The following is a 41,864-nucleotide window of genomic DNA, read 5'->3' as shown; positions in this document are numbered from 1 at the left end:
TACGTGTTACTCACCCGTCCGCCGCTAACTTCTTAAGAGCAAGCTCTTAATCGGTTCGCTCGACTTGCATGTATTAGGCACGCCGCCAGCGTTCATCCTGAGCCAGGATCAAACTCTCCAATAAAGTTTGTCTAGCATCATAAATAAAAATTGACGTTTCACGTTGTTTGTTTCGTTCAGTTTTCAAAGAACTAAAAGCGGGTGAAGAGAATCGAACTCTCGACCAGAGCTTGGAAGGCTCTTGTTTTACCACTAAACTACACCCGCATGGTCGGGAAGACAGGATTCGAACCTGCGACCCCCTGGTCCCAAACCAGGTGCTCTACCAAGCTGAGCCACTTCCCGTAAATGGCGCGCCCGAGAGGACTCGAACCCCTAACCTTTTGATCCGTAGTCAAACGCTCTATCCAATTGAGCTACGGGCGCTTAATGTATGTTGTTTGTTTTTTGCGACTTTATTAATATACCATGGTGGTAAGATTAATGCAAGCACTTTTTTTATTTCTTTTTTGGTGCGGCCGAGAGGACTTGAACCTCCACGGGGTTGCCCCCACTAGGCCCTCAACCTAGCGCGTCTGCCATTCCGCCACGACCGCATATGCGGGTGAAGGGAGTCGAACCCCCACGCCAAAGGCGCCAGATCCTAAGTCTGGTGCGTCTGCCAATTCCGCCACACCCGCGAAATCAAAATAAATGGTGAGCCATGAAGGACTCGAACCTTCGACCCTCTGATTAAAAGTCAGATGCTCTACCAACTGAGCTAATGGCTCTTAAATGGCTGGGCTAGCTGGATTCGAACCAGCGCATGACGGAGTCAAAGTCCGTTGCCTTACCGCTTGGCTATAGCCCATCGATTTAATCGAATAAATTAACATCTTTGTGGATATCACTTAAATTCGCTTCACAAGATTTTTCAGTGAAGAAATACATTTTATCATACCCTCTAACAAAAAAAACAACTTCCATCTATTAGAAGTTTAAATGGCGGTCCCGACCGGGGTCGAACCGGCGATCTCCTGCGTGACAGGCAGGCATGTTAACCACTACACCACGGGACCATTTGGTTGCGGGGACAGGATTTGAACCTGCGACCTTCGGGTTATGAGCCCGACGAGCTACCAGACTGCTCCACCCCGCGATGATACTATTCATTATTTTATATGGTGGAGGATGACGGGATCGAACCGCCGACCCCCTGCTTGTAAGGCAGGTGCTCTCCCAGCTGAGCTAATCCTCCGAAGTGGTGACCCGTACGGGATTCGAACCCGTGTTACCGCCGTGAAAGGGCGGTGTCTTAACCACTTGACCAACGGGCCAAAATTATGGCAGAGAAGAAGGGATTCGAACCCTCGCACCGCGTAAGCGATCTACTCCCTTAGCAGGGGAGCCCCTTGAGCCACTTGGGTACTTCTCTATATTATATGGCTCCGCAGGTAGGACTCGAACCTACGACCGATCGGTTAACAGCCGATAGCTCTACCACTGAGCTACTGCGGAATAAAAAAGACATTTTTTATCTTATAAAAAATCATTTTACAAGTCAAGCACTTCCTACAATGTCTTGTAGTGAGCTGACATGTTTATAATATACTGGATTGATTTTTAACTGTCAAGGTGTTTTTTTACCTACTTCAAACGCCCTTTACACTTTCCACAAACGTAGCGATTTGTATCCATTCTTCTCCTTCTTATATATTGAAAACCACACGATAAACAAACATATATGTATTGTTTCTTCTCTTTCCTCTCATCGGGGATTCTTTTGCAAAAACGCGGCGCATCTACCTTATTCAACAACTCACGAAAATCCCTATCCCTATGTTGATACCCTTTTCTCATAAGGTGTAAATGATAATGACAAAGCTCATGCTTAATTACTGCAATTAATTCCTTTTCTCCATAAGTTTGATAATAACGATAATTTAATTCTATATTGTGTGTCCCCAATATATACCGTCCGCCTGTCGTACGTAAACGTTTATTAAATGTTGCTTCATGCAAAAAAGGTTTCGCAAAATATTTTATCGATACTTCCTCCACTAATCCCTGAATATCTATTTCACGCATCCTTATCTCTCCTACCCATAAAAATAAATCTACACGTCTTTTTTGTCTCATGCATACATTAAATAGTACATATACCCATCCTCATTCCTGTAAAAGGAGGGATTCATATGCCAGCATGGCTTCGCAAACAAATGCGGCGTGCTTATTATGAAAAAAACCGCTATCAAATTAAATTACTTAACGAATGCTGGTTTTTTTATAAAAAAAAGCAACATCCTTAGTAAACAAAGGGAGCGGACTAACATTCCACTCCCCTTTCATTCAACTAATAGAAAAGTTATTCATAGGCGCGGCACCCAATCATTCATTTTTTCAGCCTTCTGTCGGCAGCATAGATAAGGCGACGCGTCCCTTTTTCATATCAATCTCATCGACCCACACTTTTACAATTTGTCCGACAGAAACAATATCTAATGGGTGTTTTACAAACTGCTTACTCATTTTAGAAATATGAACCAATCCATCTTGCTTCACACCAATATCTACAAAAGCACCAAAATCAACAACATTCCGAACTGTACCTTCCAATTCCATATCGCGTTTTAAATCTTCTAGTTTTAAGATACCTTTTTTAAGAAGCGGCTTTGGTAATTCATCACGTAAGTCTCGCTCTGGACGAATAAGGGCATCAATAATATCGCGCAGCGTAGGTTCGCCAATGTTTATTTGCTCTGATAACGAGGAGATTTCTACTTCCTCTAAACATTTTTGCAAATGAGGTTGTCCAACATCTGTAATAGATAATCCTAAACTTTTCAATAATAACTCCACATTCTTATATTGCTCTGGATGAATACTCGTTCGATCAAGCGGATTCTCACCTTCTACTACACGTAGAAAACCGATACATTGTTCATATGTCTTTGCACCTAAGCGCGGTATATCTTTCAGTTCAGCACGTTTCGTAAACTTCCCGCTCTCTTCACGTTTTTTTACAATGTTTTTCGCAACAGTTTTTGATAAACCAGAAACATATTGCAGCAAGGAAACCGAAGCCGTATTTACGTTCACTCCAACTTGGTTTACAGCTGTTTCAACAACAAACGTTAATGATTCATTCAACCGTTTTTGCGACACATCATGCTGGTATTGTCCCACACCAACAGACTTCGGATCAATCTTCACTAATTCTGCAAGCGGATCTTGCAAACGTCTTCCAATGGAAACTGCACTTCTTTCTTCAACTTGTAAATTAGGAAACTCTTCTCTCGCTAAATCTGATGCAGAATACACACTTGCACCAGCTTCATTGACAATAATATAAAACACATCACGCACAGCCGCCTGTAGTACATCTACTACAAATTCTTCCGTTTCACGAGAAGCCGTACCATTTCCAATTGCAACTACTTCTACTTCATACTTTTCTAAAATTGAAATACATTTCTTTTTCGCTTCTTCATATTTCTGAGCAGGTGGATGCGGATAGATGACATCAATATGAAGCACTTTGCCCGTATCATCTACAACCGCAAGTTTACATCCTGTACGATACGCCGGATCTACAGCTAATACTACTTTCCCTTTCATCGGTGGCTGCAACAATAAATTCCGTAAGTTCTCTGAAAAAATATGAATCGCTTGTTCTTCCGCTATTTCTGTTAACTCTTTACGAATCTCCCTTTCAATAGACGGTTGAATTAAACGCTTATAACCATCTTCAATCGCTTCTTGTACATAAGAAGTACTTGAAGCACATGAATTATGAATTACTTTTTTATGTAAAAATTGAAGAATTTCTTCAACTGGAGGCACAATTGTTATTTTTAAAATTTCTTCTTTTTCACCGCGATTCATAGCCAATATACGATGAGGAACAACCTTTTGCAGCGGCTCTTCATAGCCATAATACATTTCATATACATTTTTTTCGTCTTTTTCTTCATCTTTTACAACTGCTGAAATCGTTCCTTTTCTAAAGGTAGTATTACGAATCCAACTACGATAAGATGCTTCATCGGACACATATTCCGCAACAATGTCTTTTGCACCCTGCAGTGCTTCTTCTGGTGATTGGACTTCTTTTTCCTCATTTACGAACATTTTTGCTTTTTCTAGCACATCATCCTTCGCAAACGTTAATAGCCAATCTGCTAAAGGTTCTAATCCCTTCTCTTTCGCAATTGTCGCTTTTGTTCTTCGTTTTTCTTTATATGGACGATATAAATCCTCCACTTCTTGTAGTTTTGTTGCAGATACAATGTTACGACGCAATTCTTCTGTAAGCTTTCCCTTTTCATGAATTAAACGCAACACTTCTTCTTTACGATTTTCAAGCTGAGTGATATATTGCCATCTTTCTAAAATCGAACGAATTTGCACCTCGTCTAACGAATTTGTCCATTCTTTTCGATAACGAGCAATAAAAGGGACTGTATTACCTTCCTCTGTTAACTCAATAACATGACGAACTTGCTTCTCTGAAAAATTCAATTCTTTCGCTAACATTTTCATTAATTCTTGGCGGTTATCTACCATTTCCATTTGCAACAAAACCTCCTTCAATAATAAAAAAAGTTGCTCTTAAAAGAGAGCAACTTCAACGTTGAACTAAAAATCTATCAGTCCTAGACTAATTTGCAGAGCTTCATCTACACGATTCATCATCAGATCATCTAACTGAGTGATTTTGTCCGTTAAGCGCTGCTTATCGATTGTTCGAATCTGTTCGAGCAAGATAACCGAATCTCTCTCAAATCCATACTTTTTTGCATCGATTTCCACATGGGTGGGCAATTTTGCTTTCTGAATCTGTGCAGTAATGGCCGCCACAATTACAGTAGGACTAAAGCGATTCCCAATGTCATTTTGAATGACAAGAACCGGACGAACGCCTCCTTGCTCAGAACCAACAACTGGGGAAAGGTCTGCAAAATACACGTCGCCGCGTTTTACAATCAAAAGATTACCCCCCGCTAACTAAGCGTTCTACTGTATGAGCTGCTTCATACTCTGCTAAGAAAGCTTCAGATGCAATACCAAGATTGATTTTTCCCATTTCAATGTACCCACGTCTCATTGATTCATGCTGGTAGCGCTTCTTCGTTTTATGTTGGCGCAATAGCAATTGTGTTGCCTGGCAAATAAGTTCATGGCGATTCTTATTCTCTTGTTTTCCAATTCCGTCTAATTCTGTTACCACTTGTTTCGGCAACCGAACAACGATTTCAGTAGTTACACTTGATTCGGACACAAAAATACACCTCCACCGTCAACTACACACACATATATGACACCTATTGTAATAATACCATTGTATAGGGCCTGTTGCAAAGACTTCCTAATGTCTTGTTTTATGTTTTCCAACTTGGAAATAAAACATTCATTTCCCTGTACTTTTCTATGTTATTCTTCTAAAGCGAGTTTCGCAAATTGCCATCTAGTAAAAAACATTGCTATTATAAGCGTACATTTAAACTCCGGAAGCCCCTTTTATATATCACTCAAATAATTTACCACCTCTACAACTTTTCCATTTTTCACATATACACGTGGAATACGAAAACTAATCGTTGCAATCACTTCATAATTAATTGTCCCTAAATACTCTGCAACCTCAGTAGCACTAATATACTGATCGTCTTGTCTTCCAATTATAGTGACTTTTGTCCCAAGCGGTACTTCATACGGCATGTGAAGCATCAGCATATCCATTGTAATTCTCCCCACAATTGGCACTCTTATACCATTTACAAGAACTTTAAGTCCCTGCAACCTACGCAACCAACCATCAGCATATCCAACGGGCAATGTAGCAATCCATTCTTCTTTTTCCGTTCGATAAGTGACGCCATAACTAATACCATCACCTTTTATCACCTGTTTTATATGCATAACCGTTGTATGCCAAGACAATGCCGGTTCAAGCTTAATTGGTAAAAAAGGGCCGATCTGTATAGATGGAGTCAATCCATACATCGCAATTCCTATTCTGACGGCATTAAAAGTAATGCTTTGAAAACGTAAAGTTGTCGCACTATTAGCTGTATGAATAAACTTTGGATTCACTCCAAATTCTTTTAGCCAGCTTAATTGTTCTAAAAAAGTATTATACTGCTTATCAAAGTAAGTTGTTACTACTTCATCAGCTGTTGCAAAATGAGTATAAACTCCTTCAAACTTAAGAAAGGGAGCACCTTGTAGACTCTTTAGAAATTCTTTCAATTCATCTTTTTCACGAATTCCAATTCTCCCCATCCCACTATCGAAGTTAAGATGAAAATGTAATGAATCTGAAGAACACCACACCTTCTTCGCTATTTCTATCCATTCTTTTTGAAATACAGTTAATGTAACATCATTCTCCGCTGCCACATTAACATCTTCTGGACGTGAAGGACCTAATACTAAAATAGGCGATTTAATTCCAGCTCTTCTCAAAACCAAAGCTTCATCTAAAAAAGCAACCGCTAACCTTGTTGCCCCCGCCGCTAATGCTGCACTTGCAACTTGCACTGATCCATGACCATATGCATTTGCTTTCACAACAGCAAAAATCTCTACACCTTTCGGGATAATAGACTTAATACGAGTTAAATTCTCATAAATCGCATCTAAGTTTACCTCGATCCACGTATCACGATAAAATGGCGATTTTTCCATCTAGAAAAAACACTTCCTTTATACGATATGCAAAGCTTATTCTTTTATATTCACTTTTTTCTCACCTTTATTTCATCAGATTACATAAAAATTTTTATCAATAAAGTGAAACTTCCATCAGTGGGGGTTTTTTATCCCCCATCTAGCTTCCTTGTTTCTCTCTGCATCTTGAGTGCCCGTTAAAGCGGGATAAATTAAAACGTGCTAAAAAACGTGGTGTACACTGTAGTCACCACGTCTTAGTTGTTTACTTTACTTGTTTCTGAGTCACAGAGCGTGCTACCATTAATAATTCTTCTTGTTTCAAACCTTTTGATACAAGCATATACTCCGCCCCATTATGTGACCATGTAACAGAATCTTTTGTTAATGCCCCAATAGTGAAACCTAAATCAACAGGCTCCCCGCTTACACTTTGCATAGCAATAGTTGGTGCTACTTTCGCCTTTTCTTGTATTAATGTAAAACTCTTCTTATTACCAGTGTACGTGAGAATGCTACGTTTTCCATTATCTTCATTAAATTCTTTCTCTTCTTTTAAAGTCATGCCTTGTGGTGTATCACTTGGGTACAAAACAGCTAATGGTTTTTCTTGTTGAGCTGCCGTTTGTATATCTACTTGTGCTCTAGACATATTTTGCTTCGTATCAAATGCACCTTTATCAAATTTCGCATCAAACTTTACTTTCGAAAAATCTACTTGCACAAGAACATTTTGATCGTTATCCATCAACTTCACCGAAACAGGCGATAAATCTTTTTTATTAAATGTAATTTGTTGCCTTGGCAACATATTTTGATGATGATAGTTTGTTTTTGTTTCAAACACATAATATTTGTCTGTTTTCTTAAACGAACGGTCCTTATCATTCAAAATATCCCTTACAAGTGATTCATATAAATATGCTTGACTGCTATTTTGCGGCCAATCACTTTGAAAGCGAAAACTTTTATTTAAAGATGGAGTAAGAACAAACACACCTTCATCATTTCGTAAAATAATTTGACTTTGATCTTTCTTTGCGTTTTTTAAATTAACTCGGTAATACGAGGGTTTATTATACCAAACTTCAACATCATACACTTGTGGTTCATTTCCTGTTTTAATCGATAGTTTCGCTTCGGCTTGATAGCTTTTCATGTCTTTTACTCTTTCATTCAAATCTTGCACAACATCTTCTTTCTTCTTCTCCATGCAACCTGCTAACAGAAAAACGGTCAACAAACCGACAATAAACAAAAATAGCCGCCTTTTCATACGTTCAGCCCCTTTGCCTCAATAAGTAAGTGGAAGAAAACCTCTTCCTTAACGCTACTCAAATATATGAGACAAGGAGATGAAATATGCAGACTAGCTTGACGGGCTTTCTAAAACAACCTGCGCTACCGCAAACTCTCGGCTATGGCTAATCGAAAGATGGATAGTATAACTTGTATTCGCAAGCAAAATAGGTTTTCCTCTTTCATCATTCATAATTTCAATATGCAAAAAACTAACCTCTTTTCCAATTCCAGTACCAAGCGCTTTCGAATACGCTTCTTTCGCTGCAAAGCGCCCTGCAACAAATTCACTACGTCTCTTTCCTTTTAACGTGTATGCCACTTGACGCTCATTTTCCGTTAAAATACGCTCTATAAATTTCGGTTGCCCTTCTATCATCTTTTCAATTCTTTCAATTTCAATAATATCGATTCCAACTCCTACAATCATATCCTTCCGTTCCTTCCTTCTATTTTCTCTCTCACTTTCATATTGTAAGAATAACAGACAATACGTTAACAGCAAAAGGAGTGTAAATATGAATACTCCATTAAAATACTCATTTTCTTCTTTCCCTCCGATTACTACGGCACTACTTTTTATACAACTTGTTTTACTATTGGTAGGAAATAAGAGCTTATCTACCGGAATCGCCTGTAACGAGTGTATAGCTGACGGAGAATGGTGGCGACTCATTTCTCCATTATTTGTTCATACAACATTTTCTCATTTCCTATCCAATAGCATCTGCTGCTTTGCGCTTGGATTTTCATTAGAAAAACAACTTCATAGCATTCGATTTTTATTTGTGTTTCTTACGTCTGGAATCACCGGAAATATTGCCTCTTACTTTTTATTTTCGCCCCAATATACTCATACAGGAGCTTCTGGTGCTATTTTCGGACTACTAGGAGTGCAGCTTTACCTATTCTATATGCAATTTCAGCCTACTAGAAGAAAAGAAATTCTTCTCTTTGTTATCATTTTATTTATTCTCCTTGCATTTACATTTCTTGATCCAACAACAAATTCAATTAGCCATCTAGCCGGATTACTTACAGGAGCTTGCTTAGGACCATTATTCATAAAAAAAACAGATGGTGCATAAGCTTATTTCACCCAAAAGCTTGCACCATCTATTATCTCCACTCCCGTCTTACCTATCATATCCCTCATCAACCGTAAGAGAGCTTCGTCTTTTTGTTTCGCTTCTATCATACAGTGAATTTCCGGAACACTTCCTTTTATATATTGCAAAAAAGAAATGAAATAATCAGAATCAATAAAATCGGCATGCGCCCGCGGATCCTTCCCTTCTCGCGGACTCGAAATATGCATTTTAATCGACAAAGGGGATTGCTCCCACGTTTGCACAACACGTTCCCAGTGGGTTTCCCATTCGTCTAAATCATGATTCATCATATGATGATGTAGATCAAAAACTACCGGGATTCCAAGTTTTTCCCCTAAGTATAGCGTCTCTTTTAAAGAAAATGTTGTGTCATCATTTTCTAGCATAATCATCTTTTGAATCCACGCTGGAACAAGCGACCAATTTTCAATAAATTGTTCTAGCGCTTGTTCTTTATCCCCATATGCACCGCCAACATGTAAAACACAACGATGCGTTCTATCGATTCCCATTCCCTGTAGTAACTTCCCATGCATTTTTAATGTTTTTAGGGACTGCTTTAAAATGGGTGGACGCAATGAATTTAAAACAACAAAATGATCTGGATGAAAGTCAATTCGCATTCCTTTTTGTTTTGCGTATTCTCCAATTTTCCGCAAATTTTCTTGCAAAGGCTTTATATAATCCCACCCTAACAATGCCTCATGGTTTGCCAGAGGAATTAATTTCGAACTTAAACGAAAGAATGAAATATCATGTCCATAATTATGCTTTAACAACCGTAAACAATTCTCCAAATTAGAATTAGAAATCCTCTCTAATTTTTTAATTGCCGCTTCTCGGTCTTGTATTCGCTGAAACTGTGTATACGTCATTGTTTGCGAAGGAGAAGCATCCTTGACATGCACACTCATCGCAACATACCCAAGCTTTACAAGCATTCTATTTCCTCATTTCCGATACAAGTTTCTATGTAGTATGTCCAAATGAAGAAACAAAAAAGACAGCCTTTCGAAAAAGGCTGCCTCTTTTCTATATATTTAGTTAGATTGTGGTTTACGGCTTTGATGCTTTCTTTCGCCACCGCGTCCTCTAGGAGCTCCAGAACGCCCTTCACGCCCTTCGCGTCCTTGACCTTCTCCTTTACGACCGCCACGATTGCGGTTGCCATCACGGTTACGGCCGCCTTCACGATTACGATTGCCTTCGCGGTTACCATCACGATAACCACCTCTTCCGTTTCCGTTTCCGTTTCTCTTTCTAGAACGATCTTTTGAAACTACTGGCGGCTCTGATGTTAAAGAAACTGGCGTTGCATCCGGCTCTTTTGTCATCATTTTTAAAGCACCTGCTACAACCGCTACAGAATCATGCTCTTCTAACAGCTCTTCTGCAATACGTTTGTAGTATGATAAGTTTTCACTTTCAATAATGCTTTGAAGCTTTTCAGCGATTAAACGTTGTTGGCCTTCTAAAGCTTCATCTAATGTCGGCGGGTTCATACGATCTATTTTACGTTTTGTTGTACGCTCAATATTCTTTAATTGGCCCGTTTCACGTGGTGTTACAAATAGCATTGCAAGACCCGTTTTACCTGCACGACCTGTACGACCAATGCGGTGTACGTACGATTCAGGGTCTTGTGGAATATCAAAGTTATATACGTGCGTTACACCTGAAATATCAAGACCGCGCGCTGCTACATCTGTCGCAACAAGAACTTCAATTGAACCTTCTTTAAATTTACGTAATACAGAAAGACGCTTCGCTTGTGTTAAATCACCATGAATTCCTTCTGCTGCATAGCCACGTAAGTTTAATGCTTCTGATAATTCATCAACACGACGCTTTGTACGACCGAACACGATTGCAAGCTCTGGAGATTGAATATCTAATAAACGTGTTAATACGTCAAATTTCTTTTTCTCTTGCACTTCTAAATAGAACTGCTGAATGTTTGGCATTGTTACTTCTTTAGCTTTAACCTTAATATGTTTAGGCTCACTCATGAAGCGTTCAGCAATGCGACGGATTGGATCTGGCATTGTTGCTGAGAATAATAATGTTTGGTGTGTTTCAGGAACATCTGTTAAAATCGCTTCAATATCTTCAATGAAGCCCATATTTAACATTTCATCTGCTTCATCAAGAACAACTGTCTCTACGTTTTGCAGACGAAGTGTTTTACGTTTAATATGATCTAAAATACGTCCTGGCGTACCCACAATGATGTGTGGACCTTTTTTCAACGCGCGAATTTGACGGTTAATATCTTGACCGCCATAGATTGGTAAAATGCGCACACGCTTATGCTGACCAATTTTGTATAGCTCTTCACCTACTTGAATTGCTAACTCACGAGTTGGCGCGATAACGATACCTTGAACTGTATCTTGACGTGTATTTACTTTTTCTAATAGTGGTAATCCAAATGCAGCTGTTTTTCCTGTACCTGTTTGAGCCTGACCAATGATGTCCAAACCTTGTAAGGCTACTGGAATTGTTTCTGCCTGAATTGGTGTTGCCTCTTCAAACCCCATGTTTTCAACAGACTGTAACAAAGAACTGCTTAATCCTAACTCTCGAAATGTTGTCAATTTTACTTCTCCTTTTCTATCTAAAATAGCCCAGATTATTCCTTCTTCTCATATTTACAGGATATCCAAGTAAGGTTGGGCTAAGTCTTCTTCAGACAAAATGCGTCATCAGCGCAAGGTTGCCTGACAATTATAATAAAACTAGCTTTTGAAAAATGAATGTAACAAGTATGCGTACTTCAAACATCCAAACGTAAAGCTAGACAAAAGTAGTCCCGAGACAAATTTATCCCGCTATTCTTGGGCAGTAAAACCCCAACTTCAAACAATTATAACTTTCAAATGGCAGGAGTAATTATCCTAACTATCCATTCAAAAAAGACATTTTCCGTGTTTGCGGAAAATGCCCTTTCCCTTATGTTCACATATATAAACGGGCCTACATTTATCACAAAAATACTCTACAACGTTATTACACCCTATCAATTATAAGTTTTGTATGGGTAAAAAGCAAACCCAACTCTTCCCTAATTTTACATATGGACTTTTCCATCTTTATTCTAGCTTTTCACTCTCCGTGTTGTAAGCGTTTCTTTTTATTACGTATTAACGGGCAGTAACCAAGTAATAGAACAGACCATATGCAGAGCAACAAAGAAACCCCTCACTGATGGAAGTTTCACTTTATCATCGTGATAATTTCTTCTAATTTCATTCCACGAGATGCTTTTACTAATATAACGTCTTTCACATCAACGACTTCTTTTAAATCTTTAACAAGTTCTTCTTTATTATCGTAAGCCTTCACGCGTTCATTAGAAAAATTAATTTTTGCACCTTCTGCCATTTGCGCCCCTAACGTACCGTACGTAAATACATATGCAATACGGGCCGGATCAATTAATTTTCCAACTTCATAATGAAATTGTACTTCTTGGTCACCAAGCTCCAACATATCGCCAAGCACGAGAATTTTTTTGGAAAATCCATTTAATTCACTCATTAAATGGAACGCCGCTTCCATCGCTGTCGGACTCGCGTTATATGCATCATTAATAATTGTTAACCCTGCATCCGTTTTTACAACTTCCATACGCATGCCTGTCATTTTCAAATTCACTAAACCTTGTTTCATTTCTTCCCACGTTACGCCAAAGAACTCAGCGACCGCCATTGATGCTAATGCGTTATATACATTATGTTTCCCAAGAACGGGCAAATAAAACACTACATCCTGCGCTTGATTCATTTTAAATTGTGTACCTGTCGCTTCCAACTTTACAGATACTGGGTAGTAATCATTCGCTCTTGCATCACCGAATGTAATTGTCTTTGCTGATAAATTCATGCCTGGTACACGTGTAGTTAACAACGGCTCATCTCCGTTATAAACAAATACACCATTATCTTGTAAACCTGTCACAATTTCTAACTTCGCTTCTGCAATTCCATCACGAGAGCCCAAATCCATTAAATGTGCTTCTCCAATATTTGTGATAATCGCTGCATCAGGACGAGCAAGCTTTGACAAAAATTCAATTTCACCACGGCTCGACATTCCCATCTCTAATACAGCTATTTCTGTATCTTCTTCTAAATTTAAAATTGTCAACGGAAGTCCGATATGGTTATTGAAATTCCCTTCTGTTTTTTGCACTTTAAATTTTGCTCCAAGTAAGCTTGTCACAATATCTTTCGTTGATGTTTTTCCGTTACTCCCTGTTACACCAACTACTTTCACATTTAATTGATCACGATAGTTTTTCGCTAATGTCTGCAATGCTTGTAGTGTATCTTCCACAAAAATAACTGGTACATTTTCTGGCGGGTTGGCTACACCTTTTTTCCATAGCGTTGCAACAGCACCATTTTCTATCGCTTTCCTCGCAAAAGTATGACCATCAAAACGTTCTCCTTGAATCGGAACATATAAATTTCCTTGTTCAATCTTTCTTGTATCAATGGAAACACCTTTTATCGCTATATCATTCCACTGCTCCGCTAAACTAGTTCCACATACCATTTGCTCAACTTGCTTCGCTGTTCGTTGTATCATATAAAAAACACTCCTTACAAGGAAGAAACACTATTCATTTGAATAGTGCTTCTCCTTTCTTGTTAGATTGTATATTTAATTTTTTGTTTTTCTTCATGACGTTCAATCGCTAAGCGCACTAATTCTTGAATAAGCTCTGGATACGCCAATCCTGTATTTTCCCATAATAGAGGGAACATACTAAATGGCGTGAATCCTGGCATTGTATTTACTTCATTAATAAATACATCACCATCTTTCGTTAAGAAGAAATCTGCTCGCGTTAATCCCGCACCATCTAAAGATTGAAATGCACGAATCGCATACTCTTTAATCTTCTCATATTCCGCTTCCGTAATTTCAGCAGGAATAACCATCGCCGTATCGCCATCAATGTATTTTGATTTATAATCATAGAATTCTTTTTTAGCTACAATTTCACCTACAACCGAACATTTCGGTTCATCATTTCCTAATACACCAATTTCCACTTCACGACCAACAATATTCTCTTCTACGATGATTTTACGATCGAATTGGAACGCTTCTTCAAATGCACTCTCTAACTCAGCACGATCTTTACATTTATTAATTCCAACGCTCGAGCCAAGATTTGCTGGCTTCACGAAACATGGATAGCCTAATGTTTCTTCAATTTTTTCATACGCCGCTGTGCGATTTTTCTCCCAAGCACTGCGAATGAACGAAACATATTTTGCTTGCGGTAAGTCCGCTTCTGCAAAAATATTTTTCATAATAACTTTATCCATACCTGCAGCCGATGCTAATACACCGTTCCCTACATATGGAATATTCATAAGTTCTAACAAACCTTGCACTGTTCCATCTTCACCATTTGGTCCATGTAATAACGGGAAGATTACATCAATTGTATTCCCTTTATCAGAAGCTGACATCGGGATAATCTCTGAACTTAATGATATAGGAGAAATTGCGTTCTCTTCTCCGTTCAATTGTAACGCTTGAACGTTCTTTACTTCACCTTCAATACGCTCGCCGCGAATCCATTGTCCTTGTTCAGTAATATAAATTGGATGAACCTCAAATTTTTCTTGATCTAACGCTTTACTAACAGCAAAAGCTGTTTGTAAAGAAACTTGATGCTCTGCTGATTTCCCACCATATAATAAACCTAATTTAATTTTCATAATGAAATCACCCTAATCGTTTGTTTTCATTTTTCTATTGTAGCACTTTTTACGAAAATAGATAGTTCCTATTTTCGTAAAAAGCGAAACTGAACACAAATAGTGAGATAGCCACGTCGTCGTAACAATTTTTCTAGTTATGTACCTAATAATATGAGAAAAAGAACCTATTTGTGTATAATGAAAACTTTATCCCGCTATTCGCGGGCAGTAATACCCCCACTGATTAAAGTTTCACTTTATGACGTTTGCTTTACCATGTTATCTTTTTGTTTTTGCTCTACAAGTCGGTCTAATGATATGTAAACAAGTCCTGCTATCACACACCCGATTCCTAAAATTGTAAATAACATATGACCCAACAAACGATCAAGTAAAACACCTCCAAGTAGCGGACCAAACGCATTACCCGTAATCCATTGTAAGCTAGCCGCTCCCATATATGTACCTCGCAGGTGCTCAGGTGCTAAATTTGCTACAAACGTCATTTGGACAGGAGACATAACCATTTCTCCTAATGTATAAATCGCATATACAATTAATAGCGTAATTAGAACTACAGTAGCATTTGTTCCCATTTCACCAAACCATTTCGGAAGCCATCCAATCGCAAGAAGACCGATGCCAAATAACCAAGCACCATATAGCATCGTTTTTCCTACCGGTTTATCTGTCGCCCATTTCGAAATTTGAAATTGAAACAAAACCACCAAAAGTCCATTCATGGCCATTAAATAAGGATACGGATTATTCATTCCAAATATCTCTTTCATTTCATTATCAAAATGAAGAGGAAGCATGCCTTCTGTTTGCGAAAATCCCATCGAAATAACAATTCCTGTTAACAAATAAATGAGTAAAATTTTATCCTGAAACACAACTTTCCATACAGATTGTTTCGTTTCTCCTTCCTTATTCATTTGTGTTATTGCACCTTTTGGCATTGTCTCTTGAATAAGTAGTAAAACGAGTAATGCATAAAATAGCATAGAAGATGACGCAATCATAAAAATAACCGTTTTAGAAAGCAATGCAACTGAAGCACCTAGAATCGGCCCAATTGCCGCTCCGATATTATGCCCCATTCGCAGCAAACCGTATGCTTCTGTTCGCTTTTCAGGTTCTGTTACATCAGCTACCATCGCAGAAGCTGCTGGATGGAACAACGAATTACTAAGTCCTAAACAAACGGATAGAATAGCATATGGTATAAATCCATCTATAAATAAGAACCCCAGCATTAAAATCGCATTGCTAGCCATTGAAAATATCATAATTGGCTTTCTTCCATAAACATCGGCAATTCGGCCACCTATAAGAGAACCAAAACTTGCCGCAATTGGAGACAGCGCCATAATAATTCCCACTTGTAGCAGTGAATCTACTTTATCTTTTAAATATAATGCAAAAAATGGCATTAACATCATCATTGCAATTCCATTTAACGTTTCTCCAATAAATCGAATCCAAACATTACGATCCATCTGCTTTAATTCTTGCCATGTTTTCTTCATATTCCCCCTCCTTTTCTCTCATTACTTTTAACCAGAAAACACCTAAAATTTTACTTTAGAAACCAATTTTCATCTTATATCACTTTTAGAAAAATGTAAATTTTCAAAAATAAAAAGCCGTTCTTTTTCTACGAACGGCTTTCAACTTTATCCCGCACTAACGGGCAGTAAGACTCCCACCACCTCAAGATTGAAAGAAAGCAAAGAAGCTAGGTGGGAGATAACTGCCCGTAAGAGCCCGATTGGTGAGGGCTAACCATCAGCGGGGGATAAAGCCCCCCACTGATGGAAGTTTCACTTTATAAATTCACGGTGTTTTTATTATCTGCTTCTTTGTGTAACGCACTATTTTTTCTACTATATAAGAAATAGACCGCTATTCCAATTACCATCCAAATTCCAAAGCTTTTCCATGTAATTGCCGGTAATTGAAGCATTAAATATAAACAGAAAATCACTGTTAATGCTGGTAAAACTGGCACAAGCGGCGCTTTAAATGCACGAGGTAAATCCGGATGTGTTTTGCGCATTACAATAACCGCAACTGCTACAAGTGCGAACGCAGATAGAGTTCCGATATTTACAAGGTGAGCTAACACACTTAAGTCAACAAGTCCTGAAATAAGCGCTGCTACAATCCCTGTTATCCATGTATTTAAAAACGGTGTTTTAAACTTCGGATGTACTTTCGCAAAACGATTCGGTAATAAACCGTCACGACTCATTGCATACGACACTCGGACTTGACCATACATCATAACTAACATAACAGTTGTAATCCCTGTAATAGCACCTACTGAAATAATGCCTGCTAAACCATCTTGTCCAATAAATTGAAGTGCAAATGCTACTGGATCTGATATATTTAATTGTCCATACGGTACAATACCTGTCAAAATAAGCGAAACAGCAATGTACAAAACAGTACAAATTAATAACGACGCTATAATACCAATTGGTAAATCACGCTGCGGACGTTTTACTTCTTCCGCCGCTGTTGAAACAGCATCAAAACCAATAAAAGCAAAGAATACTGTCGCTGCACCTACCATTACGCCATCAAAACCAAACGGCATAAATGGTGTCCAGTTTTCTGGTTTTACATACTTAAACCCAGCAAAGATAAACAATAGTACAACGGTTAATTTAATAAATACCATAATATTATTTACGCGGGCACTTTCACGAACACCTCGTGATAGAAGGATCGTCATAATTAAAATAATACAAACAGCTGGTAAATCAATAATTCCACCTTTTCCTGCCCCAGGAGCAGACGCTAAAATTGTTGGAATTTGAATTCCAAACCCCTTTAATAAAGACTGAAAATATGCGGACCATCCATTAGCAACAGCTGATGTTGCTAATAAGTACTCAAGCATTAAATCCCATCCAATTAAAAAGGCAAACACTTCTCCCATCGTTGCGTATGTATACGTATATACACTACCAGATACCGGTACGCTAGAAGCAAATTCTGCATAGCAAAAGGCAGCAAAGGCACAAGCTAGCGCGGCTAATGCAAAAGATAAAATAATAGCAGGTCCAGAATGTTTCGCAGCAACTACCCCAGTCAAGACGAAAATACCTGTCCCAACAATTGCCCCTACCCCTAACATCGTTAAATCTAACGCTCCTAATGTTCGATCTAATTTCTTTTGACTTCCCTCTTGCAACAGTTGTGTAATCGGCTTTTTTTGAAAGATTTGCTTCATACTCAGCACCTCAACATTTATAATTTTCTGAAAATTTTAATATTTACATTCATTTTACTTATTTCACCTTTTTTCGTCAATAACTTAATGGAAACTTTGTCCTTCCACCACTATTTTGAATGATCCAAAGTAGTGTGGTGCGTTATGGTATTAATAATTAAAATGAAATAAAAATCATAAAAACAGTTTATATTTTTATATTTATATATCATTTTACAAATATTTTTGGTATTTTATATAAGTCGATTCCTTTATGACAACAGGCACACTCATCAAATGAGTGCGCTTGTTGTTCTTCATACATCATAGTCATTCACCTTATACGGTATATGTGCCTTGTTCTAGCCAGCTATACATGTATTGCTCATCTTCCATATCATGCGCATCTTTTATAACGCGTAGTGGACGAAATGTATCAATCATAACCGCTAGTTCGATTGTTTCTTTTTTACCAAGACTAGCTTCTGTTTTCCCAGGATGGGGTCCATGTGGAATCCCGCTTGGATGAAGCGTAATAGACCCTTCCTCCACGCCTTTTCTGCTCATAAAATTGCCTTCTACATAATAGAGCACCTCATCACTATTTACATTACTATGATAATATGGTGCCGGAATTGCTTCTGGATGATAGTCATATAGACGCGGAACGAATGAGCAAACGACAAAGTTGTGTCCCTCAAATGTTTGGTGTACTGGCGGTGGCTGATGAATGCGTCCTGTAATTGGCTCAAAATCCTCAATATTAAATACCCATGGATATAAATGTCCATCCCAGCCAACAACATCTAAAGGATGATGCTGCAAAACATGCTTATGCATGTATCCTCTAGATTTTGTCATCACAACAAATTCACCTTTTTCATCATACGTTTCCAACGTCTCTGGACCACGAATATCACGTTCACAAAACGGACTATGCTCTAACAATTGTCCGTACTCATTTCGGTAATTACGCGGCGTTGTAATTTGACTATTCGCTTCAACAACGAGAAATTTCGATTCTCCCGCTTCAGGGATTACACGGTAAATCGTACCGATTGGAATTATAATATAATCTCCTTTTCGGTAATGAATCGTACCGAACATTGTCTCAATTTTTCCAGATCCATAATGAACAAATAGCATTTCATCTCCATCACCATTGCGATAAAAATAGTCCATTTTTTCCGTTGGGTTTACAACCCCAATTAATAGATCTTCATTTCCTAATAGAAAATTCCTTCCGTTCACGGCATCTCCTATTTTTCTATATTCTTTCGTCCGAAAATGACGATGTGCTAACGCCACGTCTTCTTCATACTGCACCTGACAAGATCGTACTAAAGAAGCATGCCCAACTTCTGTTGGCATGTAGTGATGATACAAAATAGATTGCGTACCAGAAAAACCTTTCGTCCCCATAACTTGCTCACGATAAAGCGTTCCGTCTTGTTTACGAAACTGTACATGTCGTTTACGAGGAAGTTCCCCCATGCGACGATAATACATGCTCATCCCCCGCTTCCTTTTCTGCTTTTACCGTATTACGCAATGTTCCCAAACTAGTAATTTTCAACTCTACCACATCGCCAGCTTTCAGCCATCTCTCTGTTCCAAGTTCTAAAATACAGCCGCTTCCAACTGTACCAGAACCAAGTACATCTCCTGGATATAACGTAACACCTTGAGATGCTCGTTCAATCATTTCAGCAAACGTATAATAAATATCTTGAAAATTACCCTTGGACCATTGTTCACCATTAATATGAGCTGTCATTTCTAAATTGTAACGATCTTCATTTCGATACGCGTCTAACTCATCTTTCGTCACAATATACGGTCCAAGCGATGTAGCAAAATCCTTTCCTTTTGCCGGTCCAAGTCCGACCTTCATTTCATGCGCTTGTAAATCTCTAGCGCTCCAATCATTCATAATACAATATCCGAAAATATATTCATGCGCTTGCTCGCGTGAAATATTTTTACCTTCTTTGCCAATGACACAAGCAATCTCTAATTCATAGTCAAGTTTCTTCGTTGCGCCTGGACAAACAATAGCTTCTTCCGGTCCAATAACAGCTCGATGATTCGTAAAATAGAAAACAGGAATATCATACCACTCTGGAACAATCTCCAAACCGCGGCGGCCCCGTGCTGTCTTTACATGCTGTTCAAACGCATAAAAATCACGGATACTTCCCGGGTTTGGTAAAGGTGCACAAAGCTCTACATCCGTAATATGATAAATCCCTCTTTCTGGCGTACCAATCTTACTAATGATTTTCATATATTCATCAGATTTCTCTAAAAAAGAAATCATTGTGGACGGAAGTGCCCCATGGCTTGCCATATGCATATCAATAACTTTGTCACCTTCAAGCCAGCCAGCTCGCATTTCTTGTGAAGGAAGACGAAATGTAATAAACTTCATCATTTTCTCTCCTCGCTTAAAAAGTAAAGCGCGGGAGGAAGGAGCATCCCTCCTAACCATTATCCCGCTCTAACAGGCAGTAGAATTTTTACTTTACAGATTTCCGCGACGCGCCTGTTCTCTTTCAATCGATTCGAATAATGCTTTAAAATTACCTTCACCAAACCCTCTTGATCCTTTACGCTGAATAATCTCAATAAATAAAGTTGGACGATCTACAATTGGCTTCGTGAAAATTTGTAATAAGTATCCTTCATCATCACGATCCACAAGAATTTTTAGCTCTTTTAATTTTTCAATCTCTTCATCAATTTGACCAACACGTGCTGTTAACTCTTCGTAATACGTATCTGGCGTATCTAAAAATTCGACGCCATTTGCACGAAGCGCAGAAACAGTTTTCACAATATCATTCGTTAATAACGCGAGGTGTTGTACACCTGCTCCGTTATAGAATTCTAAATACTCCTGAATTTGTGATTTTCTTTTTCCTTCTGCTGGTTCATTGATTGGAAACTTAATACGGCTTCCATTTGTCATGACTTTCGACATTAACGCAGAATACTCCGTACTAATATCATCATCGTCAAAATGAATCATTTGTTTAAAGCCCATTACATTTTCGTAATAACTTACCCATTCTTCCATTTTTTCCACATTTCCAACAACATGATCAACAGCAACTAAACCTGTTTCTTCCACTGGAACGATAGATACAAATGGTTCATACCCTGGCATAAACGCACCTTTATAATTTTTTCTTTCTACAAGTGTATGAATCGTATCACCGTATGTGCCAATGACCGCTTTTTTAAGAGTTCCATGTTCATCAGATAGCTCTTCTGGAGGAGCAATTGCAACGGCACCACGCTTTACAGCTTCTGCATATGCTTTCTCTACATCTTCTACTAGAAGTGCCACATCTTTTACACCATCACCGTGCTGTTTTACAAACTCGGCAATGCGGCTATTCGTATTTAAAGCACCCGACACAACAAAACGCATATTTTTCTGTACAAGTACGTAAGATACTTTATCTCGATTTCCTGTTTCTAAACCAGAATATGCAGCTATGCTGAATCCAAATGCCCTCGCAAGGTAATAACTCGTTTGTTTTGCATTACCAACATAAAATTCTAAATGATCAACATCACGTACTGGGAAAAAATCCTCCATCTGTGCCGCTAAAGTATCCATAGACTTTTGTTTCATAACTTCCTCATCCCCCTATAATATAAATTTCCAATACCTTCTCCCAAAACCGTAAACGCTTCCAAATGTGAGCAAAAAAACAAATTGTAACACAAATTATTTTATCAATTTTAAATTTTCTATTTTTTCCGTCAAATACCTTCCTTTTTCTCACATAGAAAATTCGACTTTTTTCTATTTATGCTACACGAAGTAAAACTTCCCTTACTATATCAATCCATTTTGATTTTTCAGCATATAAATCGCTGCTATGTAAAGCAAAACGTGAATTACACTTGCTTTCTCCCTTTGTCTTAAACCATGCATAAGCCCTGACTGCTTCTATGCATGGCTAGATGCTCTCGTCCACCTAAAAAGAGGGAGGGTTTTATGTCATTTTTTTAATTTGCATTTATATAATATCCCAATAAAAAAAGGAACTTCGTTTTTCGAAGCCCCTCTTGTCTTTCACGTTCAAATTTATCTATTTAAATTATACTAAAGCACTTGATAGAAACATAATTAGTGCTGTTAAACCCATTGCTACTCCTGCTGATCCTAATAAGTCCGTTTTTGTTAATTGTAATACTTCTTTGTTTTCCATTATTCTCATTCTCCCTTTAATAGATTTCTATATGTAACTTGCATTTTGTAATAGTTTTCCGCTCTACTTCCTATACAAAATTGCTATGAATTAAACTAAAACACTTGATAGAACTACGATGAATGCTGTTAATACCGCTGCTGCTCCTGCTGATCCTAATAAGTCCGTTTTTGTTAGTTGTAATACTTCTTTGTTTTCCATTGTTCTCATTCTCCTTTTATAAGATGTATATATTCCGTTCTGTTTTTATAAATTAAACTAAAACACTTGATAGAAATATGATGAATGCTGTTAATGCCGCTGCTGCTCCTGCTGATCCTAGTAAATCCATTTTTGTTAGTTGTAATACTTCTTTATTTTCCATTGCTCTCATTCTCCTTTTTTATAAGTATTTATATGTAATTAGAATTTATGTCATCTTCAAGAAATAATTTATTTAAAGTTTTTATCTTAACGTTACATTGAAACATCAACTGTAACGTTTGTAACATTAATGTAACATAACTATTTTATTTAAGCAATAGCTCTATGAATTTATTACAAATTTTTTTAGGAATCTTTAATGCTATTATTTTCCAATATATGTGTAATAGTTTCGTCATATAAGTCGCTATTATGCAGAATACTACATGATTGCTACTCACTTGCTTCCTTTGTTTTAAACCTTGCATGTGGCAGGAAAAGGCTCTAACGGTTTCTATGCATAGCCCGATGCTCTCGCTTGCCTAAAAAGAAAGAGGGTTTTTATGTCGATTTTTTAATTTGTATTTATATAGTATGATGGAAACAAAGAGGTGGTCACTTTGAAATTAATCGCACTTGATATGGATGGCACACTGTTATCATCCAATCTAGAAATCTCCAATGAAAATTTAAAAGCAATCAGAAATGCTGAAGAAGCAGGACACATCGTTATGATTTGTTCTGGTAGAGCTAAAGAAGATATTTTAAAACTACTTGAGCAATACCAATTATCCCTTCCACTTGGGGCTAGTAATGGAGCAGTAGTATACGCTGATGGAAAGGTCATTCACTCACGTACTTTAAAAAAAGATAAAGTATATGAAATTGCCAAGCAGCTCGAAGCGGAGGAGTTTCCGTATAAACTCTATACAAACAAGGGTGTGTATGCACCATATAATTGGAAAGAACAAGTTACGAAATCCTTTCAACTAAACAAAGAGTCTCTTGACATTACAATTGAAGAAATTGAGCGAATTACTGAAAAACAGCTAAAGGCTAACTTAATTACAACATTCCAAAGTATCGAAGATGTAATATCTGATTCAACTATTGAAATTTCTAAATTCTTTATCCTTACATTCAATAAAGATAATCGTACACAATTACTACAATCATTAGAAAAAGATGCAGCAGTAATGGTGACAGCATCTGCTCCAACAAACTTAGAAATTATGGACAAACACGGGCATAAAGGCAACGGATTGCAAGAAATGGCAAAATACTTTCATATCCCTTTACAAGATACAATTGCCATTGGAGATAATTTTAATGATGTACCAATGTTAGAAGTAGCTGGTTTGTCGATTGCAATGGGAAATGCAGAGGACGATGTCAAACAGCTCTGTGATATCGTAACAGCGACAAATGACGAGAATGGTGTAGCTTACGCCATCCGGCAACATATTTTACCTAAAACAATACAAGGATAATAAAAAATAGAAAAGAAGATAACCATCTACTATGTATAGTATGGTTATCTTCTTTTTTATTTTCTGTACATCGATGAAATTCCGGGTACTTCTCCCTTACAAGTATATACATTTTGATTTTTCAACATATAACTCGCTACTATGCAGAATACAACATGACCTGCACTTGTTTTCTCCTTTTGTTTTCAATCTTGCATGTGGTAGGAAAAGGCCCCGACCGTTTCTATGCACGGCCAGATGTTCTCGCCCCCTCTAAAAAGAAAAGGGATTTTATTTCGTTTTTTAATTTGCATTTATATAAACAACGACACTTAAATACTTGAAAATCTATTCTATTTTTTGTAAAACGAGCATACGATAATAGCAGATTCTTAATAAAGGGGAGAAAACATGGACAAGTTATTCCTACATGTCTTGAACTATATTTGTTTAATGCTCGTCATATTAGGAGCATTACTCTTATTCCCGTTCTTCCCGACGTTCGTCCTCTTTTCAGTGTGTATCTTCATGTTCGGGATTGCGATTATCATTTCACTTAGGCCAACGGAAGCACAAGAAAAAGAAAGCAGAATTCAGCGTGCCAAGCTGTAAATTCTGCTTTCTTTTTTTCAATTTGATTAGTCCAAAACCGGGATGCACTTCATTTACACCTGCTCCATCATCAGAAATGAATATGTGTACCTTTCCATCCAAGCAAGAGAGTTTCATTTCACGCGCAATTTCATTTCGTTCTTTAACTGCCGTTAATTCTTCCACCTCTTTTGCATATAGCTGCAATTGCTCATGCGCTTCTTAAAGCGCTTCATGTGATGAAGTCAATTTTTCATACTGTTCATCTACAGTTTGGCGAGCTAATGTTAATTTTTTAATTAACCCTCCAGTAAGAGCACTAAATACAACGAACAGAAATACTACAATAAAATTCCAATATATAGAAATTAAAAGTGTTTTATGTTAACATTGTGGTTAATATGTAAAGGAGAATGATACTTATGAATCAAAAACTTAAAAGACCTTTAATTTTATTGATTCCCCTATATATTATTCTCGTTTTATTTGATTATAACAATTATAATCAATTTAAATGGATTGAGAATATTATACAGTCATTATTTTTAGTGGTATTTCATGAATTTTTCATGTGGTTATTTTCTACAAAAAAAGAATCAACCTCTAAACATTAAGCAGGTCACGTGTAATATAACAACAAAGCGGAAACTTAAATAGATTTATAAATAAAATACATACAAACAATTTAAAAAGCTGGTATACACCAGCTTTTTAGTTCTACATATCTATATTATTCTCTAAATCCTCATATAATTTTGTTCTTACCAACTCTTTTTGTTCTTTTTCATGATGCAGCTTCTCCAGCTCTGCAACATTTTTCGTTTTAGCCATTTTACAATCTAACTCGTATATACTTTGCTCGACATACATAAGCTGCTCTTCTAGGTTGATAATCTCCTTATTTATAAGCTTTGGCACAGCTGCTACTCGTTCCTTTTTCGTAACGCTTCGTTGTTCTGTTTCCCTTTTTTCTTGCCACTTTTCACGTGCCCAAGCGTAATTCCCAGCAAATCCATACGCTGTTTGATTATCCATCCAATACGTTTTCGCAAACAATTTATTTAAGAAATAACGGTCATGAGAAACCGCTAAAATCGTTCCATTATACTGTTCAAGCGCTTCTTCCAAAACTTCTCTCGATTCAATATCAAGGTGATTTGTCGGTTCATCAAGTACAAGAAAATTAATATCTTGATACATGAGCTGCGCTAATCGTAAACGCATTCGTTCGCCCCCGCTTAATTGATTCACCTTTTTAAATACAGCTGGTCCGTAGAATAGAAAGCGGGCAAGTATATGACGTGCTTCGCCTTCTGTTACTGCTACCTGCTCCCTAAACATTTCTAATACCGTTTGTTTACTGTTCACTTGCACATGTTGAGACAAATAACCGAGCTTTACTCCGCTACCAATGCGAATTTCACCTATATCTGGACTCATCTCTTGTAATAATAATTTCAATAACGTTGTCTTTCCTGTACCGTTCCGTCCAACGATTGCAACGCGCTCTTGAAAACGAACATGTAATTCTACATTTTGAAATAAAGCACGATCAGCAAAATTCTTTCCCACTTCTTTCATGATCACAACGTCTTTCCCGCTTCGTTCTTGTCCTTCAAACTGAAGACCCATTTGCTTATGCTCTAAAACCGGTTTCTTCAATTTCTCCATTCGCTCTAGGGCACGTTCCATATTGCGGGCACGTTTATGCAATCCCTCGTTTGGCGGATTTGCTTGATTGGCCCACTCCCTAAGCCTTTTAATAGCTTCCTTCATTTTCTTTATTTTCTTTTGTTGCTCTTGATACGCTTGAAACTCTTGTAATAATCTTTCTTCTTTCTCCTTTACAAACTGTGAATAGTTCGTATGATATACATGTAATTCCCCATCTTCTAAATCAAAAATCTTCGTTACGACTTCATCTAAGAAATACCGATCATGTGAGATTACAACAACTGTCCCGTCATATTCCTTTAAAAATTGCTCAAGCCATTCCACTGCGAATAAATCTAAATGGTTTGTCGGTTCGTCTAGGAGCAATAAGTCCGGCTTTTTAAGAAGCATGTATGCAAGACTCACTTTCGTCTGTTCACCGCCGCTTAGCTCCCTAAAATCGCGTGAAAATAATTCCGTCACTTGCAGTCCATTGACCACTTTCATCATATTCGCTTCTATTTCATAACCGCCTAAAAACGAAAACTGCTCCTGTATTTCTCCGTACTCCGTCATTATTTTTTCCGTAACATTTATGGCCATCTTCTGTTCAAGCTCACGCATCTTTCTTTCTAATGCTTGCTCTTTCGCAAATGCAGAACGTAATACATCATATACAGTCATTCCTTCCGCAAACCTCGGAATTTGAGCAACATGACCAATCTGTGTACCTTTCTTCATATGAATCGCACCGCCATCCACATGTTCAATTCCTATTAACAGTTGAAAAATTGTTGTTTTCCCGCTGCCATTTCGGCCAACTAAACCAATACGTTCGCCTTTCTTTATTTCAAATGATATATTTTCAAATATGATATTTCCACCAAACGTCTTCGCTATATTGTTTACACTACAAATCATCATCTTTTCCGTACTCCTTTCAACGTAAAAAAGCCATGAGTAAAGAACCTTACCCACGGCTTTTATTTCAAAATAGAAAAGGGAACTACCATAGTTCCCTTTTCACACGTTTCTATAAAATGGGTGAAGAGACCTCTATCGTTCAATAGTTATTATGAAATTGCTAAAAAAGGGCATACGTATCCCGTTAGCAACTACACGATGAAAAATTGCACGACAAATGTAGATAAAATCTAAAAATTGCGTGCGCATAACTATAGAACGATTCATCTCTTTCACCTCTTTCGTACGGAATTTTATACTTACCTTTTCATTATACTCTCCTAAAACACGTTTGGATAGTCATTTTTCTGAAAATAATGTAAATAGACATATTCATACATAAAAGACATCTGTTACACAGCCAAAAGAAACCTTTCATTAAATAACAATGATCCTTACAAAACTGTTATATTGCCGTAATGGAAATCGATAGTTACAAAACAAGCTTCCCGATACAATAAGAGTATAAACAAGCGGCAGACAAAAGGAGACAAATAAGATGATGAATATGGTAAAAGCAATCTTAGAAGTATTGGTGAATGGTAAAGCTGTGGTACAAGAATTGAACAACATGTAAAAAGGAGGAATCGGAAATGATGGATATCGTAAAAACTGTTATTCAGATTTTAATTGATGCAAAACCAATCGTTGATGAAATGAACAATTTATAAAAAGGGGACAAATATGAAGAAAGCCATGATAATACTTGTAAGTAGCGTTGTTATCTTACATCATTTGAATAATAAAAGAGAAACAGCAACACTATTAACGAAAAAATAAAGACGAGATACCTTGAAGTAATCAGGATATCTCGTCTTTATTTTATTCCACCGCAAGGCAATTTTTATCACAATAAGTAACGAGCAATGAAAATCCTTTCAAAAAGCTTCTAATTACAAATATCCTCTTTGATGTACTTGTAATAGACCCTATGTCTCAAAACAATACATTTTATTGTTCTCCCATACACTAGTTACTCCCTTCAATCATCTCCTAATTTTACCAGAAAGGATTTAGATCGACTTTTCACGAATATATACCAATCGGAATTCGACAGATACGGGGGAAGAGAAATGGAGACACAACAACTATACTTTTTAAATCAGATTGGGCAACAAAAACCAAACAGCATGCAAAATAAAGAAACAGCTTGCCCATTTTGCGATCAAACACAACTAAACGATATTTTAGAAACGGATGAAGCAATCATTTGGCTAAAAAATAAATATCCAACATTACAAAATACATTACAAACGGTCATTATCGAAACCGATAACTGTCATGATCATATTGCAACCTATACACAAAAGCATATGCGAAAACTTATCCGATTCTCAGTTGGGCACTGGTTATCGTTAGAAGAAAGCGGAAAATTCCAATCTGTTATTTTATATAAAAATCATGGACCTTTATCAGGGGGAACAATCCACCATGCACATATGCAAATTATTGGTATGGAACAAGTCGACTATCGACAAAATATAAAAACAGAACATTTCAAAGGAATCATTGTAAGCAAAAAACACGGAATTGAACTGAATATTTCTACTCGTCCAATTATCGGTTTTACAGAGTTTAACATTATAATAGAAAATACAACTCAAATTGATTTGATGGCCGATTATATTCAAAAAACAGTACGCTACGTATTACACGATTTTCATAAACGGTGTAATAGTTATAATATGTTCTTTTATAACTTAGAGGGAAAAATGATATGTAAAATTGTTCCTCGGTTTGTCGTTTCACCACTATACGTCGGATACAATATTCCTCAAGTTTCTACGCAATTACAAGCAGTAAAAGAACAGCTAGAGACATATTTTACAGAAAAATAGAGTAGGTCATCTCCGGGCCTACTCTTTCATAACACCTTTATTTTTATGATACACATTCTCTAGTCCAATATTATATTTCATATTTTTATCAGTCCACTCTGTTCCGAGATTACCCGGCCAACCAGATGTGTTCGCTACATATTTAAGTAACTCAAGTTCTGTTAACCCTTTCTCCATACCTCTTTTATATCCTTTTGCCAAATGTGGCATAGCAATTTCAGCATTTTTGTGCGGGTCTTTTAACTCCTCATCTGTTACATGCTCAGGAGCAAGTCCACCACCGCGATGCAATTGAAACAACCCAAACGATGTCCCATGATCTCCAACTGCTTTTGGATTAAATCGGCTCTCATGCTCAGCAATTGTAAGAGGTATCCATTCTGGAAGATCATATTTCTTAGCCTCTTCGCTAATAATTTGTTTCGCCTGTTTTGCTTCTTCTGAATTAACGTAACTCGTTTGTTTTACGGATTTTTCCACGCCTTCTGATTCGCCTCGAAAAAACATATATACTCCTAAAACTACTAAGAATCCTACAAAGAATTTCTTCATGTATATTCCCTCTTCTTCCGCTGAAATTTATCCCCTTTCAGCATTACGTATATACAACTGCTTCATTATCTATCATACCAAGAATATCCAGAATCGACATCCTTCTTAAATCTGATTTTGTGATGCAGAAGATACGAAACAAATATAAAAATGTAACATTTCTCTAGCAATCATTGAAACTAATTTAAACCATCTTCTATTATATATATCCATTCTAATTTTCCGACATCTTTGTCTAGCTCTGCTATGCAGAATACAACATGACCACTACTTGCTTCCTCCCTTTGTTTTAAACTCTGCATGTGGCAGAAAAAGGCCCTGACCGCTTCTATGCATGGCCAGATGCTCTCGCCCACCTCAAAAGAAAGAGGGTTTTTATGTCGTTCTTTTAACCTATATATATTATAGATTATAAAATTGAACTGTATTTTTATAAATAGTTTCCGCTGTATCTTCAAGGACTAGTCCTTTTACTTCACTCACACTCTTTAATACTTGCAAAATCATATGCGGATGCGTCATTTCATCATTAAATTTCCACGGTCCATCCGTTTCGACCATAAGACGTGATAACGGATAAAAAGCAACAATATCTTTAATTTTTTCTTTATATACAATGTCAGGAGTAACCGAAATATAATACTCATTCTCGATCATTCTCTCCATCGTTCGTTGACTCCCCTTAAACCAATGAAAGTGAGCTCGGCGTATTCGATAAGATTCAAGTAAATCACAAACAACTTCCGCGTCATCATAAACAGCGTGTAATATAATTGGCAAATTATATTTTTGAGCCATATATACAAATCTTTCTAGCATTTCAATATATGGCTCTAGCAACAACTTTGGATTTTCTTGACGTAAATAGTAAGGTAAACCAACTTCCCCAATCGCCGCAATACGATGTGCTTCTTTTTCGATTAATTCACAAATTTTTTCGCATTGTATGAAATCAACTTCTTGCTCAGGGTGATATCCGAGAGCTGGATATATAAATGGATAGTTCTTTGCTAGCTCCAATGTTTGCTGACAAGAATGATCATTCATCGACACAGCAATTATTGCCGCTATTTCCTTCGTCTTTTGTATATCTTCAATTAACTGTAATTGCTCTTCTTTTTTATATTGATCCAAATGTATATGACTATCAATCCATTTCATTTCTATCACCTCTTTCTGGCATTGTATATAAACCCATTTTAATTTTTTAACATAGAAATCGCTGCTATGCAGAATACAACATAACCGCTACTTTCTTTCTCCCCTTGTATGTGAAAGAAAAAGGCCCTGACCACTTCTATACATAGCCAGATGCTCTCGCCCGCCTCAAAAGAAAAAAGGGGGGTATGTCGCTTTTTTAACTTGTATTTATATAGTACAACTTTCTAAAATGTATATAAAATAAAAAACAAGAAGGCTCGCCTTCTTGTTTCATCTATTTATTAAACAATTAAGTTTGTGATTATATCAAAAATCCCAATACATACAATCGCAACACCAAAGTAGCTAAAACACTCTACTACCGGAACCTTAACTACTTCTTCTTTTTGCATCTCACTCGTCTCCCTTCTATAATCTCCCTAACTTTTATATCTATTTTCATTATGAGAGAAATATGACAAAAGAGCCATTGAATTTGCTTACGTAAACCTTACATTTTTGTAAGGTAGAAAAATAGTCCCATCTCTTTTGAGATGAGACTTACATATAGTTGGTTGTTAATCCTTTTCATCACATTATTGATTCAGACAGAAAGATGTATTTCATCCTTTCTATTTTTATTATAGATAATACTCGCTATCACAACTATCGAATTACATTACAGGTACCTTACAATATTGTAATAAGGTAAAACTTTCATTAAACAATGATAGAAGTCTTTCTTTTTATCGTATTGTTAAAAGTTTTCCTTTTGCATTTAACGGAATATCTTCTTTATCTATTTCAACTAATCTCTCAGCATAACGCCCTTTTGCAATAATTTCTAACGGTTCATTTTGTTTTAACATTTTCTGAATCGTTTTTGTAATCTTCTGTTCCCGTCCATCTTCATCATATCCAACAAACTCATATTCATACCAGCCATCTCCAATATGTTGACCAATACCTTTTACGACTGTGTAATACGCTTTCGTTTGATAAAATGGATTATATTTATCAATTACTGGACCAAGCTTTGTTGGTAATAGTAAGACAACGATAGCAATACTAGCAAGTACCCCCAAAAATACACGTCTCCGTATTTTTTCCATTTTGGTTTCCTCCCTTGTATTTTATACGTAACCTTTCTTTCAGTTTAGAAAAAAAAGGATATGTATACCATTGAACTGCCTTACACTTCTCTTACAAAAATGTAAGCTTCCTGTAAGCTAATTCGATAGTTCAAACTTCCCTGATTTCGTACAATAAAGTCAGAAACACGGTAAGTAAACAAACTGTTTCTATTACATTAAACAGGTAAGGAGAGATTATCATGGAAAACCAAATTACTTTTAATAAATTTGATTACGTTGGACTTGCTAGCGGTGCAGCTCTTCTTACAGCATTCATTTACGTTGCCGCAGTAATTCTTATATAATTTTGTGTCCCCTTTCCCCTTATATAGATAAATTTGAAAAGACGACCTTCTATGCCAGGTCGTCTTTTCCTATTACCATTATGCTGTTTTATCCCGCTATTCGCGGGCAGTAATACTTCCACCTCAAAATTCAGCGAAAGCATTGTCCAGTTCCAGTGGCTAGAATGTTCGGTGGGAGATAAACTGCTGGCATGTGCCCGATTGGTGAGGGCTAATAATCAGTGGAGGATGAAGAAAACCTCCCACTGATTAAAGTTTCACTTTATCTTCTTGCAACGTTTCTTTTAACTGTGTAAACGTCTCATTTAATTTTTCTGTCATCAATTGCATCACTTCTTTACGATCCATCTGTGCTGACTGCTCCACTTGAATCGGGTCACCAAAAATTAATTGCGCTCTTTTTCCGCGAAACAATTCTTTTAAGCTGTTAGGCCCAACGTATGCAGCCGGAACTAACGGAACATTAGAACGAAAGGCAATTGTAACAGCACCGGCTTTCAATGAAGTCGCTTCGGCAGATCTCGTTCCGCTCGGAAAAATCCCAACAACCTTTCCTTCTTTTAATAACCTAGATGGAATTTTCAGCGTACTCGGCCCTGGATTTTCACGATCAACCGGAAACGCATTTACCCCCTTAAAAAACCAATTTCCAAATTTACTTTGAAACAATTCCTTTTTCGCCATGTAGTAAATTTTCGTTGGTAACATTCCCGTTGCTAACATGACAACATCCATCCAGCTTGTATGGGTACAAGCTACAACATATGCTCCGCTTTGCGGTAATTTTTCTTTTCCATATACCTCCACTTTCCCAAATGTTTTAAATATATATTTCAACACCCTTACAATGAATGTATACATTCGATCTGTTCCCTTCTACAATTTAATTTTTTATAACTGTATTTATTTTTAATTATAACACTAAGTATTAATAGTTGGTAATAAAAATAAGTGACAATTTTTAAAATATTTCCCTTACAAAACTGTAATCCTACTGTAAGCTAATTCGATAGTTACTTCCCTACACCTGTCATATACTTAAAACAGAAACAGGGCAACAAAAACACATCGAAAAGGCACTCACATAATAAACACAATTGCAACTACAATGCGGCTCGTGTTATCCCCCCTTATCGATGCAAAAGTTGTTGCTGCTATTACATAAGTAAGGAGAGATAACTATGAACAACATTACTTTTAACAAATTTGATTACATGGGACTTATAGGCGGTGCGGCTCTTCTTACAGCAGTTGTTTACGCACTCGCACATGTCCTTGCATGAAAGTGCACTTCCCCCCCTTTATATAAATAAAAAGTGCTGCTTGTAATCTTACAAGCAGCACTTTTTAATTTGTTTCATATATAATTTGACCTGTTTTACTTATATCATAACCACCAATAGCACGCAGTTCGTTTTGAAATTCAGAAGACTGTAATACCGAATTTACTGTTTCAATTAACTCCATATTCTCTTCTGTTTTTAAAATTACCAAATCATAGCGTTCTTGTATAAGTGGAACAAAATCTACATTTACAATTTGCGCTACTTTTTCTGTTCCTACTCCTACATCAGCTTTTCCATTTGCAACTTGAGAAGCAACGCCAATATGATTTGATTCTTCCCAATCATAGCCACAAATGTCCGTTTTCGATATTCCATTTATACGCAATTGTTCATCGACAAGAACACGAATACCAGATCCTCTTTCCCTATTTACAAATTGAATGGATGGATTACATAAATCATTCCATGTCTTTATCTGTTTCGGATTTCCTTTTTGCACATAAAAACCTGATGTTCTTGATAATAAATTCATAACAATACAAGGCTGTCCAACTAAAATTCGTTTTACATACGGAATGTTGTATTCTCCCGTATCCCCATCGAACAAATGAAGACTAACAATGTCTCCTTTTCCTTGATACATCTGAATCAAACTTGTTAAACTCCCTTGATATGCCCGTAGCATATTAGAAGCTTTCAAACGGCTCTCTACATGTTTCGTTAACATATCTAAAGATAAATCTTGTCCACTGATAATACAAGAATCAGATTTACTTAGCGGGTTCATTACTTGCATAGATGAAGAAACTACCTGTACTTTTCCTGTTTTCATCTCTGTAATATATTGCTCTAAATCACTTGCATCAACACGCATTTGCCTACCAACTCGATAAGAGGGCAATTCACCTTTTTTAATTAAATCATACACTGTTAATTTCGATACTTTTAACCGCTTCGCTACTTCTTCTGTTGTGTAGGAATGATGATCCATAAACCGATTCCTCGCTTTCTGCCTTCATTGTAACAAAAATAACAGTTTTGCTTCTATTTATTTTCACTATCGTGAGAAAAATCACAACATAACTAATTATAACTATTTATAATTAAATATATTTAGTTATAATTAAAATGGGGATAAAAGAAGGGAGAAATGAAAATGAACAAGTACATATTTCGCGTTACTTGCAGTATTTTACTCACACTACTTCTCGTAATCAGTACGGGGTGTACAAGCACAAATAAACAAGAAAAAACAACAGCTAAAGAAGAAAAGGTTGAACTTACCATTTCTGCAGCAGCTAGTTTACAAGATGCACTAAAAGAAATTCAAACACAATATGAGAAAAAAGAACAAAATATAAAGCTCTCATTTAACTTCGACGGTTCTGGCAAGCTTCAACAGCAAATTGAACAAGGAGCTCCTGTTGATTTATTCTTCTCTGCCGCAGAAGATAAATTTCAAACACTCGTAACGAAAGGACTTATTGATCAGAAAGAAGGGAAAAATCTACTCGGCAATGAGCTAGTATTAGTTGTTCCTAAAGATAGTAATCTAAAAGATTTTCAATCGTTAAAAGATGAGCAAGTAACAAAAATCGCACTAGGTACACCTGAATCTGTTCCAGCTGGAAAATACGCAAAAGAGGCGCTTACTCATTTAAATCTTTGGAACGACCTTCAAAATAAAGTTGTATACACAAAAGATGTGCGCCAAGTATTAACGTACGTAGAAACAGGAAACGTTAATGCAGGGATTGTTTATAAAACAGACGCCCTTATTTCAAAGAAAGTAAAAATTGCTACTACAGCACAGGCGAATTCACACGAACCAATCCGCTATCCATTAGGTATCGTAAAAGCAACGAAACATAAAAAAGAGGCAACTGCTTTTTATGAATATTTACAGTCTAAAGACGCTATAGCCATCTTTAAAAAATATGGTTTTACAGTGCTGTAATTGTAACTATGATATTTGATACATTTTGGTCACCTATCATTCTTTCACTAAAAGTTGCTGCACTTTCTACGATCATTGTGATGGTGTTCGGAACGATAATTGGCCGTGTTTTAGCTCGATCCTCGAAGCGCTATAAAATTTTATTAGAAACCATTTTTCTATTACCGATGGTACTGCCGCCCACTGTAATTGGATTTTTTCTCATTATCATCTTTGGAAAAAACAGTCCCATCGGTCAGTGGATCGAAACTTTGTTTCAACAATCGATTATGTTTACATCTTGGGCTGCTATAATTGCTGCAACTGTAGTTGCATTTCCGCTTATGTACCAATCAGCAAAAACGGGTTTTATCATTGCCAATGAACAAATTGAAGACGGAGCTAGAGACCTTGGAGCAAATGAATTACAAGTGTTCTTACATGTAACATTACCGCTCGCGTTCCCTTCTCTACTTGGTGGAATGATTTTAAGTTTCGTCCGCGCCCTAGGGGAATTCGGTGCGACGCTTATGTTTGCTGGTAATATTCCCGGTAAAACACAAACTATTCCAACTGCAATTTACATGGCAATTGATGCAAGTAACATGCCGCTTGCCTGGGCACTCGTTCTTACAACAGTCGGTATGTCAATTGTCTTTTTATTACTCATTCAATTTATCAATAAAAAGGTAACTTCTTTCTAGCAGTAGCTTTCGACAAAGCTACTGCTTTTTATATTATTTCCCGCGAAATGAAATGAAAAGTAGATGTTTATGTAGAATTATAGAAAATAAGGGGGAATTATATGTATAACCAAACACTTTGTTTTATTCGAAACGACGATGAAATACTAATGCTAAATCGAGAAAAAGCACCGCTGCAAGGCTTGTGGAATGGCGTTGGTGGTAAAATGATAGAAACAGAAACGCCAATGGCATGCATTCTACGTGAGATTGAAGAAGAAACAGGACTACATTTAACAGAGCAAGAAGTCATCTATAAAGGAACATTATCATGGACAATCGACAATACAAATTCCGGTGGATTATACCTGTTTACCGCTAATCTCCCAGCTCATATTTCTTATTACACGCCAAAAAAAGTAGCTGAAGGTATTTTAGATTGGAAGCATATTTCTTGGATTTTATCTAAAGAAAATAGAGGGATAAACTCTTTAACAAAGCACTTTTTACCCTCGGTTTTACAAGAAGAAGGCGTATATGACCATACTTCTGTTTTCCACAATAATCAGCTTGTGCACTACGAACAAAAGGAACATGTAAATGCAAAATAGCCTCTTTAGCGGAGGCTATTTTGCTATATATTTCGGCAGTACCTGCAAGATACAGCCGATTCTTCTTCTGTACTTCCTTGACTCGGACGTTCAGATTGTTTTACAAATCCTTTTGCTTCATAAAAGGGAATTCCTTTTTCATTCCCCTCGGCAACCGACACCCACTGCTCTACAATTCCTTTTTCTTTTTGAATTTCTGTAAAATAATCTACTAACAATGTCCCAATTCCTTCTCTTCTTCGATTCGGATCTAAATATAGGACAAAGATTTCTCCACACTTTTCACCCGTTGTGCCTCCACCAATTGCTCCAACAACTTTCTCGTTTTCCAATGCGACAAACCATCCATACCAATTTTCGTTATTCGTCAGTACTTCTTTATGAATACGCTCATGATTATAGTATTCTTCAATGACACAATCGATATATTCCTGGCTATGCAAACCTTCATATGTCGCTAACCATCCATCTGTACAAATCTTGGCAATCCCTTCGATATGAATTGTATCTGCTCTTACTACTTGAATCTTATTTGTTTTCTGTTCTTGCACTACATAATCTTTCACACCCTACATCCCCTTTATATTCTATTTCCCCCTACTACACTAATTTAAATGGATAAAAAATCCAAATTGTTATGATTTATTATATCTTCAAATTTCCACATAAACTATTACAATTTTCATATTCATAGAAATATACATTCTATTTGAATTTACTTTCTAAAGGAGACTCTTTCCTGTTATTATATGAAGGTGCCAAAAAAGGAGATATGAAAACGCGTTTATATAATGACTGCGTTCTCCTTATAAACATCACTACTTCATCGTTTTAACGATCACTTCTTAAGTGGAAAATTACCAATCATTAGAACTACATATATTTTATTGCTATAACAAGAAAGGAGTCTTGTAATGGACATTTTATTAGCACTTCTTCCTGCATTAGCATGGGGAAACGTTTTATTAGTAAGTGTAAAAATGGGTGGCGGTGCATATAGCCAAACGGTCGGTATGACAATTGGTGCTCTATTCTTCGCAACAATTATGTATGCATTTACAACACCGGCACTATCTTTAACTATATTAATTGTTGGCTTTATTTCTGGTTTATTTTGGGCTTTAGGACAAGTCAATCAATTAAAAACTGTTCAAACAATAGGCGTCTCAACAACTGTTACCATTTCAACAGGTATGCAGCTTGTAGCTACTTCTATCTTTGGGGTCATTGCCTTTCACGAGTGGACAACTACTACTACAATTATTATGGGAACGATTGCAATTCTTTTCATCGTAATCGGTGTTGTATTTACTTCTTTAGATGATAAAGAAAATGCACAACCACCAGGACAATTGAAAAAAGGGTTACTCACTCTAATTGTTTCAACTTTCGGTTATTTTGGGTATGTAATTATTATTCGTTGGTACAACATTGATGGCTGGGCGGCTATTTTACCGCAAGCAGTTGGTATGTTTGTTGGAGCAGTTATACTGACATTTAAGCATAAGCCATTTAACAAATATGCAATTCGTAATATCGTATCTGGTCTACTTTGGGGAACAGGAAACTTATTCTTACTTCTTTCCTTACCACGAGTTGGCGTTGCAACAAGCTTCTCATTATCTCAAACAGGGATTGTCATCTCAACGTTTGGTGCAATTGTCTTCTTAGGTGAAAAGAAAACAAAACGTCAAATGGTATTTATCGCGCTTGGTAGTGCTTTAATTATTGGCGGGGCTGTTCTACTTGGTTTGGCAAAAGCTTAATGATATATCCTAGTTTCGGAAATGCTATTTTCTGAAACTAGGATTTTTTTGTATACAAGCCTTTTCTTTTTACAATTCTCTTTTATCAATGTTATCGTTTTAGCAATACATTTCCTACAGGAAGGATCAAAAAATATGCAAAAGAAACAAAGAGTGCTGTTTATTGGTGCAGGTCGTATGGCTGAAGCCCTTTTTGCCGGGCTTCTTCATACAAGTAAAGAACACATTGCTGAGATTGTCGTATCCAATCAACGAAATCAAGAAAGGCTTACAGAGTTACATGAAAAGTATGCTGTTTCTACAACAACAGATTGGAAACAATATGCGGCAGATGTTGATGTTATCGTCTTAGCAATGCCTCCAGAAGCACATGAACAACTGTTAACTGAACTCTCTCCACTTGTCAGCAATCAGTTTATTGTAACAGTTGCAGCTGGTATTGGACCTTCTTATTTAGAATCAAAGCTTCCTAAAGGTGCTGCCGTTGCTTGGATTATGCCAAATACAGCTGCTACAATCGGGAAATCCATTTCTTTATACACAGCAGGCTCTTTTGTAAGCAAAGGACATCTTGAAATTTTGCAAATGCTCGTAAAAGGTATTGGAGACGCACAATTATGTACAGAAGAAGAAATTCATCAACTAACAGCTGTCACAGGAAGCGCCCCTGCCTTTCTCTACTATTTTGCCGAGAGCTTAATTGAAGCAACAAAACGGTATGGTATCGATGAGATAACTGCAAAGCATCTCGTAATTAAAATGATTACGGGGTCTGCTTCTATGCTAGAAAGTGAAAACAATCCTGCTATGCTTCGTGAACAAGTGACAACACCCGGTGGCGCAACTGCAGCAGGTTTGAAAGTATTATATGAAAATAATTTTATGAACATGATACAAGAGGCAATTGAAGCAACAAATAAAAAAGCTAGTGGAAAAACAATTCAATTGTAAAACAAGACTGAGGCTAACTCAGATCATTTTAATTTTTCGACATATAAGTCGCTGCTATGCAAAATACAACATGAGCTGTACTCGCTTGCTCCCTTTATTTTAAACCTGGCATGTGGCAGGAAAAGGCCCTAACCGCTTCTATACACGGCCAGACGCTCTTGTCCACCCCTAAAAAGAAATAGGTTTTTATGTCGTTTTTTTACTTGGATATATATATAAGGTCATCAAGCAAATGTTTGATGACCTTCCGTTCTGATTAAACTTAAAATTCAAAATATTAATATTCTAATTGACAGTTCTTTTATCTCAGTGCTAATATTTTGAATAATCAAAGCAACACAAAATTTAATACTTATTTATTATGTTTACTCATTGTATCCAGAGAGGTGGAGGGACTGGCCCTGTGAAACCTCGGCAACAGGTTCGCTTGCGAATACTGTGCCACTTCCTGCAAGCAGTTAGCTTGAAAGATAGAATGAGGGACTTTGTTTATAAATGTGCGCACATTTATAACATTTAAATCCCTCTTTTTCTATACGAAAAGAGGGATTTTTTATTTCCCTCATAATTGTTGGCCAACAAAACATGAAAACAAAGTAGACAAACAATTTAGGGAGGAACAAAACATGAAAAAGAAATTTTTACCTGCTGTCGTATCTGTTTTAGGAGCAAGCTTATTATTAACAGGATGCGGTAGCTATAATAAAGATAACGCGAACGATGTAAAAGCAAAAGATAAAGCACCTGATAAACAAGTACTTAACTTAGCATCTCCTACTGAAATTCGTACGATGGATACGGCACGTGCAACAGATACCGATTCTGGGCAAGTGATGAGAAACGTATTTGAAGGCTTATATAACCTTGGAGAAGGAAACAAACCTGTTCCTGGTGTCGCGAAATCGCATGATGTTAATGCAGATAAAACAAAATATACGTTTCATTTACGAGATTCAAAATGGTCCAATGGAACACCTGTTACAGCGAAAGACTTCGTATTCGCTTGGCAACGTGCTGTTGATCCTGCAACAGCTTCTGAATATGCTTTCTTATTCTTTGACATAAAAAATGCGCAAAAGATTAACAATAAAGAGCTTTCGCTTGATCAACTAGGTGTAAAAGCAATTGATGATAAAACATTGGAAGTAGAGTTAGACCGCCCTGTGCCTTACTTTATTAGCTTAACAGCGTTCCCAACATTCCTGCCTGTTAACGAAGAATTCTTTAAATCACAAGGCAAGAAGTACGCTTTAGAGTCTAACGCATTAATTTATAATGGGGCCTTTACATTAGAAAATTGGAAACATGAACAAAGCTTCCAATTTAAGAAAAATCCAAACTATTGGGATAAAGATGTTGTAAAATTAGAAGAAATTAATTTTAATATCGTGAAAGAGAAATCAACAGAGGTAAACCTATACGAATCTAAACAACTTGACCGTGTTGTTTTAACATCTGATTTAGTTGATAAATACCGTAAAGATTCTAATTTTAAAGAACGACCAGCTGTCGGCGTACAATTTTTACGCATGAACCAACAAAATAAAGTACTACAAAACATTAATGCTCGCCAAGCTATTGATAAAACAATCGATAAAAAAGCTTTTGTAAATGTTCTATTGAATGATGGCTCTCTTCCTGCCTACTCGCTTATTCCAAAAAACTTTGCAAAAGGACCGAACGGAAAAGACTTCCGCGCTGAAAATGGTGACTTAACAAAAGAAAGTCCAAAAGAGGCTCAAAAATTATGGAAAAAAGCAAAACAAGAACTTGGACCAGATAAAATTACACTAGAACTTTTAACAAGCGATACGGATTTATCAAAGAAAACAGGAGCGTATTTAAAAGAGCAACTTGAGAAAAACTTAGAAGGATTAACAGTTACATTAAAACCACAGCCTCGTAAGCAACAAGTAACTTTATTATTACAAGGCAATTATGAAATTGGTATCGATGGCTGGAGTCCAGACTTTGCTGATCCAATTACATTCTTAGAATTGTTCACAACCGGTAATCCATACAACTTAGATCATTACTCTAATAAGGAATTTGATGATTTAATCAAAAAAGTAAAAACAGATCTCGCTGGTAATGAAAAAGCACGCTGGGAAGCTTTAAAACAAACAGAAAAAATCTTATTTAAAGATGCGGTAATCTCACCTCTATATCAAAACGGAAAATCTTATTTACAGCGCTCTTATGTAAAAGGTGTCGTTGAGGTTGATTTTGCAGGTCCATTAAACTTTAAATGGGCAAGAATTGAAAAGTAATATACAAAAGGTATCCCTTTCAAAGGATACCTTTTTCTTTATGCTTCATTCCCTTTTATTACAGTTTGATTTTTCTTCAATGAGATAGATATTTTATATCCGATTACAGCAATTATTTGAGTCACCGCAATAATCATGCATAAAAACATGATATTTTTTGTTAGATTCTCTCCTCCAAATATAATTGTATAATATCCATCTGCTGCATATGTGGCAGGAAGTAAATTTCCAATTGTTTGATACGTATGTGATAGCATCACATGCGGTACCATCACACCAGCGCTCACAAGCTGTAAA

Annotated in this window: 41 protein-coding genes, 13 tRNA genes, 1 rRNA gene, 1 pseudogene and 1 riboswitch (1 of these 57 only partly in view); of the genes and pseudogenes, 13 read left to right on the top strand and 43 right to left on the bottom strand. The window is 36.8% G+C overall.

The genetic code is table 11. The features are described 5' to 3' along the window. The 15 genes from WAZ07_RS20675 to WAZ07_RS20605 all read right to left on the bottom strand — a co-directional run. Positions 1–124: ribosomal RNA gene (locus tag WAZ07_RS20675) — 16S ribosomal RNA — on the bottom strand; the annotation flags it as partial. Between the two features lie 72 nt (positions 125–196). After that, a tRNA-Gly gene (locus WAZ07_RS20670) sits at positions 197–267 on the bottom strand. A gap of 1 nt (position 268) precedes the next feature. Beyond that, positions 269–345 (bottom strand) — tRNA-Pro (locus WAZ07_RS20665). A gap of 4 nt (positions 346–349) precedes the next feature. Continuing rightward, positions 350–426 (bottom strand) — tRNA-Arg (locus WAZ07_RS20660). A gap of 84 nt (positions 427–510) precedes the next feature. Beyond that, positions 511–596, bottom strand: a tRNA-Leu gene (locus tag WAZ07_RS20655). A gap of 3 nt (positions 597–599) precedes the next feature. Continuing rightward, positions 600–680, bottom strand: a tRNA-Leu gene (locus tag WAZ07_RS20650). Positions 681–694: 14 nt separating this feature from the next. Next, positions 695–770: transfer RNA gene (locus WAZ07_RS20645), tRNA-Lys, on the bottom strand. A gap of 5 nt (positions 771–775) precedes the next feature. Next, positions 776–850 (bottom strand) — tRNA-Gln (locus WAZ07_RS20640). Positions 851–982: 132 nt separating this feature from the next. Then, positions 983–1,058: transfer RNA gene (locus tag WAZ07_RS20635), tRNA-Asp, on the bottom strand. A gap of 3 nt (positions 1,059–1,061) precedes the next feature. Continuing rightward, a tRNA-Met gene (locus WAZ07_RS20630) sits at positions 1,062–1,138 on the bottom strand. A gap of 23 nt (positions 1,139–1,161) precedes the next feature. After that, positions 1,162–1,237: transfer RNA gene (locus tag WAZ07_RS20625), tRNA-Val, on the bottom strand. A 4-nt stretch (positions 1,238–1,241) separates the two neighbouring features. Next, a tRNA-Glu gene (locus WAZ07_RS20620) sits at positions 1,242–1,316 on the bottom strand. Positions 1,317–1,323: 7 nt separating this feature from the next. Further along, positions 1,324–1,414: transfer RNA gene (locus WAZ07_RS20615), tRNA-Ser, on the bottom strand. Positions 1,415–1,422: 8 nt separating this feature from the next. After that, a tRNA-Asn gene (locus tag WAZ07_RS20610) sits at positions 1,423–1,497 on the bottom strand. Positions 1,498–1,626: 129 nt separating this feature from the next. Continuing rightward, a complete protein-coding gene (locus WAZ07_RS20605; RefSeq protein ID WP_336473927.1) occupies positions 1,627–2,067 on the bottom strand; it encodes a SprT family protein in 441 nt (146 codons plus the stop codon). A gap of 107 nt (positions 2,068–2,174) precedes the next feature. Here WAZ07_RS20605 and cmpA point away from each other — a divergent pair, with 107 nt between their 5' ends. Continuing rightward, a complete protein-coding gene (gene cmpA, locus WAZ07_RS20600; RefSeq protein ID WP_020063275.1) occupies positions 2,175–2,288 on the top strand; it encodes a cortex morphogenetic protein CmpA in 114 nt (37 codons plus the stop codon). Between the two features lie 91 nt (positions 2,289–2,379). On the opposite strand, the gene WAZ07_RS20595 is transcribed toward cmpA, so the two are convergent. The 6 genes from WAZ07_RS20595 to acpS all read right to left on the bottom strand — a co-directional run bounded on the left by WAZ07_RS20595 (position 2,380) and on the right by acpS (position 8,380). Continuing rightward, entirely contained in the window at positions 2,380–4,551 is a 2,172-nt protein-coding gene (locus WAZ07_RS20595; protein WP_336473926.1) for a Tex family protein, read from the bottom strand. A 66-nt stretch (positions 4,552–4,617) separates the two neighbouring features. After that, on the bottom strand, positions 4,618–4,968 hold the full coding sequence (gene ndoA / locus WAZ07_RS20590; protein ID WP_020063273.1) for a type II toxin-antitoxin system endoribonuclease NdoA: 351 nt from the start codon (positions 4,966–4,968) through the stop codon (positions 4,618–4,620). Between the two features lie 4 nt (positions 4,969–4,972). Then, positions 4,973–5,260: an antitoxin EndoAI gene (locus WAZ07_RS20585; RefSeq protein WP_000004571.1), complete on the bottom strand. Its 288-nt coding sequence runs from the start codon at positions 5,258–5,260 to the stop codon at positions 4,973–4,975. Between the two features lie 239 nt (positions 5,261–5,499). Beyond that, complete coding sequence (gene alr / locus WAZ07_RS20580) at positions 5,500–6,669, bottom strand: alanine racemase (protein ID WP_336473925.1); 1,170 nt, start codon at positions 6,667–6,669, stop codon at positions 5,500–5,502. 247 nt (positions 6,670–6,916) lie between these two features. Beyond that, positions 6,917–7,864, bottom strand: a complete 948-nt coding sequence (locus WAZ07_RS20575; protein WP_336473936.1) for a LolA family protein — start codon at positions 7,862–7,864, stop codon at positions 6,917–6,919. A 156-nt stretch (positions 7,865–8,020) separates the two neighbouring features. Further along, positions 8,021–8,380, bottom strand: a complete 360-nt coding sequence (gene acpS / locus WAZ07_RS20570; RefSeq protein ID WP_336473924.1) for a holo-ACP synthase — start codon at positions 8,378–8,380, stop codon at positions 8,021–8,023. An 88-nt stretch (positions 8,381–8,468) separates the two neighbouring features. Here acpS and WAZ07_RS20565 point away from each other — a divergent pair, with 88 nt between their 5' ends. Further along, positions 8,469–9,038 carry a rhomboid family intramembrane serine protease gene (locus WAZ07_RS20565; RefSeq protein ID WP_336473923.1) on the top strand — a complete coding sequence of 190 codons (570 nt, stop codon included), beginning with the start codon at positions 8,469–8,471 and terminating at the stop codon, positions 9,036–9,038. 2 nt (positions 9,039–9,040) lie between these two features. On the opposite strand, the gene uvsE is transcribed toward WAZ07_RS20565, so the two are convergent. From uvsE to WAZ07_RS20505, 12 genes are all read right to left on the bottom strand, one after another. Continuing rightward, positions 9,041–10,003, bottom strand: a complete 963-nt coding sequence (gene uvsE / locus WAZ07_RS20560) for a UV DNA damage repair endonuclease UvsE (RefSeq protein WP_336473922.1) — start codon at positions 10,001–10,003, stop codon at positions 9,041–9,043. Positions 10,004–10,102: 99 nt separating this feature from the next. Beyond that, a complete protein-coding gene (locus WAZ07_RS20555) occupies positions 10,103–11,659 on the bottom strand; it encodes a DEAD/DEAH box helicase (protein WP_090917257.1) in 1,557 nt (518 codons plus the stop codon). 619 nt (positions 11,660–12,278) lie between these two features. After that, entirely contained in the window at positions 12,279–13,655 is a 1,377-nt protein-coding gene (locus tag WAZ07_RS20550; RefSeq protein WP_336473921.1) for a UDP-N-acetylmuramoyl-tripeptide--D-alanyl-D-alanine ligase, read from the bottom strand. A gap of 62 nt (positions 13,656–13,717) precedes the next feature. Next, on the bottom strand, positions 13,718–14,806 hold the full coding sequence (locus WAZ07_RS20545) for a D-alanine--D-alanine ligase (protein WP_336473935.1): 1,089 nt from the start codon (positions 14,804–14,806) through the stop codon (positions 13,718–13,720). Positions 14,807–15,042: 236 nt separating this feature from the next. Next, positions 15,043–16,317 carry an MDR family MFS transporter gene (locus WAZ07_RS20540; protein WP_336473920.1) on the bottom strand — a complete coding sequence of 425 codons (1,275 nt, stop codon included), beginning with the start codon at positions 16,315–16,317 and terminating at the stop codon, positions 15,043–15,045. A 299-nt stretch (positions 16,318–16,616) separates the two neighbouring features. Continuing rightward, a complete protein-coding gene (locus WAZ07_RS20535; RefSeq protein ID WP_336473919.1) occupies positions 16,617–18,032 on the bottom strand; it encodes an amino acid permease in 1,416 nt (471 codons plus the stop codon). A gap of 318 nt (positions 18,033–18,350) precedes the next feature. Next, positions 18,351–19,520 (bottom strand): homogentisate 1,2-dioxygenase, encoded by a 1,170-nt coding sequence (locus tag WAZ07_RS20530; protein ID WP_336473918.1) that lies wholly within the window; start codon positions 19,518–19,520, stop codon positions 18,351–18,353. Then, positions 19,486–20,442 (bottom strand): fumarylacetoacetate hydrolase family protein, encoded by a 957-nt coding sequence (locus WAZ07_RS20525; RefSeq protein ID WP_336473934.1) that lies wholly within the window; start codon positions 20,440–20,442, stop codon positions 19,486–19,488. The genes WAZ07_RS20530 and WAZ07_RS20525 overlap by 35 nt, the downstream gene beginning before the upstream one ends. Before the next feature lie 93 nt (positions 20,443–20,535). Then, a complete protein-coding gene (gene hppD, locus WAZ07_RS20520) occupies positions 20,536–21,654 on the bottom strand; it encodes a 4-hydroxyphenylpyruvate dioxygenase (RefSeq protein ID WP_336473917.1) in 1,119 nt (372 codons plus the stop codon). A 472-nt stretch (positions 21,655–22,126) separates the two neighbouring features. Beyond that, positions 22,127–22,237 carry a DUF3948 family protein gene (locus WAZ07_RS20515; protein WP_230317786.1) on the bottom strand — a complete coding sequence of 37 codons (111 nt, stop codon included), beginning with the start codon at positions 22,235–22,237 and terminating at the stop codon, positions 22,127–22,129. A gap of 90 nt (positions 22,238–22,327) precedes the next feature. Beyond that, positions 22,328–22,438, bottom strand: coding sequence for a DUF3948 family protein (locus tag WAZ07_RS20510; RefSeq protein ID WP_336473916.1), 111 nt, complete (start codon positions 22,436–22,438; stop codon positions 22,328–22,330). Between the two features lie 52 nt (positions 22,439–22,490). After that, on the bottom strand, positions 22,491–22,601 hold the full coding sequence (locus WAZ07_RS20505) for a DUF3948 family protein (protein WP_336473915.1): 111 nt from the start codon (positions 22,599–22,601) through the stop codon (positions 22,491–22,493). Between the two features lie 439 nt (positions 22,602–23,040). Between WAZ07_RS20505 and WAZ07_RS20500 the strand changes: the two genes are divergently transcribed. Further along, positions 23,041–23,910, top strand: coding sequence for a Cof-type HAD-IIB family hydrolase (locus WAZ07_RS20500; protein WP_413788932.1), 870 nt, complete (start codon positions 23,041–23,043; stop codon positions 23,908–23,910). 390 nt (positions 23,911–24,300) lie between these two features. After that, entirely contained in the window at positions 24,301–24,501 is a 201-nt protein-coding gene (locus WAZ07_RS20495; protein ID WP_090917236.1) for a hypothetical protein, read from the top strand. Positions 24,502–24,615: 114 nt separating this feature from the next. On the opposite strand, the pseudogene WAZ07_RS20490 reads toward WAZ07_RS20495, so the two are convergent. The 3 genes and pseudogenes from WAZ07_RS20490 to WAZ07_RS20480 form a co-directional block, all read right to left on the bottom strand. Beyond that, positions 24,616–24,819, bottom strand: a pseudogene (locus WAZ07_RS20490) (sensor histidine kinase); the annotation flags it as partial. A gap of 378 nt (positions 24,820–25,197) precedes the next feature. Then, entirely contained in the window at positions 25,198–27,057 is a 1,860-nt protein-coding gene (gene abc-f, locus WAZ07_RS20485) for a ribosomal protection-like ABC-F family protein (protein WP_336473914.1), read from the bottom strand. 132 nt (positions 27,058–27,189) lie between these two features. Next, positions 27,190–27,324, bottom strand: a complete 135-nt coding sequence (locus WAZ07_RS20480; RefSeq protein ID WP_090917231.1) for an RAxF-45 family protein — start codon at positions 27,322–27,324, stop codon at positions 27,190–27,192. An 845-nt stretch (positions 27,325–28,169) separates the two neighbouring features. On the opposite strand from WAZ07_RS20480, the gene WAZ07_RS20475 reads away from it, so the two are divergent. Further along, a complete protein-coding gene (locus WAZ07_RS20475) occupies positions 28,170–28,934 on the top strand; it encodes a DUF4931 domain-containing protein (protein ID WP_336473913.1) in 765 nt (254 codons plus the stop codon). An 18-nt stretch (positions 28,935–28,952) separates the two neighbouring features. On the opposite strand, the gene WAZ07_RS20470 is transcribed toward WAZ07_RS20475, so the two are convergent. The 3 genes from WAZ07_RS20470 to WAZ07_RS20460 form a co-directional block, all read right to left on the bottom strand. Further along, complete coding sequence (locus tag WAZ07_RS20470) at positions 28,953–29,486, bottom strand: transglycosylase SLT domain-containing protein (RefSeq protein ID WP_336473912.1); 534 nt, start codon at positions 29,484–29,486, stop codon at positions 28,953–28,955. 402 nt (positions 29,487–29,888) lie between these two features. After that, on the bottom strand, positions 29,889–30,647 hold the full coding sequence (locus tag WAZ07_RS20465; protein ID WP_336473911.1) for a TatD family hydrolase: 759 nt from the start codon (positions 30,645–30,647) through the stop codon (positions 29,889–29,891). Positions 30,648–31,372: 725 nt separating this feature from the next. Next, positions 31,373–31,729: a YxeA family protein gene (locus WAZ07_RS20460; RefSeq protein WP_336473932.1), complete on the bottom strand. Its 357-nt coding sequence runs from the start codon at positions 31,727–31,729 to the stop codon at positions 31,373–31,375. Positions 31,730–31,959: 230 nt separating this feature from the next. Between WAZ07_RS20460 and WAZ07_RS20455 the strand changes: the two genes are divergently transcribed. Then, complete coding sequence (locus tag WAZ07_RS20455; RefSeq protein ID WP_336473910.1) at positions 31,960–32,064, top strand: DUF3948 family protein; 105 nt, start codon at positions 31,960–31,962, stop codon at positions 32,062–32,064. Between the two features lie 249 nt (positions 32,065–32,313). Here WAZ07_RS20455 and WAZ07_RS20450 read toward each other — a convergent pair whose 3' ends face one another. Further along, entirely contained in the window at positions 32,314–32,925 is a 612-nt protein-coding gene (locus WAZ07_RS20450; RefSeq protein WP_336473909.1) for a lysophospholipid acyltransferase family protein, read from the bottom strand. Between the two features lie 320 nt (positions 32,926–33,245). On the opposite strand from WAZ07_RS20450, the gene WAZ07_RS20445 reads away from it, so the two are divergent. Beyond that, positions 33,246–33,347 carry a DUF3948 family protein gene (locus WAZ07_RS20445; protein WP_090917216.1) on the top strand — a complete coding sequence of 34 codons (102 nt, stop codon included), beginning with the start codon at positions 33,246–33,248 and terminating at the stop codon, positions 33,345–33,347. Positions 33,348–33,411: 64 nt separating this feature from the next. On the opposite strand, the gene WAZ07_RS20440 is transcribed toward WAZ07_RS20445, so the two are convergent. Continuing rightward, on the bottom strand, positions 33,412–34,341 hold the full coding sequence (locus WAZ07_RS20440) for a helix-turn-helix transcriptional regulator (RefSeq protein ID WP_336473908.1): 930 nt from the start codon (positions 34,339–34,341) through the stop codon (positions 33,412–33,414). Positions 34,342–34,506: 165 nt separating this feature from the next. Here WAZ07_RS20440 and modA point away from each other — a divergent pair, with 165 nt between their 5' ends. The 3 genes from modA (at position 34,507) to WAZ07_RS20425 (ending at position 36,580) form a co-directional block, all read left to right on the top strand. After that, complete coding sequence (gene modA, locus WAZ07_RS20435; protein ID WP_336473907.1) at positions 34,507–35,307, top strand: molybdate ABC transporter substrate-binding protein; 801 nt, start codon at positions 34,507–34,509, stop codon at positions 35,305–35,307. Between the two features lie 8 nt (positions 35,308–35,315). Beyond that, positions 35,316–35,990, top strand: coding sequence for a molybdate ABC transporter permease subunit (modB, locus tag WAZ07_RS20430; protein ID WP_336473906.1), 675 nt, complete (start codon positions 35,316–35,318; stop codon positions 35,988–35,990). Between the two features lie 101 nt (positions 35,991–36,091). Further along, positions 36,092–36,580, top strand: coding sequence for an NUDIX hydrolase (locus WAZ07_RS20425; RefSeq protein WP_336473905.1), 489 nt, complete (start codon positions 36,092–36,094; stop codon positions 36,578–36,580). A 23-nt stretch (positions 36,581–36,603) separates the two neighbouring features. Here WAZ07_RS20425 and WAZ07_RS20420 read toward each other — a convergent pair whose 3' ends face one another. Further along, positions 36,604–37,146, bottom strand: a complete 543-nt coding sequence (locus WAZ07_RS20420) for a GNAT family N-acetyltransferase (protein ID WP_336473904.1) — start codon at positions 37,144–37,146, stop codon at positions 36,604–36,606. A 348-nt stretch (positions 37,147–37,494) separates the two neighbouring features. Here WAZ07_RS20420 and WAZ07_RS20415 point away from each other — a divergent pair, with 348 nt between their 5' ends. The 3 genes from WAZ07_RS20415 (at position 37,495) to WAZ07_RS20405 (ending at position 41,567) form a co-directional block, all read left to right on the top strand. Further along, positions 37,495–38,346: a GRP family sugar transporter gene (locus WAZ07_RS20415; protein ID WP_336473903.1), complete on the top strand. Its 852-nt coding sequence runs from the start codon at positions 37,495–37,497 to the stop codon at positions 38,344–38,346. A 135-nt stretch (positions 38,347–38,481) separates the two neighbouring features. Continuing rightward, complete coding sequence (proC, locus tag WAZ07_RS20410) at positions 38,482–39,297, top strand: pyrroline-5-carboxylate reductase (RefSeq protein ID WP_336473902.1); 816 nt, start codon at positions 38,482–38,484, stop codon at positions 39,295–39,297. Between the two features lie 371 nt (positions 39,298–39,668). Further along, positions 39,669–39,774, top strand: a riboswitch (SAM riboswitch). A gap of 149 nt (positions 39,775–39,923) precedes the next feature. Beyond that, positions 39,924–41,567, top strand: coding sequence for a peptide ABC transporter substrate-binding protein (locus WAZ07_RS20405; RefSeq protein ID WP_336473901.1), 1,644 nt, complete (start codon positions 39,924–39,926; stop codon positions 41,565–41,567). A 38-nt stretch (positions 41,568–41,605) separates the two neighbouring features. On the opposite strand, the gene WAZ07_RS20400 is transcribed toward WAZ07_RS20405, so the two are convergent. Continuing rightward, positions 41,606–41,864, bottom strand: the final stretch of a protein-coding gene (locus WAZ07_RS20400; protein WP_336473900.1) for a YhgE/Pip domain-containing protein. It continues 887 nt past the right edge of the window; 259 of the gene's 1,146 nt are visible here — the last part of the coding sequence; its start codon lies off the right edge, out of view; it ends in the stop codon at positions 41,606–41,608.

It is taken from the genome of Bacillus bruguierae (assembly GCF_037104725.1).
Classification (GTDB): domain Bacteria; phylum Bacillota; class Bacilli; order Bacillales; family Bacillaceae_G; genus Bacillus_A; species Bacillus_A bruguierae.
This window is presented reverse-complemented; position numbering and strand designations above follow the sequence as displayed.

Excerpts from the sequence above, each read along its gene's own strand:
- WAZ07_RS20415 (WP_336473903.1), top strand. The coding sequence starts at position 37,495 with ATGGACATTTTATTAGCACTTCTTCCTGCATTAGCATGGGGAAACGTT.
- WAZ07_RS20445 (WP_090917216.1), top strand. The coding sequence starts at position 33,246 with ATGAACAACATTACTTTTAACAAATTTGATTACATGGGACTTATAGGC.
- WAZ07_RS20550 (WP_336473921.1), bottom strand. The coding sequence starts at position 13,655 with ATGATACAACGAACAGCGAAGCAAGTTGAGCAAATGGTATGTGGAACT.
- WAZ07_RS20575 (WP_336473936.1), bottom strand. The coding sequence starts at position 7,864 with ATGGAGAAGAAGAAAGAAGATGTTGTGCAAGATTTGAATGAAAGAGTA.
- WAZ07_RS20530 (WP_336473918.1), bottom strand. The coding sequence starts at position 19,520 with ATGTATTATCGTCGCATGGGGGAACTTCCTCGTAAACGACATGTACAG.
- hppD (WP_336473917.1), bottom strand. The coding sequence starts at position 21,654 with ATGAAACAAAAGTCTATGGATACTTTAGCGGCACAGATGGAGGATTTT.
- WAZ07_RS20425 (WP_336473905.1), top strand. The coding sequence starts at position 36,092 with ATGTATAACCAAACACTTTGTTTTATTCGAAACGACGATGAAATACTA.
- WAZ07_RS20455 (WP_336473910.1), top strand. The coding sequence starts at position 31,960 with ATGGAAAACCAAATTACTTTTAATAAATTTGATTACGTTGGACTTGCT.
- acpS (WP_336473924.1), bottom strand. The coding sequence starts at position 8,380 with ATGATTGTAGGAGTTGGAATCGATATTATTGAAATTGAAAGAATTGAA.
- WAZ07_RS20495 (WP_090917236.1), top strand. The coding sequence starts at position 24,301 with ATGGACAAGTTATTCCTACATGTCTTGAACTATATTTGTTTAATGCTC.
- WAZ07_RS20470 (WP_336473912.1), bottom strand. The coding sequence starts at position 29,486 with ATGAAGAAATTCTTTGTAGGATTCTTAGTAGTTTTAGGAGTATATATG.
- WAZ07_RS20510 (WP_336473916.1), bottom strand. The coding sequence starts at position 22,438 with ATGGAAAACAAAGAAGTATTACAACTAACAAAAACGGACTTATTAGGA.
- WAZ07_RS20595 (WP_336473926.1), bottom strand. The coding sequence starts at position 4,551 with ATGGAAATGGTAGATAACCGCCAAGAATTAATGAAAATGTTAGCGAAA.
- uvsE (WP_336473922.1), bottom strand. The coding sequence starts at position 10,003 with ATGCTTGTAAAGCTTGGGTATGTTGCGATGAGTGTGCATGTCAAGGAT.
- cmpA (WP_020063275.1), top strand. The coding sequence starts at position 2,175 with ATGCCAGCATGGCTTCGCAAACAAATGCGGCGTGCTTATTATGAAAAA.
- WAZ07_RS20405 (WP_336473901.1), top strand. The coding sequence starts at position 39,924 with ATGAAAAAGAAATTTTTACCTGCTGTCGTATCTGTTTTAGGAGCAAGC.
- WAZ07_RS20505 (WP_336473915.1), bottom strand. The coding sequence starts at position 22,601 with ATGGAAAATAAAGAAGTATTACAACTAACAAAAATGGATTTACTAGGA.
- WAZ07_RS20515 (WP_230317786.1), bottom strand. The coding sequence starts at position 22,237 with ATGGAAAACAAAGAAGTATTACAATTAACAAAAACGGACTTATTAGGA.
- modB (WP_336473906.1), top strand. The coding sequence starts at position 35,316 with ATGATATTTGATACATTTTGGTCACCTATCATTCTTTCACTAAAAGTT.
- alr (WP_336473925.1), bottom strand. The coding sequence starts at position 6,669 with ATGGAAAAATCGCCATTTTATCGTGATACGTGGATCGAGGTAAACTTA.
- WAZ07_RS20535 (WP_336473919.1), bottom strand. The coding sequence starts at position 18,032 with ATGAAGCAAATCTTTCAAAAAAAGCCGATTACACAACTGTTGCAAGAG.
- WAZ07_RS20565 (WP_336473923.1), top strand. The coding sequence starts at position 8,469 with ATGAATACTCCATTAAAATACTCATTTTCTTCTTTCCCTCCGATTACT.
- WAZ07_RS20440 (WP_336473908.1), bottom strand. The coding sequence starts at position 34,341 with ATGGATCATCATTCCTACACAACAGAAGAAGTAGCGAAGCGGTTAAAA.
- WAZ07_RS20540 (WP_336473920.1), bottom strand. The coding sequence starts at position 16,317 with ATGAAGAAAACATGGCAAGAATTAAAGCAGATGGATCGTAATGTTTGG.
- WAZ07_RS20475 (WP_336473913.1), top strand. The coding sequence starts at position 28,170 with ATGGAGACACAACAACTATACTTTTTAAATCAGATTGGGCAACAAAAA.
- proC (WP_336473902.1), top strand. The coding sequence starts at position 38,482 with ATGCAAAAGAAACAAAGAGTGCTGTTTATTGGTGCAGGTCGTATGGCT.
- WAZ07_RS20465 (WP_336473911.1), bottom strand. The coding sequence starts at position 30,647 with ATGAAATGGATTGATAGTCATATACATTTGGATCAATATAAAAAAGAA.
- abc-f (WP_336473914.1), bottom strand. The coding sequence starts at position 27,057 with ATGATGATTTGTAGTGTAAACAATATAGCGAAGACGTTTGGTGGAAAT.
- WAZ07_RS20605 (WP_336473927.1), bottom strand. The coding sequence starts at position 2,067 with ATGCGTGAAATAGATATTCAGGGATTAGTGGAGGAAGTATCGATAAAA.
- WAZ07_RS20525 (WP_336473934.1), bottom strand. The coding sequence starts at position 20,442 with ATGAAGTTTATTACATTTCGTCTTCCTTCACAAGAAATGCGAGCTGGC.
- WAZ07_RS20480 (WP_090917231.1), bottom strand. The coding sequence starts at position 27,324 with ATGAATCGTTCTATAGTTATGCGCACGCAATTTTTAGATTTTATCTAC.
- modA (WP_336473907.1), top strand. The coding sequence starts at position 34,507 with ATGAACAAGTACATATTTCGCGTTACTTGCAGTATTTTACTCACACTA.
- WAZ07_RS20450 (WP_336473909.1), bottom strand. The coding sequence starts at position 32,925 with ATGTATACATTCATTGTAAGGGTGTTGAAATATATATTTAAAACATTT.